Annotated in this window: 55 protein-coding genes (2 of these 55 running past the window's edge); 39 read left to right on the forward strand and 16 right to left on the reverse strand. The window is 69.3% G+C overall.

The window, feature by feature from the left end:
- The 3 genes from boxC to boxA all read left to right on the forward strand — a co-directional run.
- Window positions 1–251, forward strand: partial view of a 2,3-epoxybenzoyl-CoA dihydrolase gene (boxC, locus tag U1F38_RS14040; RefSeq protein WP_409987691.1) — the final stretch only. 1516 nt of this gene lie to the left of the window's left edge; 251 of the gene's 1767 nt are visible here — the last part of the coding sequence; its start codon lies off the left edge, out of view; its stop codon occupies window positions 249–251.
- Between the two features lie 116 nt (window positions 252–367).
- Window positions 368–1795, forward strand: a complete 1428-nt coding sequence (gene boxB, locus U1F38_RS14045; RefSeq protein ID WP_409987692.1) for a benzoyl-CoA 2,3-epoxidase subunit BoxB — start codon at window positions 368–370, stop codon at window positions 1793–1795.
- A 164-nt stretch (window positions 1796–1959) separates the two neighbouring features.
- Complete coding sequence (gene boxA, locus U1F38_RS14050; protein WP_409987693.1) at window positions 1960–3279, forward strand: benzoyl-CoA 2,3-epoxidase subunit BoxA; 1320 nt, start codon at window positions 1960–1962, stop codon at window positions 3277–3279.
- A 177-nt stretch (window positions 3280–3456) separates the two neighbouring features.
- Here boxA and hemP read toward each other — a convergent pair whose 3' ends face one another.
- From hemP to U1F38_RS14080, 6 genes are all read right to left on the reverse strand, one after another.
- On the reverse strand, window positions 3457–3642 hold the full coding sequence (gene hemP, locus U1F38_RS14055; protein WP_409987694.1) for a hemin uptake protein HemP: 186 nt from the start codon (window positions 3640–3642) through the stop codon (window positions 3457–3459).
- A 10-nt stretch (window positions 3643–3652) separates the two neighbouring features.
- On the reverse strand, window positions 3653–4066 hold the full coding sequence (locus tag U1F38_RS14060) for an ExbD/TolR family protein (RefSeq protein ID WP_409987695.1): 414 nt from the start codon (window positions 4064–4066) through the stop codon (window positions 3653–3655).
- Window positions 4067–4070: 4 nt separating this feature from the next.
- Window positions 4071–4787 (reverse strand): MotA/TolQ/ExbB proton channel family protein, encoded by a 717-nt coding sequence (locus tag U1F38_RS14065; RefSeq protein WP_409987696.1) that lies wholly within the window; start codon window positions 4785–4787, stop codon window positions 4071–4073.
- 6 nt (window positions 4788–4793) lie between these two features.
- The gene (locus U1F38_RS14070) at window positions 4794–5495 is read right to left on the reverse strand and encodes an energy transducer TonB (RefSeq protein ID WP_409987787.1); all 702 of its coding nucleotides are present in this window, start codon (window positions 5493–5495) and stop codon (window positions 4794–4796) included.
- A gap of 193 nt (window positions 5496–5688) precedes the next feature.
- On the reverse strand, window positions 5689–5913 hold the full coding sequence (locus U1F38_RS14075) for a bacterioferritin-associated ferredoxin (protein ID WP_409987697.1): 225 nt from the start codon (window positions 5911–5913) through the stop codon (window positions 5689–5691).
- 103 nt (window positions 5914–6016) lie between these two features.
- Window positions 6017–7450, reverse strand: a complete 1434-nt coding sequence (locus tag U1F38_RS14080; protein WP_409987698.1) for an aldehyde dehydrogenase family protein — start codon at window positions 7448–7450, stop codon at window positions 6017–6019.
- Between the two features lie 84 nt (window positions 7451–7534).
- Between U1F38_RS14080 and U1F38_RS14085 the strand changes: the two genes are divergently transcribed.
- A complete protein-coding gene (locus tag U1F38_RS14085; protein WP_409987699.1) occupies window positions 7535–8746 on the forward strand; it encodes an MFS transporter in 1212 nt (403 codons plus the stop codon).
- Between the two features lie 133 nt (window positions 8747–8879).
- On the opposite strand, the gene U1F38_RS14090 is transcribed toward U1F38_RS14085, so the two are convergent.
- Entirely contained in the window at window positions 8880–11327 is a 2448-nt protein-coding gene (locus tag U1F38_RS14090) for a sodium-translocating pyrophosphatase (RefSeq protein ID WP_409987700.1), read from the reverse strand.
- 227 nt (window positions 11328–11554) lie between these two features.
- On the opposite strand from U1F38_RS14090, the gene ppa reads away from it, so the two are divergent.
- Entirely contained in the window at window positions 11555–12082 is a 528-nt protein-coding gene (gene ppa / locus U1F38_RS14095) for an inorganic diphosphatase (protein ID WP_409987701.1), read from the forward strand.
- A gap of 127 nt (window positions 12083–12209) precedes the next feature.
- Here ppa and U1F38_RS14100 read toward each other — a convergent pair whose 3' ends face one another.
- Window positions 12210–13160 (reverse strand): DMT family transporter, encoded by a 951-nt coding sequence (locus tag U1F38_RS14100; RefSeq protein ID WP_409987702.1) that lies wholly within the window; start codon window positions 13158–13160, stop codon window positions 12210–12212.
- A 281-nt stretch (window positions 13161–13441) separates the two neighbouring features.
- Here U1F38_RS14100 and U1F38_RS14105 point away from each other — a divergent pair, with 281 nt between their 5' ends.
- From U1F38_RS14105 to U1F38_RS14120, 4 genes are read left to right on the forward strand one after another with little or no spacing between them, the layout of a single operon-like run.
- Window positions 13442–14893: a DUF2868 domain-containing protein gene (locus U1F38_RS14105; protein WP_409987703.1), complete on the forward strand. Its 1452-nt coding sequence runs from the start codon at window positions 13442–13444 to the stop codon at window positions 14891–14893.
- On the forward strand, window positions 14886–16298 hold the full coding sequence (locus U1F38_RS14110; RefSeq protein ID WP_409987704.1) for a DUF3482 domain-containing protein: 1413 nt from the start codon (window positions 14886–14888) through the stop codon (window positions 16296–16298). Before U1F38_RS14105 ends, U1F38_RS14110 begins: the two co-directional genes overlap by 8 nt.
- On the forward strand, window positions 16295–17791 hold the full coding sequence (locus tag U1F38_RS14115) for a M20 family peptidase (RefSeq protein WP_409987705.1): 1497 nt from the start codon (window positions 16295–16297) through the stop codon (window positions 17789–17791). The genes U1F38_RS14110 and U1F38_RS14115 overlap by 4 nt, the downstream gene beginning before the upstream one ends.
- A gap of 46 nt (window positions 17792–17837) precedes the next feature.
- Window positions 17838–18176 carry a hypothetical protein gene (locus U1F38_RS14120; protein ID WP_409987706.1) on the forward strand — a complete coding sequence of 113 codons (339 nt, stop codon included), beginning with the start codon at window positions 17838–17840 and terminating at the stop codon, window positions 18174–18176.
- 6 nt (window positions 18177–18182) lie between these two features.
- Here U1F38_RS14120 and U1F38_RS14125 read toward each other — a convergent pair whose 3' ends face one another.
- Entirely contained in the window at window positions 18183–19391 is a 1209-nt protein-coding gene (locus U1F38_RS14125) for a GNAT family N-acetyltransferase (protein ID WP_409987707.1), read from the reverse strand.
- A 99-nt stretch (window positions 19392–19490) separates the two neighbouring features.
- Between U1F38_RS14125 and U1F38_RS14130 the strand changes: the two genes are divergently transcribed.
- The 3 genes from U1F38_RS14130 (at window position 19491) to U1F38_RS14140 (ending at window position 23491) form a co-directional block, all read left to right on the forward strand.
- Window positions 19491–21155, forward strand: coding sequence for an NAD+ synthase (locus U1F38_RS14130; RefSeq protein ID WP_409987708.1), 1665 nt, complete (start codon window positions 19491–19493; stop codon window positions 21153–21155).
- Window positions 21156–21175: 20 nt separating this feature from the next.
- A complete protein-coding gene (locus U1F38_RS14135; protein WP_409987709.1) occupies window positions 21176–21514 on the forward strand; it encodes a P-II family nitrogen regulator in 339 nt (112 codons plus the stop codon).
- 288 nt (window positions 21515–21802) lie between these two features.
- Window positions 21803–23491: a long-chain fatty acid--CoA ligase gene (locus U1F38_RS14140; RefSeq protein ID WP_409987710.1), complete on the forward strand. Its 1689-nt coding sequence runs from the start codon at window positions 21803–21805 to the stop codon at window positions 23489–23491.
- Between the two features lie 66 nt (window positions 23492–23557).
- On the opposite strand, the gene U1F38_RS14145 is transcribed toward U1F38_RS14140, so the two are convergent.
- Both U1F38_RS14145 and U1F38_RS14150 read right to left on the reverse strand, forming a co-directional pair.
- A complete protein-coding gene (locus U1F38_RS14145; RefSeq protein ID WP_409987711.1) occupies window positions 23558–23698 on the reverse strand; it encodes a DUF3149 domain-containing protein in 141 nt (46 codons plus the stop codon).
- 95 nt (window positions 23699–23793) lie between these two features.
- Window positions 23794–24420, reverse strand: coding sequence for a hypothetical protein (locus U1F38_RS14150; protein ID WP_409987712.1), 627 nt, complete (start codon window positions 24418–24420; stop codon window positions 23794–23796).
- 68 nt (window positions 24421–24488) lie between these two features.
- Between U1F38_RS14150 and U1F38_RS14155 the strand changes: the two genes are divergently transcribed.
- Both U1F38_RS14155 and U1F38_RS14160 read left to right on the forward strand, forming a co-directional pair.
- Entirely contained in the window at window positions 24489–25226 is a 738-nt protein-coding gene (locus U1F38_RS14155; RefSeq protein WP_409987713.1) for a 2OG-Fe dioxygenase family protein, read from the forward strand.
- Between the two features lie 73 nt (window positions 25227–25299).
- Window positions 25300–25749: a universal stress protein gene (locus U1F38_RS14160; RefSeq protein WP_409987714.1), complete on the forward strand. Its 450-nt coding sequence runs from the start codon at window positions 25300–25302 to the stop codon at window positions 25747–25749.
- A 4-nt stretch (window positions 25750–25753) separates the two neighbouring features.
- Here the strand turns inward: U1F38_RS14160 and U1F38_RS14165 are convergent, their stop codons facing one another.
- Entirely contained in the window at window positions 25754–26128 is a 375-nt protein-coding gene (locus tag U1F38_RS14165; RefSeq protein WP_409987715.1) for an ArsR/SmtB family transcription factor, read from the reverse strand.
- Window positions 26129–26236: 108 nt separating this feature from the next.
- Between U1F38_RS14165 and U1F38_RS14170 the strand changes: the two genes are divergently transcribed.
- The 13 genes from U1F38_RS14170 (at window position 26237) to U1F38_RS14230 (ending at window position 41255) form a co-directional block, all read left to right on the forward strand.
- Window positions 26237–27355 (forward strand): efflux RND transporter periplasmic adaptor subunit, encoded by a 1119-nt coding sequence (locus tag U1F38_RS14170; protein ID WP_409987716.1) that lies wholly within the window; start codon window positions 26237–26239, stop codon window positions 27353–27355.
- Window positions 27352–30648 (forward strand): efflux RND transporter permease subunit, encoded by a 3297-nt coding sequence (locus U1F38_RS14175; RefSeq protein WP_409987717.1) that lies wholly within the window; start codon window positions 27352–27354, stop codon window positions 30646–30648. The genes U1F38_RS14170 and U1F38_RS14175 overlap by 4 nt, the downstream gene beginning before the upstream one ends.
- Window positions 30649–30663: 15 nt before the next feature.
- A complete protein-coding gene (locus U1F38_RS14180; RefSeq protein WP_409987718.1) occupies window positions 30664–31950 on the forward strand; it encodes an NAD(P)/FAD-dependent oxidoreductase in 1287 nt (428 codons plus the stop codon).
- Between the two features lie 59 nt (window positions 31951–32009).
- Window positions 32010–32234 (forward strand): DUF2892 domain-containing protein, encoded by a 225-nt coding sequence (locus U1F38_RS14185; protein ID WP_409987719.1) that lies wholly within the window; start codon window positions 32010–32012, stop codon window positions 32232–32234.
- An 11-nt stretch (window positions 32235–32245) separates the two neighbouring features.
- The gene (locus U1F38_RS14190; RefSeq protein ID WP_409987720.1) at window positions 32246–32599 is read left to right on the forward strand and encodes a carboxymuconolactone decarboxylase family protein; all 354 of its coding nucleotides are present in this window, start codon (window positions 32246–32248) and stop codon (window positions 32597–32599) included.
- Window positions 32599–33984, forward strand: a complete 1386-nt coding sequence (locus tag U1F38_RS14195) for a TolC family protein (RefSeq protein ID WP_409987721.1) — start codon at window positions 32599–32601, stop codon at window positions 33982–33984. The genes U1F38_RS14190 and U1F38_RS14195 overlap by 1 nt, the downstream gene beginning before the upstream one ends.
- Window positions 33981–34679, forward strand: coding sequence for a class I SAM-dependent methyltransferase (locus U1F38_RS14200; RefSeq protein ID WP_409987722.1), 699 nt, complete (start codon window positions 33981–33983; stop codon window positions 34677–34679). Before U1F38_RS14195 ends, U1F38_RS14200 begins: the two co-directional genes overlap by 4 nt.
- Before the next feature lie 71 nt (window positions 34680–34750).
- Window positions 34751–34948: a DUF2892 domain-containing protein gene (locus U1F38_RS14205; protein WP_409987723.1), complete on the forward strand. Its 198-nt coding sequence runs from the start codon at window positions 34751–34753 to the stop codon at window positions 34946–34948.
- Between the two features lie 253 nt (window positions 34949–35201).
- On the forward strand, window positions 35202–37244 hold the full coding sequence (locus U1F38_RS14210) for a TonB-dependent receptor (RefSeq protein WP_409987724.1): 2043 nt from the start codon (window positions 35202–35204) through the stop codon (window positions 37242–37244).
- A 2-nt stretch (window positions 37245–37246) separates the two neighbouring features.
- Entirely contained in the window at window positions 37247–38275 is a 1029-nt protein-coding gene (locus U1F38_RS14215) for an ABC transporter substrate-binding protein (protein WP_409987725.1), read from the forward strand.
- A 3-nt stretch (window positions 38276–38278) separates the two neighbouring features.
- Window positions 38279–39091 carry an ABC transporter permease gene (locus tag U1F38_RS14220; RefSeq protein WP_409987726.1) on the forward strand — a complete coding sequence of 271 codons (813 nt, stop codon included), beginning with the start codon at window positions 38279–38281 and terminating at the stop codon, window positions 39089–39091.
- A complete protein-coding gene (locus tag U1F38_RS14225) occupies window positions 39088–39939 on the forward strand; it encodes an ABC transporter ATP-binding protein (RefSeq protein ID WP_409987727.1) in 852 nt (283 codons plus the stop codon). Before U1F38_RS14220 ends, U1F38_RS14225 begins: the two co-directional genes overlap by 4 nt.
- Before the next feature lie 23 nt (window positions 39940–39962).
- Entirely contained in the window at window positions 39963–41255 is a 1293-nt protein-coding gene (locus tag U1F38_RS14230) for an NnrS family protein (RefSeq protein WP_409987728.1), read from the forward strand.
- Here the strand turns inward: U1F38_RS14230 and U1F38_RS14235 are convergent.
- Window positions 41213–42175 (reverse strand): tripartite tricarboxylate transporter substrate binding protein, encoded by a 963-nt coding sequence (locus U1F38_RS14235; RefSeq protein ID WP_409987729.1) that lies wholly within the window; start codon window positions 42173–42175, stop codon window positions 41213–41215. The two genes, U1F38_RS14230 and U1F38_RS14235, sit on opposite strands and share 43 nt — an antisense overlap.
- 219 nt (window positions 42176–42394) lie before the next feature.
- On the reverse strand, window positions 42395–43441 hold the full coding sequence (locus U1F38_RS14240; protein ID WP_409987730.1) for a CDP-6-deoxy-delta-3,4-glucoseen reductase: 1047 nt from the start codon (window positions 43439–43441) through the stop codon (window positions 42395–42397).
- 47 nt (window positions 43442–43488) lie between these two features.
- Here U1F38_RS14240 and U1F38_RS14245 point away from each other — a divergent pair, with 47 nt between their 5' ends.
- From U1F38_RS14245 to U1F38_RS14255, 3 genes are all read left to right on the forward strand, one after another.
- A complete protein-coding gene (locus tag U1F38_RS14245; protein ID WP_409987731.1) occupies window positions 43489–44400 on the forward strand; it encodes an NAD-dependent epimerase/dehydratase family protein in 912 nt (303 codons plus the stop codon).
- Window positions 44401–44531: 131 nt separating this feature from the next.
- Window positions 44532–45809 (forward strand): acyl-CoA dehydrogenase family protein, encoded by a 1278-nt coding sequence (locus U1F38_RS14250; RefSeq protein ID WP_409987732.1) that lies wholly within the window; start codon window positions 44532–44534, stop codon window positions 45807–45809.
- A 110-nt stretch (window positions 45810–45919) separates the two neighbouring features.
- Complete coding sequence (locus U1F38_RS14255; RefSeq protein WP_409987733.1) at window positions 45920–46297, forward strand: DoxX family protein; 378 nt, start codon at window positions 45920–45922, stop codon at window positions 46295–46297.
- Window positions 46298–46309: 12 nt separating this feature from the next.
- Here U1F38_RS14255 and U1F38_RS14260 read toward each other — a convergent pair whose 3' ends face one another.
- Window positions 46310–46903, reverse strand: a complete 594-nt coding sequence (locus U1F38_RS14260) for a peroxidase-related enzyme (protein WP_409987734.1) — start codon at window positions 46901–46903, stop codon at window positions 46310–46312.
- A 124-nt stretch (window positions 46904–47027) separates the two neighbouring features.
- Here U1F38_RS14260 and U1F38_RS14265 point away from each other — a divergent pair, with 124 nt between their 5' ends.
- The 4 genes from U1F38_RS14265 to U1F38_RS14280 all read left to right on the forward strand — a co-directional run bounded on the left by U1F38_RS14265 (window position 47028) and on the right by U1F38_RS14280 (window position 49876).
- A complete protein-coding gene (locus tag U1F38_RS14265) occupies window positions 47028–47447 on the forward strand; it encodes an FKBP-type peptidyl-prolyl cis-trans isomerase (protein WP_409987735.1) in 420 nt (139 codons plus the stop codon).
- 218 nt (window positions 47448–47665) lie between these two features.
- Complete coding sequence (locus U1F38_RS14270; RefSeq protein WP_409987736.1) at window positions 47666–48373, forward strand: CoA transferase subunit A; 708 nt, start codon at window positions 47666–47668, stop codon at window positions 48371–48373.
- Between the two features lie 4 nt (window positions 48374–48377).
- Entirely contained in the window at window positions 48378–49016 is a 639-nt protein-coding gene (locus tag U1F38_RS14275) for a 3-oxoacid CoA-transferase subunit B (RefSeq protein ID WP_409987737.1), read from the forward strand.
- A gap of 86 nt (window positions 49017–49102) precedes the next feature.
- Window positions 49103–49876, forward strand: coding sequence for a 3-hydroxybutyrate dehydrogenase (locus tag U1F38_RS14280; RefSeq protein ID WP_409987738.1), 774 nt, complete (start codon window positions 49103–49105; stop codon window positions 49874–49876).
- 301 nt (window positions 49877–50177) lie between these two features.
- Here U1F38_RS14280 and U1F38_RS14285 read toward each other — a convergent pair whose 3' ends face one another.
- Window positions 50178–50894, reverse strand: coding sequence for a pseudouridine synthase (locus tag U1F38_RS14285; RefSeq protein WP_409987739.1), 717 nt, complete (start codon window positions 50892–50894; stop codon window positions 50178–50180).
- Here U1F38_RS14285 and yaaA point away from each other — a divergent pair.
- The 5 genes in view from yaaA to glmM are tightly spaced (at most 28 nt apart) and all read left to right on the forward strand, a layout consistent with a single transcriptional unit that may run on beyond the window.
- The gene (gene yaaA / locus U1F38_RS14290) at window positions 50893–51675 is read left to right on the forward strand and encodes a peroxide stress protein YaaA (RefSeq protein ID WP_409987740.1); all 783 of its coding nucleotides are present in this window, start codon (window positions 50893–50895) and stop codon (window positions 51673–51675) included. The genes U1F38_RS14285 and yaaA overlap by 2 nt on opposite strands.
- Window positions 51672–52520: a 2OG-Fe(II) oxygenase gene (locus tag U1F38_RS14295; RefSeq protein ID WP_409987741.1), complete on the forward strand. Its 849-nt coding sequence runs from the start codon at window positions 51672–51674 to the stop codon at window positions 52518–52520. Before yaaA ends, U1F38_RS14295 begins: the two co-directional genes overlap by 4 nt.
- Complete coding sequence (locus tag U1F38_RS14300; RefSeq protein WP_409987742.1) at window positions 52517–53410, forward strand: alpha/beta fold hydrolase; 894 nt, start codon at window positions 52517–52519, stop codon at window positions 53408–53410. The genes U1F38_RS14295 and U1F38_RS14300 overlap by 4 nt, the downstream gene beginning before the upstream one ends.
- The gene (queF, locus tag U1F38_RS14305; RefSeq protein ID WP_409987743.1) at window positions 53407–54276 is read left to right on the forward strand and encodes an NADPH-dependent 7-cyano-7-deazaguanine reductase QueF; all 870 of its coding nucleotides are present in this window, start codon (window positions 53407–53409) and stop codon (window positions 54274–54276) included. The genes U1F38_RS14300 and queF overlap by 4 nt, the downstream gene beginning before the upstream one ends.
- A gap of 28 nt (window positions 54277–54304) precedes the next feature.
- A protein-coding gene (glmM, locus tag U1F38_RS14310) for a phosphoglucosamine mutase (RefSeq protein WP_409987744.1) crosses the window boundary here: on the forward strand, window positions 54305–55026 show its 5' portion. It continues 622 nt past the right edge of the window; 722 of the gene's 1344 nt are visible here — the first part of the coding sequence; the start codon lies at window positions 54305–54307; its stop codon lies off the right edge, out of view.

The raw sequence follows: 55026 nt of genomic DNA on the forward strand, positions 1-55026 counted from the left end.
ACGACATCGACTGGGACGACGAGGTGCGCATCGCGCTGGAAGAGCGCGCCGCCATGAGCCCCGACGCCTTGACCGGCCTGGAGGCCAACTTGCGCTTTGCCCAGAAAGAGACCATGCTGACCCGCATCTTCGGCCGCCTGACGGCATGGCAGAACTGGATCTTCCAGCGTCCCAACGCCGTGGGCGAGCACGGTGCGCTCAAGGTCTACGGCAAGGGCGACAAGGCCCAGTTCGACTGGAACCGTGTCTGAACGTCCGATGATGCCGGTTTCAAGCAAAAAGTGCCTGTAGCCGGCATGCATCAAGTGCAAGCAGCTATTCATTTCATAGTTTTCATTTCGTCAATCGATTCATCCAGGAGCCTCTCATGAGCAGCATCGATTACAGCCAGAAGATCCCCAACAACGTCAACCTGTCCGAGGACCGCACGCTGCAGCGCGCGCTGGAGAGCTGGCAGCCCGACTACCTGAAGTGGTGGCAGGACATGGGCCCCGACGGCTCGCACGGCTTTGACGTCTACCTGCGCACGGCCACCAGCGTCGATCCGCAGGGCTGGGCGCACTTCGACTACGTCAAGATGCCCGACTACCGCTGGGGCATCTTCCTGAACCCCGCGGAACAAGACCGCAAGATTCACTTCGGCGACCACCTGGGCGAAGCCGCCTGGCAGGACGTGCCGGGCGAGCACCGCGCCAACCTGCGCCGTATCATCGTCACCCAGGGCGACACCGAGCCCGCCAGCGTCGAGCAGCAGCGCCACCTGGGCCTGACGGCGCCCAGCATGTACGACCTGCGCAACCTGTTCCAGGTCAACGTCGAGGAAGGCCGCCACCTGTGGGCCATGGTCTACCTGCTGCACAAGTACTTCGGCCGCGACGGCCGCGAGGAGGGCGAAGCGCTGCTGGAGCGCCGCAGTGGCCAGGAGGACAACCCGCGCATCCTGCAGGCCTTCAACGAGAAGACGCCCGACTGGCTGTCCTTCTTCATGTTCACCTACTTCACCGACCGCGACGGCAAGTTCCAGCTGTGTGCGCTGGCCGAAAGCAGTTTCGATCCGCTGGCGCGCACCACCAAGTTCATGCTGACCGAGGAGGCGCACCACATGTTCGTCGGCGAGTCGGGCGTCAGCCGCGTGATTCAGCGCACGGTGGACGTGATGAACCAGCTCAAGACCGACGACGTGCAGAAGCTGCGCAACGCCGGCGTGATCGATCTGCCCACGCTGCAGCGCTATCTGAACTTCCACTTCAGCGTCACGATCGACCTGTTTGGCGCCGACGAGTCCAGCAACGCCGCCACCTTCTACAGCACGGGCCTGAAGGGCCGCTACGAAGAAGGCAAGCGCCAGGACGACCACGTCCTCAAGGGCCAGCACTACAAGGTGCTCAACGTGGTGGACGGCAAGCTGCAGGAAAAGGACGTGCCCATGCTCAACGCCCTCAACGAGGTGCTGCGCGACGACTACATCAAGGATTCGGTGGGTGGCGTGACGCGCTGGAACCGCGTGATCGAGAAGGCCGGCATCCCGTTTCGCCTGCAAACGCCCCACAAGGCCTTCAACCGCCGCATCGGCGCGCTGGCCGGCGTGCGCGTCAGCCCCGACGGCCAGGTGGTGAGCGAGGCCGAGTGGAACGCCAAGGCCAGGGATTGGCTGCCCACCGCCGAAGACCGCGCCTACGTCACCAGCCTGATGGGTCGCGTGGTCGAGCCCGGCAAGTTCGCCGGCTGGATCGCCCCGCCGGTGATGGGCATCAATCGCCAGCCGGTGGACTTCGAGTACGTTCGATTTAACTGACGGGCCGCAAGGGCCCCACTAAGCAACCAAACAGCCGGACGCAGAAGACGCAAAAATTACGCAAAGGACGCAAAAGAATTCAAAGACATTTTTGATCTTCTTTTTTGCGTCCTCTGCGTCCGGTATTGCGTCCGGTACTTGAATCGATGGGCCTTGGAAGAATCATGGACACCCGAACCGACACCACGCTGCTCAAGCAGCACCTGATCGACCCGGCCATCTGCATCCGCTGCGGCGCCTGCGAGGCCGCGTGTCCCATCCAGGCCATCTCGCACGACGCCAGCAACTACGTCGTCGATCCGTCGATTTGCGAGCAGTGCCTGGCCTGCATTCCCGGCTGCCCCACGGGGGCCATCGACAACTGGCGCCTGGTGCCCAAGGCACGCGCCTATGCGCTCGATGAACAGTTCGGCTGGTTCGATCTGCCCGAGGAGCTGACGCCGGCGCAGCTGGCCGAGTTCGGCGTCGATGCTCCGGGCGATGACGGCGCCGCCGCCGAGGCGCCGCAGACCCTGGCCCAGGCCAAGGCTGCGCTGGCGGTGGAGCCGGTCGAGGCCGCCGCGTCCGCAAGCCCGGCCGCCGCGGGCGGCTACACGGCCCGCACGCCCCCCTGGTCGGCCGCGCACGCCTACGTCAACCTGTACGGCGCGCGGGCGGCGCAAAAGACGGTGAGCGCCACCTGCACGGGCAACGTGCGCGTCACCGATGTCGGCAAGGACTACGACACGCACCACGTCATCCTGGACTTCGGCGCCATGCCCTTTCCGGTGCTGGAGGGCCAGTCCATCGGCGTCATCGCGCCCGGCCTGGACGCGCGCGGCCAGCCGCACTTTGCGCGCCAGTACTCGGTGGCCAGCGCGCGCAACGGCGAGCGGCCGGGCTACAACAACGTCTCGCTCACCATCAAGCGCGTGCTGGAGGACTACGACGGCAACCCGGTGCGCGGCGTGGCCAGCAATTTCATGTGCGACCTGAAGGTGGGTGACAAGGTCGAGGTGATCGGGCCCTTCGGCTCCACCTTTTTGATGCCCAACCACCCCAGGAGCCACATCGTCATGATCTGCACCGGCACCGGCAGCGCGCCCATGCGCGCCATGACCGAGTGGCGTCGGCGCCTGCGCAAGAGCGGCAAGTTCGAGGGCGGCAAGCTGCTGCTGTTCTTCGGCGCGCGCACCAAGGAAGAGCTGCCGTACTTCGGCCCGCTGCAGAGCCTGCCGCGCGACTTCATCGACATCCACTTCGCCTTCAGCCGCACGCCTGGCCAGCCCAAGACCTATGTGCAGGATCGCCTGCGCGAGCGCGCCGCCGACCTGGCGCCGCTGCTGCAGGACGGCAATTGCTTTTTCTACGTGTGCGGCCTCAAGGCCATGGAAGACGGCGTGATGCAGGCGCTGCGCGACGTGGCGCAAGGCGCGGGCCTGAAATGGGATGACGTGAGCGAGCGCCTGAAGAAGGAAGGGCGCCTGCACCTGGAGACCTATTGATCCCCGGGTGTTTGGCAAACTATAAAAATAATAGCTGCTTGCGCTTGATGGACAATCGATTCAAGCTATTTTGGCTCAAATCGCAGGAAAAAAGCGAGCTGGCTGGGCAGGTGCCTGGCTGACTCGATCAAACGACGCCCAGCGGCGTCTCCCACGATGAAACAGGTACGGCGGTTCTCACTTCGTCAGGATCAGCTTGCCCTGGCGCGTGGCCTGCAGGCGGTACACCGCGCCGTTGTGGCTGATCTCGATGGTCTTGCGCCCTTGCAGCAGCGCCTCGCTGGGCAGGGGCGCGGTCGCGTCGGCCCGGCGCACGACGGCCGGCGGCGGTGCGGGCGGGGGGGCGGCCGGGGGGGTGATCACGCGCGCCTCCTCAAGGGTGCACCGGCTCGGTGATGAAGCCGATTTTCTTCAGGCCGGCCTGTTGCGCGGCGGCCATGGCCTGGGCCACGCGTTCGTAGCGCACGTCGCGGTCGCCGCGGATGTGCAGATCGGGCTGGGGGCTTTCTTGTCCGGCCGCCTGCAGGCGCGCGGCCAGTTGCTCGTCGCTCAGGGGCTTGTCGTCCAGCCAGTAGCTGCCGTCGGCCTTGACCGACAGGCGCAGGGTTTGCGGCTGTACCACTTCCTTTTCGTTGCTGGCGCGCGGCAGCTCCACGTTGACGGCGTGCTTCATCACCGGCACGGTGATGATGAAGATGATCAGCAGCACCAGCATCACGTCGATGAACGGGACCATGTTGATCTCGCTCATCACGTCGTCGTGCTCGTCGGCGATGAACCCGGCCATGGCTTCAGCCCTTCTTCATGGTGACCACTTTGGGGTCGATCGCGCCGACGGTGACGCGCGCGCCGGTGACGTAGTAGGCGTGCAGGTCGTGCGCAAAGCGCCCCAGCTTGACCAGGATGTGCTTGTTGCCGCGCACCAGCGCGTTGTAGCCCAGCACCGCCGGAATGGCCACGGCCAGGCCCAGCGCGGTCATGATCAGCGCCTCGCCGATGGGGCCGGCCACCTGGTCGATGCTGGCCTGGCCCGCGCCGCTGATGCGCATCAGCGCGTGGTAGATGCCCCACACGGTGCCGAACAGGCCGACGAAGGGCGCGGTGGAGCCCACGGACGCGAGGATCGCCAGGCCCTGTTGCAGCTTGGCGGTGGTGTTGTCGATGCTGCTTTGCAGCGCGCGCGAGATCCAGTCGCTCACGTCCAGCGAGTCGTGCAGCTGCGCCTGCGTGGCGCGGTGGTGGGCGGCGGCCTCGCGCCCCTCCAGCGCCAGCTGGCGAAACGGGCTGGCCTCGTCCAGGCCCAGCTTGGACAGGCCCTCGGCCATGTCGCTGGAGTGCCAAAAGCCATCCACCCGCGCCGCCTGGCGCTTGGCGCGCACCACGTCGAGCGCCTTGATGAGGATGACCACCCAGGAGGCCAGCGACATCAGGATCAGCGCCGCGAACACGGCGCGGCTGACCATGTCGCCCTGAGTCCAGACGTGGGACAGGCCGAATTCATTGTTCATTGAGAGCTACTCCAGGACGAAATTGATGGGGACGTTGAACCACATGGCCTCGGGCACGCCGCCGCGCGTGCCGGGCACGTAGCGCCAGCGGTCGCGCGCGGTTTCCAGCGCCACCTGGTCCAGCCGCTCGTAGCCGCTGGACTTTTGAATGCGCGCCTCTTGCGCGCGGCCGTCGGGGCCGATCAGCACGCGCACCACCACCCGGCCCGACTCGCCCAGGCGCCGGCTCATGGCGGGATAGGCGGGCGGCGGGTTGTTCAGGTAGGCCGCGCTGGAGGAGGGCTGCACCACGACGATGGGCGCCGGTGGGGCGGGCGGGGCCGGCGGCGCGGCGGGGGCCGGCGCGGGTGCGGGCTCCGCCACGGGGACGGGCGCCGCCGCCACGACGGGTGCCGTGGGCGCGGCCTGTGGCACCGCCAGGGGTTGGGGCGCCGGCTGCGGCGTGGGCCGCGGCTTGGGCGCGAGCACGGGCTTTTGCACCACCGGCTTCGGCGGGGGCGGCGCCGGTGGGGATGGCACGGGCACCGGCGCAGGTTGGGGCGGCGCGGCGGGCGGCGGCGGGGGGGCCACCATTTCGGCCAGCAGCTGCGCCGGCACCAGCAGCTCGGTCGGGCGCTGCAGCAGTCCGGCCTGCAAGGCCCACAGCGCCGCGCCGTGCAGCGCCACCACGGTCGCGACGATGATGGCGTTGCGACCGATGGGGGGCATGGGTTGGACGGGGGCGGCGGTCACGGTGCGGGTGGGCAGGTTCGTATCCGGCGGCGCCGATGGGGCGCGGCCGGGCGGGTCGGCAACAATCAGATCAGCGGTGCAAGACCCAGGCCAAGGCGCCCACCACCAGCACCAGGGCGCCCAGCGTGCTCATGATGACCTCGATGTGCATGGCTTGCCTTGACTTCGATCAAGCGCGCGCCCAGGCGCTGCCGTCGGTGGCCAGTGCGGTGTTGAGCGCCGCCACGGGTTGCGCACTGTTGCACTGCGTCACCAGATCACGGGCGCAGCTCTCGCACGAGCCGCAGCAGGTGGCCACGCCCAGTTCGAGCTGGATGTCATCAAAGCTCATGCCCGCGTGGGCATGGCGGGTGATTTCGCGGTCGGAAATGCGGTTGCAGACACAGACGATCATGGCGAGGCTCAACAGATTTGGATCGGCGAGCCCCAATATTAAATGAGAATGACTCTCATTGCAACTTTATTTGCGGGCCTTGTTCAGCGCCCGCCGCGCCGCCTCAACCGTGCCGCACCGCCACCGTCTTCAGCACGGTAAAGCCGTACAGCGCCTCGAAGCCCTTTTCGCGCCCGTAGCCGCTGGCCTTGTAGCCGCCAAAGGGCAGCTCCACCCCGCCGCCAGCGCCGTAGTTGTTGATGAAGACCTGACCGCTTTTCACGCGCCGCGCCATGCGAAATTGCCGCGCGCCATCGCGCGTCCACACACCCGCGACCAGGCCGAAGTGCGTGGCATTGGCCAGCTCCACCGCGTGGTCTTCATCCCGAAAGGGCATGGCCGACAGCACCGGGCCAAAGACTTCTTCCTGCGCCACGCGGTGCGCCACCGGCACGTCGGCCAGCAGCACGGGCGCCTGATAAAAACCCGTCTCCGGCGCCTCGTCCACCACGCGGCCCAGTGCCACCGTGGCAATGCCGGCGGCCTGCGCGTCGCTCAAAAAATCCCACACGCGCTGCTGCTGGCTGGCGCGGATCAGCGGGCCCACGTCCAGGTCCAGCGCCGCAGGGCCCACGCGCAGGGCCTCGAAGGCGGCGCCCAGGCGCTCCAGCATGGCGGGGTAAATGGCCTGGTCGATCAGCACGCGCGAGCCGGCCGAGCAGGTTTGGCCGGCGTTCTGCACGATGGCGTTGATGACCACCGGGACGGCGGCGTCCAGATCGGCGTCGGCAAAGATGATCTGCGGGCTCTTGCCGCCCAGTTCCAGCGTGACGGGGCAGTGGCGCTCGGCGGCCACCTGCTGAATGAGGGTGCCTACCCTGGGGCTGCCGGTGAAGCTGATGTGGTCGATGCCCGCATGGCGCGCCAGCGCGTCGCCCACCTCGTGCCCATAGCCGGTCACGATGTTGATCGCACCGGCCGGAAAGCCGACCTCGGCCGCCAGTTCCGCGACCTTGAGTAGCGACAAGCAGGCGTCCTCCGACGGTTTGACGACGCAGCAATTGCCGGCGGCCAGCGCGCCGCCCACGCTGCGGCCAAAGATCTGCATGGGGTAGTTCCACGGGATGACGTGGCCCGTCACCCCGTGCGGCTCGCGCCAGGTCAGCACGCTGTAGCCGCTTTGGTAAGGCAGGGTCTCGCCATGCAGCTTGTCGCAGGCGCCGGCATAGAACTCGAAGTAGCGCGCCAGCGCCGCAGCGTCGGCGGCGGCCTGCTTGGTGGGCTTGCCGCAGTCGCGCTGCTCCAGCGCGGCCAGCTCGCCCGCGTGCGCGGTCACGGCGCTGGACAGCTTCATCAGCAGGCGCCCGCGCTCGGCGGCGCTCAGGGCGCTCCAGGGGCCGTCGAAGCAAGCGCGCGCCGCTTGCACGGCGGCGTCGATGTCGCGCGCGTCGCTGCGCTGGATGGCGTCGAAGGGCTGGCCGTCCGAGGGGTCGAGCACCGGCAGGGTCTGGCCGGTGGCGGACGCGACCGGGCGGTTGGCGATGAAGTTCAGCTGCATGCCGGCATTGTGCGATACGCGGCGCCGGCGTTGGCGCACGGCCAGCCGCGCCAGAATGACGGGCCGCCGCCTTCGACACCCGACATGCCCAAGCCGCCACGTCCCCGCCTGCCCACCGCCATCTGGGCGCTGGGCTTCGTCAGCCTGCTGATGGACGTTTCGTCCGAGATGATCCATGCGCTGCTGCCGCTGTTCATGGTCGATGCGCTGGGCATGAGCGTGGCGCTGGTCGGGTTGCTGGAAGGGCTGGCCGAGGCCACGGCGCTGCTGCTGAAGGTGTTCTCTGGCGTCATCAGCGACTGGTTCGGCCGGCGCAAGCCGCTGGCGCTGCTGGGCTACGGCCTGAGCGCGGCGTGCAAGCCGCTGTTTGCCCTGGCCACCGGGCCGGGCCTGGTCTTCACCGCGCGTCTGCTCGATCGCGTGGGCAAGGGCATTCGCGGCGCGCCGCGCGACGCCCTGGTGGCCGACCTGGCGCCACCGGCGCAGCGCGGCGCTGCCTTTGGCTTGCGCCAGGCGCTGGACACGGTGGGCGCTTTTTTGGGCCCCCTGCTGGCCACGGCGCTGATGCTGCTGTGGGCCGACAACTTCCGCGCGGTGTTCATCGTGGCGCTCGTCCCGGCGCTGCTGTGCGTGCTGCTGCTGGCGCTGGGCGTGCAGGAGCCCGAGTCTCCGCGCGGCGAGCGCCGGGTCAACCCGATTTCCAGGGCCAGCCTGCGGCGCCTGCCCGCGACCTACTGGTGGGTGGTGGGCGTGGGCGCTGTGTTCACGCTGGCGCGCTTTTCCGAGGCCTTTCTGGTGCTGCGCGCGCAGCAGGTGGGCGTGGCGCTGGCGCTGGTGCCGCTGGTGATGGTGGCCATGAACGCGGTGTACGCCGCGGCGGCCTACCCATTCGGCAAGCTGGCCGACCGCGTGCCGCCGCGCGCGCTGCTGGCCGCGGGTCTGGTGGTGCTGATTGCCGCCGACGGCGTGCTGGCGGTGACCGGGCACTGGAGCGGCTTGCTGCTGGGGGTGGCATTGTGGGGCCTGCACATGGGCATGACGCAGGGCGTGCTGGCGGCCATGGTGGCGGCCAGCGCGCCGGCGGATCTGCGCGGCACGGCCTTCGGCTTTTTCAACCTGCTGAGCGGGGGCGCCATGCTGCTCGCCAGCGTGGTGGCGGGCCTGTTGTGGGAGTGGCTGGGCCCGGCGTGGACCTTTGGCGCGGGCGCCGCCTTCAGCGCGCTGGCGCTGCTGGGCCTGGCGGCCTGGGTGCGCCAGCGCGCGCAGCCGGGCCCCGCGGGCGAACGGTGCGGGTGAGGCAGGCGGCCGATGACGCCCGAAGGATCGCGGTGGGCCGATCGCCTTGCCGTCGGTCTCCGGCGGCATCGGTGACGCCAGGGAACGAAAAAACCCGCGCGAAGCGGGTTTTGCAAGTGGGAGAAAGCGGCGCCTACTGCAGCGTCACCTCCACCCGGCGCGCCTGCGGGCCGCTGCCGCCCTGGATGTCGGCGGGTTTTTGCAGCTCGATCTGCTCGTCGGTCAGGCCCAGGCTCTTGAGCAGGTCGCGCACGGCCTCGGCGCGCTGTTTGGCGATCTCGGCGTTGGCGGCGGCGCTGCCGGTGCTGTCCACGTAGCCGCTGACGATGGCCTTCTTGCCGGCCTTGGCGCCGTCCACGATGCGTGCCAGCGCGCCGGCGCCGTCGGGGTGAGGGTCGGCCTTGCCGCTGGCGAAGTAGAAGATCACCTTGTCGCCTTCGACCACCACCGAGGCGGCGTCGGCCGCCGGCGCAGCCGCCGTGGTGCTGACCTGCGCGGTGGGCGCGGCGGGCGCCTCGGCGGCCACCTTGGCGCCGCCGTGCATGCTCACCACCAGCGGCACGATCAGCAGCGCCACGATGTTGATGATCTTGATCAGCGGGTTGACGGCCGGGCCGGCGGTGTCCTTGTAGGGGTCGCCCACGGTGTCGCCGGTGACGGCGGCCTTGTGCGCATCGCTGCCCTTGCCGCCGAAGTGGCCGTCCTCGATGTACTTCTTGGCGTTGTCCCAGGCGCCGCCACCGGTGCACATGCTGATCGCCACGAACAGCCCGGTGACGATGGTGCCCATCAAGAGGCCCCCCAGCGCCTTGGGTCCCAGCAGCAGGCCGACCAGGATCGGCACCACCACCGGCAGCAGGCTGGGGATCATCATCTCCTTGATGGCGGCGCCCGTCAGCATGTCCACGGCCTTGCCGTATTCGGGCTTGGCCTTGCCTTCCATGATGCCCTGGATCTCGCGGAACTGGCGGCGCACCTCCTCGACCACGCTGCCGGCGGCGCGGCCCACGGCCTCCATCGCCATGGCGCCGAACAGGTAGGGGATCAGCCCGCCGATGATCAGGCCGACGATGACCATGGGGTCGCTCAGGTCGAACTTGACCGACTGGCCGAAGGTGTCCAGCTTGTGCGTGTAGTCGGCAAACAGCACCAGCGCCGCCAGGCCGGCCGAGCCGATGGCATAGCCCTTGGTGACCGCCTTGGTGGTGTTGCCCACGGCGTCCAGCGGGTCGGTGATGTCGCGTACGGCGGCGGGCAGCTCGGCCATCTCGGCAATGCCGCCGGCGTTGTCGGTGATGGGGCCGTAGGCGTCCAGCGCCACCACGATGCCGGCCATCGACAGCATGGACATGGCGGCTACCGCCACGCCGTACAGGCCCGCCAGCGCATACGACACCAGGATGGCGATGCACACGCAGATCACCGGCCAGGCGGTGGACTTCATGCTGATGCCGATGCCGGCGATGATGTTGGTGGCGTGGCCGGTCGTCGAGGCCTGCGCCACGTGCTGCACCGGCTTGTACTGCGTGCCGGTGTAGTACTCGGTGATCCACACGAGGGCCCCGGTCAGCACCAGGCCGACCACGCAGGCGCCAAACAGCTTGCCCACCGCGCCGCTGCCGCCCAGCGCGTTGTCGGGAATGATCCACGCGGTGACAAAGTAAAAGGCGATCAGCGACAGCACGCCGGCAATCGCCAGGCCCTTGTACAGCGCGGGCATCACGTTCTTCATGCCCGGGCTGGCCTTGACGAAGAAAGTGCCGATGATGGAGGCCACGATGGATACCGCGCCCAGCGCCAGCGGGTACAGCACGGCCTGCGTCGGCGCGGCGGTGACCATCAGCCCGCCCAGCACCATGGTGGCGATCAGCGTGACGGCGTAGGTCTCGAACAGGTCGGCCGCCATGCCGGCGCAGTCGCCCACGTTGTCGCCCACGTTGTCGGCGATCACCGCCGGGTTGCGCGGGTCGTCCTCGGGGATGCCGGCCTCCACCTTGCCCACCAGGTCGGCGCCCACGTCGGCGCCCTTGGTGAAGATGCCGCCGCCCAGCCGCGCGAAGATCGAGATCAGCGAAGAGCCGAAGGCAAAGCCGATCAGCGGGTTGAGCGCATGCGCATCCGCCGCTGTGCCGCCCAGGAACCAATAGAACCCGGTCACGCCCAGCAGGCCCAAGCCCACCACCAGCATGCCGGTGATGGCGCCGCCGCGAAAGGCCACGTCCAGCGCCGGGCCGATGCCCTTGGTGGCCGCCTGAGCGGTGCGCACGTTGGCGCGCACCGACACGTTCATGCCGATGAAGCCGCAGGCGCCCGAGAGCACCGCGCCGACGATGAAGCCGATGGCCGTCTTGACGTCCAGAAAGGCGCCGATCAGGATGGCCAGCACCACGCCGACGATGGCGATGGTGCGGTACTGCCGCGCCAGGTAGGCCGCCGCGCCGGTCTGGATGGCGCTGGATATCTCCTGCATGCGGGCATTGCCGGCGTCCTGCGCCAAGATCCAGCCACGCGCCCAAAAGCCGTAGATCACGGCGATCACGCCGCAGACAAGCGCCAGGATCAGCGCTGCATTTCCTGTCATGAAAACATCTCCTCGAAAGTCGCCATTGCGCATCGGAGGAGCCGGCCGCGTGCCGGGGAGGGCAACGCAGCTGGCTTCTCCACCGCGTTGCTTCCTCGCGTTCGTTGCGAACGCCGATTGGCCAACCCCCGCAATTTAGCGCGAAAGTCGCCCGTCAGCCAAAACCGTAAAATTTGCGTCGGTTGCAGCCCGCCCCGCAGGGGCACTATTTGTAAAAAAACCACACCATGTCCCTCAACAGCGTCTCACCCGGCAAGAACGTCCCCGGCGAATTCAACGTGATCATCGAAATCCCGATGAACTCCGACCCCATCAAGTACGAGGTGGACAAGGCCACCGGCACCCTGTTCGTCGACCGCTTCATGACCACGGCCATGTACTACCCGGCCAACTACGGCTACGTGCCGCAAACCCTGTCGGGCGACGGCGACCCGGTGGACGTGCTGGTCATCACGCCCTATCCCTTGCAGCCGGGCGTGGGCGTCACCTGCCGCGCCCTGGGCATGCTCAAGATGGAAGACGAGGCCGGCGTCGACGCCAAGGTGCTGGCCGTGCCGATCGACAAGGTGCTGCCCATCTACAGCCACTGGAAGACGGTGACCGACATCAACCCGATGCGGCTGAAGGCGATCAGCCACTTCTTCGAGCACTACAAGGACCTGGAAGACGGCAAGTGGGTCAAGGTGCTGGGCTGGGAAGGCGTGGAAGCCGCGCACAAGGAAATCGTGGACGGCGTGGCCAAGTACAAGAAGTGAGCCCAAGGGCAGCCGCCCGGCGCTGAGATTCAGCGGTAAATCGGGCTCTGGTCCAATGTGGTAGAGCGCAGGCAGCTATTTTGGTTGTAGCAAAACGGCGCTGGCTGAAGCGCACGCGCGCCCTGTTTCAGGCGCCGGGGCGGCGCCCACCCAGCCGCTCGGCCACCGCAATGCCGCCCAGCACCATGGCCAGGGCCAGCACGTGGTACGGGCGCAGCGGCTCGCCCAGCAGCAGCACCGCCAGCGCCGGGCCGAACACCGGGGTGAGGTTGTAGAACACGCCGGCGCGCGCCGGGCCGATCAGCTCGACCGCGCGGATGTAGGTGATCTGCGACACGAACGAGGGCAGCAGGCCCACGTACAGAATGATCCACCAGCCGCGCGGCGTGGGCCAGAAGAAGTCGCCCGCCGCCACCTCCCAGGCCAGCAGCGGCAGCGAGGCCAGCGCCGCCACGGCCGCGACGACGGCAAAAAACGCCAGCGGCGACACCGCCGGCTTGGCGCGCAGCCCCAGCGTGTAGCCCGCGTACAGCACGCAGGCCAGCAGCACGCCCAGGTCGCCCACGTTCAGGTCCAGCGCGCGCAGCACCGACCATTGCCCGCGCGAGGCCACCACCACCACCCCTGCCAGCGTCAGCAGAACGCCCAGCGCCTGCAGCGCGCCGACCCGCAGGCGCAGCGCCAGCGCGGCGCCCAGCAGCACCAGCACCGGCACCACGCCCTGGATGATGGCCAGGTTGACCGCACTGGTGTGGTGTGCGGCGGTGTAGTACAGCGCGTTGAAGCCGGTAAAGCCCGCCACCCCCATGGCCGTCAGGTAGCGCCAGCGCGGGCGCAGCTGCGGCCAGGCGGCCGCCACCGGCCGCCGCGCCACCAGCCACAGCGCGATGCAGGCCACCGACCAGCGCGCGGTGGTCAGCATCATGGGCGACACGTGCCCCACGGCCAGCCGCGCCGCCACCACGTTGCTGCCCCAGACCAGCGTGGTGAAGATGAGCAGCAGCGCCGGCTGGCGGTCGAGCCACGCGCGCCATGCGGCTGTCGAGGGCAGGGCGGACGAGGCGGGCGGCGCGGGCATGGCGTCGAGGGTAGCAGCGCGGCATGGCGCGCCGAGCGCGGCGCTGGCGAGTGCGTAGCGCTGTCACCCCACGGGTGAGGGGCAACGAAGCCATCAAAGTCAATGTCCATGCGGCGCGCGCGAAGGTCGAAAGCGGTCAACTGCCGTCTCTAGGTTCAAGTCGAATCGCGGTGCAGCCGGCGGTGATCAAGCGCAAGCAGCTATCAAAACAATAGTCGATGCGCGGTGGGGCGGTCGGCGCCCAAGCGCGGCGATGGGGCAAGGATAATGAGCCGCGAGCCATGATGCCGACCGACCCGCCCCCCGCATTCGAGCACGCCAGCCCGCTGGCGCGGGCGCTGGTGACCGCGGCCGTGCAGCGCATCGAGACCGCTGGTGCGCTCGACGATGCCGCCGAGTTGCGCCAGGCCTTCGCCGCCCAGCCCACGCGCGCCGCGCAGGTGCAGGCGCGTGCCTGGTTGCTGGGCCAGCGCCTGGGCCTGCCGCAGGAGCTGGCGCGCTGGCGCCTGTGGGGCGGCTGGGTGGCGCTGGGCTTGGCCGTGTTGGTCGCGCTGGCGGGCCTGGCCGCGGGGCGCAGCGTGCTGGCGCCCGACCGCAGCATCAACGCCGTGGCGGCCTTCGTCAGTCTGCTGGGGCTGCACGCGCTCACGCTCACCGTCTGGCTGCTGGGGCTGCTGGCCACGCTGGCGGGGCTGCACGTGCGGCTGGGCGACTGGTCGCTGGGCCGGCTGGCGCTGGGGCTGGTGGCGCGCTGGCCCCTGGACCGCGGCCCGCATGCGCTGGAGCTGTGGCGCGGCTTTGGCGCGGTGATGCAGCGCCAGCGCCTGTGGCCCTGGCTCACGGGGCTGATCAGCCACGGCATCTGGACGGTGGCCTTCGTGCTGACGCTGGCGGTGCTGGCCTTCGGCTTTGCCTTCCAGACCTATCGGCTGAGCTGGCAGACCACGATCCTGAGCACCGAGTTCTTCCAGCACTTCGTTCGCGTCACCGGCGCGCTGCCCGCCCTGCTGGGTTTTGCCGTGCCCGACGCCCAGGCCGTGGCCCAGGTGGGGCGCGCCGGCGCGGGCTTTGTGCCGCAGGCGCCGGGCCAGCGCGAATGGGCCTGGTGGCTGATGGGCAGCGTGGCCGTGTATGGCCTGCTGCCGCGCGCGCTGCTGGCCCTCGTCAGCGGCTGGCGCTGGCGCGCCGGCGTGGCGCGGCTGGGCGGCGTGGACATGGCCGACCCCGAGGTGCAGCGCATCGTGCGCCGGCTGGACGCGCTGGAGCCGCCGCCGGCGGTGATCGACGCCGAGCACCCCGGCGGCACCGACGTGGCCCCGGCGTGGCCGCCGGCCGCGCCCGGTGCACCGGATTCGCGCTTGGTGATCGGTTTCGAGCTGCCGTCCGACGTGCCCTGGCCCTTGCCGATGGACCCCGCCGCCCCGCCACTGCGCATCAGCGGCAGCCAGGCCGAGCGCCAGCGCGCGCTGCAGCAACTGGCCGCCACCCGGCCGCGGTCGCTGCTGCTGCTGGTGCATGGCGCGGCCAGCCCCGACCGGGGCACGGCGCGCTTTGTGCGCGAGGCCGCGTCCCTGGCGCAGCGCGTGGCGCTGTGGCCTGTGGGTGAGGACGAGAGCGGCAGCGAGCGCTGGCGCGAATGGCTGAAATCCGAAGGTTTTGATGCGCTGGCCCTGGTGGATCGTGCGCAATCAGCTCTTGATTGGATAGCAAACGGCGATGCCACCGATGCCTGAGCCCATCGTCATCGCCGTGGTCGGCCACACCAACGCGGGCAAGACCTCGCTGCTGCGCACGCTCACGCGGCAGGTGGATTTTGGTGAGGTGTCGGCACGCCCCGGCACCACGCGCCACGCCCAGGCGCTGGCGCTGCGCCTGGACGGCCAGGTGGCCGCGCGCTTCATCGACACGCCGGGGCTGGAGGATTCGGTTGCGCTACTGGACTTTTTGGCGCGCCAGCCGGGCGAGACGCGCACCGAGCGCGTGCGCGCCTTCCTGGCCGGGCCGGAGGCGCGCGCCGCCTTCGAGCAGGAGGCCAAGGTGCTGCGCGCGCTGCTGCAGGGCGCCGACTGCGCCATGCTGGTGATCGACACGCGCCAGCCGGTGCTGCCCAAGTACCGCGCCGAGATCGAGATCCTGGTGGCCTGCGCCCGGCCCATCATGCCGGTGCTCAACTTCGTGCGCGATGGCGCCAGTCGCCTGGCCGACTGGCACACCGCGCTGCAAGAGGCCGGCCTGCACGCGCGCGCCGAGTTCGACGTGGTGGCCCCCTTCGTCGGCAGCGAGCGCGAGCTGTACACCGACCTGGCCAGCCTGCTGCCGCAGCGGCGCGCGCAGCTGGCCGGCATGGTCGATGCGCTGGCGCTGCAGGCGCGCGATCGCCAGCGCGCCGCCGCCCGCATCGTGGCCAGCCATTTGATCGACGTCGCCGCCATGCGCCGCGCCCTGCCGGCCGATGACTTTGCCGATGAACTGCGGCAAAAGGCCTTCGTGCGCGCCTTTCAGGACGACGTGCGCGGCCATGCGCGCCATGGCGTGGCCGAGCTGCTGGCGCTGTTCGGCTTTCGTCCCGACGACGCCGAGCTGGCCGACTGGCCCGAGCAGGCCGCGCGCTGGGAGGACGACCTGTTCAACCCCGAGCTGCTCAAACGCGCCGGCACGCGCCTGGGCCTGGGCGCCATGATCGGCGCCGGCGTGGGCGCGGTGGCCGACGTGGCGCTGGCCGGCCTGTCGCTGGGCGCGGCCAGTGCGCTGGGCGCCACCGTGGGCGGGGCGCTGTCGGGCGGCTGGCGGCCGCTGTGGCGCAAGGCCAAAAACCGCCTGGACGGCGTGCAGGAGCTGACCGCCGACGACGCGCTCTTGCTGCTGCTGGCCGAGCATCTGACGGTGCTGGCGGGCGCGCTGGCCCGGCGCGGCCACGCGGCGCAGCAGCGCTTGCGCGTCGGCACCGTCGTCACCGCGCCGGACGAGCCCCGCGCGCCGGTGTCGCAGGCCGTGCTGCAGGCCGTGCAGGCGCTGGCGCCGGCACGCGGCCATCCGCAGTGGGAGCGCGGCGCCCGCGACAATGAGGAGCGCGCCGAACTGCAAGAGCGCGTGGCGCGGCTGCTGCCGCATGAATTCGAGGAGGACCAAGCAACATGATCCGGAAAATCCTGTGGGCCGTGCTGGCCGGGGTGCTGGCGCTGGCCGCGGCCGTGGCCATCAACACCGCGCGCAAGGGCTCGCGCCAGTTGACCGTGGCGCCGCTGCCGCCGATCGCCATCGACGAAAACGCCGTGGCCGAGCGCCTGGCGCAGGCGGTGCGCCTGAAGACGGTGTCGTCCCAAAGCGATGCGCAGCTCAACGCTGATCAGTTCGAGGCGCTGCACGCGCTGCTGCAAAAGCAGTTTCCGCGGGTGCATGCCACGCTCAAGCGCGAGTCCGTGGGCGGCCTGAGCCTGCTGTACACGTGGGAGGGCCGCGACCCCAAGGCCAAGGCCATCCTGCTGATGGCGCACCAGGACGTGGTGCCGATCGCGCCCGGCACCGAGGGCGACTGGCAGCAGCCGCCCTTTGCCGGCGTGGTGAAAGACGGCTTTGTCTGGGGCCGCGGCGCCTGGGACGACAAGGGCAACCTGCTGTCGCAGCTGGAGGCCGTCGAGATGCTGCTGGCCGGCGGATACCAGCCCCCGCGCACCATTTACCTGGCCTACGGCGCCGACGAAGAGGTCGGCGGCCATCGCGGCGCGGCCAGGGTTGCCGAACTGCTCAAGTCGCGCGGCGCGCAGCTGGACTTCGTGATCGACGAAGGCCTGCTGGTGCTGGACGGCGTGATGCCGGGCCTGAAGCAGCCCGCCGCGCTGATCGGCATTGCCGAGAAGGGCTACATGTCGGTGCAGCTCACGGTGTCGGCCACGCCCGGCCACTCGTCCATGCCGCCGCCCAAGGGCAGCAGTGCCATCGCCATGATGGCCGCCGCCCTGAGCAACCTGGAGAACAAGCAGATGCCCGCCGCCATCCGCGGCGTGGCCGGCGAGATGTTCGACACCCTGGCGCCCGAGATGGGCGGCTTTTCGCGCGTGGCCCTGTCCAACCTGTGGCTGTTCGGCCCGCTGGTGCAAAGGCAGCTGGAAGGCGCGGGCAGCACCAACTCGATGCTGCGCACCACCACGGCGCTGACCATCGTCAATGCTGGCAACAAGGACAACGTGCTGCCTGGCCGCGCCGAGGCCACGGTCAACTTCCGCATCCTGCCGGGCGACACCCGGGACGGGGTGTTGCAGCACGTGCACGCCGCCGTGGCCCCCGCCGTGCCGGCCGATCGCCTCAAAGTCGAGGCCCAGCCCGGCGCCAAGGATGCGTCCAAGGTGGCGCCCACCGGGTCCATTCAGTACCAGGTGCTGAACCAGACCATCCGCGAGGTGTTTCCGGACGCGCTGGTGGCCCCCGGCCTGATGGTGGCGGGCACGGATTCGGTGCACTACGAGCCCATTAGCGACCACATCTTCAAGTTCTCGCCCATCCGGGCGAAGGGCGATGATTTGTCGCGCTTTCACGGCACCAACGAGCGCCTGGCCGTGAAAAATTACGCCGATGCGATCCGTTTCTATCACCGCCTGATCGGGCAGATGGCGGCCGCGCGCAGCCAATCTTGATAGGGTGGGGCTTGTTGCCGCCGCGTCTCCGATGAACAATACACCCATGACCACCATGACCTTCAAGCTCTCGCTGGCCGCCTTGGCCCTGCTGGCCGCCGCCAGCGCCCAGGCCTCTTGCTATACCGTGCTGAACGCCAAGGGCGACATCGTGTCGCAAACGTCCACGCCGCCGGTGGACATGGCCCTGCGGCTGGACCAGACCGTGCCCCAGCGCTACGGCGCCGGCGCCGACATGGTGTTCGGCATCGCCGACGAAAACTGCGGCCCGCCCGCCGAGCCCTACCAGGCCCAGCTCACGCCGGTGGTCAGCCAATCCGCCGCGCCGGCCCGGGCATCCGCCCGGCGCACGCTGCGGCGCGCGCCCAAGGCCGATCGCGGCTGATCGCCTTCAAGGGTCATGGCGCAAGGGGGTGCGCGTGCGCAGGTGCTCCAGGTACTGCGTCACGCCCTGATCCTCGCGCGCCAGAAAGCGCGCCACCGCGTCGGCAAAGGCCGGGTGCGCCAGCCAGTGGGCGCTGGTGGTCGCAACCGGCAGCAGGGCGCGCGCCATCTTGTGCTCGCCCTGCGCGCCGCCCTCGAAGCGCGCCATGCCCTGCGCAATGCACCACTCGAGCGGCTGGTAGTAGCAGGCCTCGAAGTGCAGGCAGTCCACCCGCTCCAGCGCGCCCCAGTAGCGGCCGTAGGCCACGGTTTCTGAGCCATTTTGACCGCTGGCGCCCGCTGGGTCTGCGCTGACAGCTATCAAACTGCAAGCGATCGGGGCGCCGCCGCGCTCGGCAACAAACAGCACCCACTGCGCCGCCATGTCGCGCGCCATGGCGTCGAAGAAGGCAGGGCTCAGGTAGGGCGCGTTGCCGTGCTCGAGATAGGTGCGCTCGTAGCAGCGGTAGAAAAACGCCCAGTCCGCCGGCGTGATGTCGGCCCCGTGCGCCCAGCGAAAGCGCACGCCGGCTTCAAGAACCTTGCGCCGCTCCTGCCGAATTTTCTTGCGCTTGTCCTGCGTCAGCGCAGCCAGGAAGTCGTCGAAATCGGCAAACGGGGCGCCGCTGGCTGGATGCTGGTTTTTCCAGTGAAATTGAACTTGGTGGCGCGGCATCAGCCCGGCTTCTTCGCAAACCGCCAAGTCGTCGCTGTCGCCAAACAACACGTGCAGCGACGACAGCTTGCGCTCGCCGCACCACGCGATCAGCGCCTGCACCAGCGCCGCCCGCGCCGCGTCGCCGCGTGCCAGCAGGCGCGAGCCCGGCACGGGGGTGAAGGGCACGGCCACCACCGCCTTGGGGTAGTAGCTCAGGCCGTGCTCGGCATAGGCATTGGCCCAGGCCCAGTCAAAGACGTATTCGCCGTACGAGTGCGCCTTGACATACAGCGGGCAGGCGGCGGCCAGCTCGGCGCCGTCCCACAGCAGCATGAAGCGCGGCGTCCAGCCGGTCTCGGGCACCGCGCTGCCGCTGGCGTGCAACGCCGCCAGGTATTCGTGCCGCATGAAGGGCGTGGGCGTGCGCTGGCGCGCCAGCAGGGCGTTCCAGGCCGCGGCGTCGATGGCGCGGGGGTCGGTGGCGATCTGCTGGCGAAGGGAGGCGGTGGCTTGGAGCAAGGCGGTGTGGCGAAGCGGTGTCGATCGATTATTGAGGAGATCATGGCTTGGCGCCTGTTCGCTACCATTCGTCCCTGACGCTCATCTTTCCGCATCGACATGTCCCTCTCCCTCTGCGTGGCCCAGCTCAACTTCACCGTCGGCGACATGCCGGGCAACGCGCAAAAGATCATCGACGCGGCCCGTGCGGCCCATGCCCAGGGGGCGCGCCTGCTACTGACGCCCGAGGGCGCGATCTGCGGCTACATCGCCGAAGACCTGCTGCTGCGCCCGGCTTTCATGGCGGCCTGCGACGATGCGGTGCAGGCCATCGCGCGCGCGACGGCCGACTTGCAGGACCTGGTGATCGTCGTGGGCCACCCGGTGGGCCACGACGAGCGCGGCCCCAGCGTGACCATCAGCGAGCGCCACAACGCCGCCAGCGTGATCTGCAACGGCCGCATCGTGGCCACCTACGCCAAGCAGCGCCTGCCCAACTACCAGGTGTTCGACGAGCGGCGCTACTTCGTGCCGGGGCAGGGCGCGTGCGTGTTCGACGCCGGCGGCGTGCGCGTGGGCCTGCTGATCTGCGAGGACGCCTGGTTTGACGAGCCGGCGCGCCAGGCCCGGGCTGCCGGCGCGCAGCTGCTGGCCGTCATCAACGCCTCGCCCTTTCACGGCGGCAAGGGCGCCGAGCGCGAGGCCGTGATGCAGGCGCGCGCGCGCGACGTGGGCCTGCCGCTGGTGTGGGCGCACTGGGTGGGCGGGCAGGACGAGGTGGTGTTCGATGGGCAATCGTTTGCCGTGGGCGCCGATGGTCAGGTGGCGGGCCGGGCCCCCGCTTTTGAAGAAAAACTGTGGTTTGCGCAGGCGCAGCAAGCGCAAGCAGCTATCGAAATAAAAGCAGACATCGCCCCGCCGCCTACGCCCGAGCGCGAGCTGTGGGACGCGCTGGTGCTGGGCCTGCGCGACTACGTGGGCAAGAACGGCTTCAGGTCGGTGGCGCTGGGCCTGTCCGGCGGCATCGACTCGGCGCTGGTGCTGGCGCTGGCCGTGGACGCGCTGGGCGCCGATCGCGTGCACACGCTGATGATGCCCAGCCCCTACACCGCCGGCATCAGCGTGCAGGACGCGCACGAGATGGCGCGGCGCCTGGGCGTGCGCCATGACGACCTGTCGATCGTGCCGGCCTTCGAGGCCATCAAGGCCACGCTGGCGCCGCTGTTTGCCGGCCGCGCCGAGGACACCACCGAGGAGAACATCCAGGCGCGCATTCGCGGCGTGCTGCTGATGGCGCTGTCCAACAAGCTGGGCCACCTGATCCTGACCACCGGCAACAAGAGCGAATACGCCGTGGGCTACTGCACGCTGTACGGCGACATGTGCGGCGGCTTTGCGCCGATCAAGGACGTGGTCAAGACGCGGGTGTTCGCACTGGCGCGCTGGCGCAACGCGCACGACCCGTATGGCACGGGCGTGAGTCCGATCCCCGAGCGCATCATCACCCGCCCGCCCAGCGCCGAACTGCGCGCGGACCAGACCGACCAGGACAGCCTGCCGCCCTACGAGGTGCTGGACGCCATCATCGCGCGCTACGTGGAAAATGACGCCTCCATCGCCCAGTTGCTGGCCGAAGGTTTTGCTCCCGCCGACGTGGACCAGGTCACGCGCCTGATCCGGCAAAGCGAATACAAGCGCCAGCAGGCGCCGGTGGGCACGCGGGTGACGCCGCGCGGCTTCGGCAAGGACTGGCGTTATCCTATGACCAACAAGTTCCGGGCCTGAGCCCTGGTGGAGAACATCACATGAAGCAGATCACGGCGATCATCAAGCCCTTCAAGCTGGAGGAGGCCCGCGAGGCGCTGGGCGAGGTTGGCGTCACCGGCCTGACGGTCACCGAGGTCAAGGGCTTCGGCCGCCAGAAGGGCCACACCGAGCTGTACCGCGGTGCCGAATACGTGGTCGACTTCTTGCCCAAGGTGATGATCGAGGTGGTGGTGCCCGACGAGGCCGTCGAGCGCTGCGTGGACGCCATCGTCAAGGCCGCGCGCACCGGCAAGATCGGTGACGGCAAGATCTTCGTCACCGCTGTCGAGCGCGTGGTGCGCATCCGCACCGGCGAAGAGGGTGACGAGGCGGTGTGACGGCTCACCCCCAGGCTGCACTCGCTGCGCGATGTTCCGCCTCCCCCCTTCAAGGGGGCATCACCAGTGGCCGGGGAGACCCCGGCCACTGGTGATCGCTGGCATGGCCTGCTCCGCGGCCTCTTGGCTCCTTGGGTTTGACGCGCCGCCGTCGCCTGGACAGCTTCTGACGGCTGACCACTGGCCGCTTGCTGCAAACGGCAAGCGCTGTCGCTGCCGAGACAAACCCGCCCCTGTCGCATGCGTGCGCTTGGTCTAGCATTGACGCCAGAATTTCTGGAGACATCGATGCAAGCGCATTACAAGTTCTGGCCCAAACGCCTGCCCCACGCCATCACGCCGCCCGCCACCTCGCTGTGGCACAACCTGGCCATCAGCGCGCTGCGCTATCCGGACAAGCCGGCCACGGTGTTTTTTGGCTCGGTGCTGACCTGGTCGCAGCTGAAGGCCGCGGCCGAGCGGCTGGCGGCGCGCCTGCAGGCGCTGGGCGTGGCCAAGGGCGACCGGGTGCTGCTGAACCTGCAGAACACCCCGCAGCTCATCGTGGCGCACTTCGCCATCCTGCGCGCCGATGCGGTGGTGGTGCCTGTCAACCCGATGAACCGCGCCGAGGAGCTCAAGCACTACATCACTGACCCCGACGCCAGGGTCGCCATCACCAGCGCCGACCTGGCCGGCGAGCTGGCGGCGGCCTCCGACGCGCTGCCCGAGGGCGATCGCCTGGCGCACCTGATCGTCACGCAGTACACCGATGCGTTCGACGCTGCCGTGCAGGGCGATGACGCGCCGTCCGAGGCCTGGCGCGACTGGCTGCTGACGCGCCGCCCGCTGCCCACGCTGGCCGGCGGCCAGGTGCATGCCTGGACCGACGCCTTGGCCTTTGACGGCCCGCTGGCGGCCACCACCGCCGGCCCGCAGGATTTGAGCGTGCTGCCCTACACCAGCGGCACCACCGGCCTGCCCAAGGGCTGCATGCACACCCACGCCAGCGTGATGCACAACGCCGTGGCCTGCACGCTGTGGGGCAACGGCACGGCCGAGACGGTGACGCTGGTGGTGGTGCCCATGTTCCACATCACCGGCATGGTGGCGGTGATGCAGGCGGCGGTGTATGCCGGCGCCACCATGGTGCTGATGCCGCGCTGGGATCGCGAGCTGGCCGGGCGCCTGATCTCGCGCTGGAAGGTCACCGCCTGGGCCAACATCCCCACCATGGTGATCGACCTGCTGGCCAGCCCCAATTTCGCCCGCTTCGACCTGTCCAGCCTCAGGACCATCAGCGGCGGCGGCGCGGCCATGCCGCAGGCCGTGGCGCAGCGCCTGGAGGATGTCTACGGCCTGAAGTACGCCGAGGGCTACGGCCTGACCGAAACGGCAGCGCCTTCGCACCAGAATCCGGTGGACGCGCCCAAGCAGCAGTGCCTGGGCATTCCCTTCATGAGCACCGATGCGCGCGTGGTCGACCCGGAAACCCTGAAGGAGGTGCCCCAAGGCGAGACCGGCGAGATCGTGGTGCACGGCCCCGAGGTGTTTTCCGGCTACTGGAAGTGCCCCGAGGCCACGGCGGCGGCCTTCTTCGAGCTGGACGGCAAGCGTTTTTTCCGCACCGGCGATCTGGGGCGGGTGGACGAAGACGGCTATTTCTTCATCACCGACCGTCTGAAGCGCATGATCAACGCCAGCGGCTTCAAGGTGTGGCCGGCCGAGGTCGAGGCGCTGATGTTCAAGCACCCCGCCATTCAGGAGGCCTGCGTCATCGGCACCCGGGACGCCTATCGCGGCGAATCCGTCAAGGCCGTGGTGGTGCTGCGCGCCGAGCACAAGGGCAAGGTGAGCGAGCAGGAGGTGATCGACTGGTGCCGCGAGCACATGGCCGCCTACAAGATGCCGCGCGCGGTGCAGTTCGTCGACGCGCTGCCCAAGAGCGGCAGTGGCAAGGTCATGTGGCGCCTGCTGCAAGAAGCCGAGATGGCTTGACGCGCAGAGAAATGCTATTGAAAAAAGAGCGCCTTGCGCTTGTCCGCAAGGCGCTGACCGCTGATTTCAGTCTTCGGCCCGGGGCGTCTCGGAGGCCTTGCGAATGAAGAAGCGCACAAACCAGATCGCCATGCCGATCATGAAGGCGATGCCAGCGATGCTCATGCGGCCGTAGTCGGTGCCAAACAGGTCTTGCCAGAGTTTCATGGTCCACCCTTTCGTGTTTGCGTGAATGCTCAAACAAGTATCCATGCTTGCGGCAAGGCCAATGTTGATGCACCGCAAGCTTGTCGTGCGGCGCTTCACTTGGGCGCGTGCAGATACAGCCGGTCCGACCAGGTTGCCAGCCACTGCGGGCGAAAGGCCACGCACACGGCGGTGACCATGCCGGTCATGATGGCGTCGCCCCAGGCGATCAGCCAGCGCGCGACCAGGGCCAGCTCGGGATCGACGGCAATGTTGAGCGCATGGCCCGTCCACTGCGCCAGCGCCCCGTTGGCAAACAGGCACGCCGCCGTACCCAGGAAGGCGCGCCCCAGGATGTAGACGAACAGGTTGTGCGGCAGCGTCCGGCGCAGCACCCAGCCCAGGCCCAGCGCCAGCGTGGCGGGCACCACGCCCAGCCACAAGGCCATGTCCAGTTGCTCGGCCGGCGTGACGGGCGCGATCCACCCGGTGGCCAGCGCCACCACGCCGAACACCAGCATCGCCAGCGGCCAGCCCAGCGCCAGCAGGACCAGGCAGGCGCCCGACAACTGCAGCTGAATCGGCATGTGATGCAGCCAGGGCAGGGCCCACAGCCACGGCGTGATGACCAGCGCTGCCAGCAGGGGCGAGAGCAGGGCGCCGCCCGCCAGTTGCCGCCAGGGCCGAAAGGCCAGGGCCGCGAGCAGGGCGGCCGACACGAGCGACAGGTTCAGCAGGGTCATGGCAAAGGCGGCGCCGATGCAGGCGCGGCGGCGATTATCCTTGGCGCATCAACGATCGACGAGCCATCATGTTTTCGCCTCCGTTCACCACCGCCGATCACTGCCTGGCCGCATTGCGCGAGAGCGGCTTTGCCGTGCTGGACGCCGCCAGCGTGCGTGCGCTGACGGGAGCACCCGCCGCCGCGCTGCAGGAGCTGGCGGGTGTCTGGGACGACCTGGCGCCCGACGAATACCTGAAGGATGGCGGGCGCTATCGCCGTCGTCGCCACGCGTCCTTCATCGCCCAGGACGGCACGCTGCGCAAGGTGCCGCATCGCCCGCATTGGCAGCCGCTGGCCTACAACGCGCTGCACGGCGGCATGCAGCGCTGGTTTGCGCCGATCGATGCGGCCACGCTGGCGCGCCCGGACTGGGGCGCGCTGCTGGCCTGGCTGGCGCGCGTGGCCGACGCGCTGTGGGGCGTGCAGCCCTGGTACGGCGAGGCCCACGCGTTTCGCATCGACACCGAAGGCGGCATCGGCCGCCCCACACCCGAAGGGGCGCACCGCGATGGCGTGGACCTGGTGGCGGTTTTTCTGGTGGCGCGTGCCGACATCAAGGGCGGCGAAACCCGGGTGTTCGAGATCGACGGCCCGCGCGGCCAGCGCTTCACGCTGGACGAGCCCTGGGCGGTGCTGCTGCTGGACGACCACAAGGTGATCCACGAGACCACGCCAGTCCAGCCGCTGGTTGCCGGCGCGCCGGGCCACCGCGACACCCTGGTCATCACCCTGCGCGCGCAGGACTTTCTGGCCCCGGCGACTTGATCTGAATCATGACGCGAGGCCTGGATTGCGCCCATACTGAACCCATCCACGATTGACACGAAAGGGGTGATCCATGTTCAAGCACATTCTGGCTCCGGTTGACGGCTCCGAAACCTCGATGGCCGCGGTCGACAAGGCGGCGGAACTGGCCAAGGCCTTCGGCGCTGCGGTCACCGCGGTGTACGTGATCGACCCGTACCCCTTCACCGGCGTGGGGGGCGAGTTCGCCTACGGACAGGACCAGTACCTCAACGCCGCCCGCGCCGAAGCCCGCACCGCCATGGAAGGCGCCACCAAGCGCCTGCAGGCCGCCGGCGTGCAGGCCGAGACACGCGTGATCGAATCGCACACGGCCTGGCGCGGCATCATCGACGCCGTCGAAGCCTGTGGCGCCGACCTGGTGGTGATGGGCTCGCACGGCCGCCGCGGCCTGGAGCGCCTGGTGCTGGGCAGCGTGACGCAAAGCGTGCTCTCGCACAGCAAGGTCAGCACGCTGGTGGTGCGTGTGCCCGGCGCCGCCTGACGCGCTATTTTTTGCGGCTCGCCGCCGCCTTGCGCGCTGGGGCCGTGAAGGCCGCGCGCGCCACCGCTGCCGCATCAAAGCGCCGCGCGATGCTGCCGCACACCAGGGTGCACAACTCGTGCACGGCCGGATCGGCGATGCGGTAGTACACGCTGGTGCCGTGGTGCTCGCGCGCCACCAGCCCCTGGCGCGCCAGTTGCGCCAGATGACGCGAGACATTGGCGTCGCTTGAATCGACCTGCTGGGCGATTTCGCCCACGCTCAGTTCGCCCGTGCCCAGTGCGTTGAGGATGCGCAGGCGCGTGGGCTCGGACAGCGTGCGAAAGTACTGCGCCACGTGGTCCAGCGCGGCGGGTGGCAGGTCGGTCAGGGCGTTCATCGGCAGGCACGTGGGGTGCGGCGGGTCGATGCGCAGTCTAACGCGTGCCGACACAAATTGTTGAATTACGCTATTGCGTATTTGCATGATTGCGCAAATAATAGACGAATGATTCATCCAAATCAAGTCATCGCGCGGCTGGGACGGCGATCGTTCGGCGCGGCAGGGCGTGGGGTGCGCACGGCGGGGCTGGCATGTGCGCTGGCCCTGCTGTGCGCACAGGGTGTGGTGGCGGCGCCGGCCGCGCCCTTGCCGGTGGCGCCGGTGCAGGCCGAAGCGCTGGCGCCAACCCGTACCGAGGACGGCCAGGTCGAGGCCCTGCGCCAGGCCACCGTGGCGGCGCAGGTGGCGGGCACGGTGCTGGAGTTGAACGTGCGCGCCGGCGATGCCGTGCGCGCCGGGCAGGTGCTGCTGCGCATCGACGCCCGTGCGGCCGAGCAAGGCGCCGCGGCCAGCACGGCGCAGGTGGCGGCCGCACAGGCCGCGCTGGATGCGGCCACCAGCGAGCTGGCGCGCAAGCGGCAGCTGGCCGACAAGAAGTACATCAGCCAGGGCGCGCTGGAGCAGGCCGAGAGCCAATACCGCAGCGCGCAGGCGCAGGTCAGGGCGCTGGCGGCGCAGGCCGGCGCGGCGCGCACGCAAACCGGGCTGCACGTGCTGCGGGCGCCGTTCGACGGCGTGGTGGCGCAACTGGGTGTCGAGCGCGGCGACATGGCCATGCCCGGCCGCCCGCTGCTGACGGTGTATGACCCCGCGGCCCTGCGCGTGACCGCCAACGTGCCGGCCAGCGCGCTCCCGGGCGTGGCGCTGCAGCCGGGTGCGGTGCGGGTGTTGCTGGCGGGCGCCGCGGTGGCGCCGGTGCGCGTGCAGGTGCTGCCCACCGTCGATCCGCAGACACTGACGCAAACCGTGCGCGCGGACTTGCCGGCCGCGACCCGGGCCGTGCCCGGCCAGTTTGCGCGACTGCAATGGGTGGGCACGGGCGGCGCCGGTGTGGCGCCGCGCATCTACATCCCGGCCGGCGCGGTGGTGCGCCGCGCCGACGTGACGGCCGTCTACGTGATGGGCGAGGGGCAGCAGCCGCAACTGCGCCAGGTGCGCCTGGGCCCGGTGCACGGCGAGCGCGTCGAGGTGCTGGCCGGGCTCGATGCCGGCGAGCCGCTGATCACCGACCCGCAGGCTGCCACCCGGGCCGTGGCCGGCCAGCCAGCGGAGGCCAGCCGGTGAGGCCAGTGCACCCGCTCGATGCCGCGCCGCGCCTGGGCGTGTCCGGGCGCCTGGCGGCGTATTTCCAGGGCGCGCAGATCACGCCCCTGCTGGCGCTGGTGGCCTTCTTGCTAGGGGTGTTCGCGGTGATCGTGACGCCGCGCGAGGAGGAGCCCCAGATCGATGTGACCATGGCCAACGTCATCGTGCCCTGGCCCGGCGCGGGCGTGCGCGACGTCGAGTCCATGATCGCCACCCCCGCCGAGCAGGTGCTGGCGCAGATGAACGGGGTAGAGCACGTGATGAGTGTCTCACGCCCGGGCGTGGCGCTGCTGACGGTGCAGTTCAAGGTGGGCGTGCCGCGCCAGACAGCGGTGGTGCGTCTGTATGAAACCGTCGGCGCCAACGCCGACTGGTTGCCGCGCGGCTTGGGCGTGGGCGCGCCCATCATCAAGCCCAAGGGCGTGGATGACGTGCCCATCGTCGCGCTGACGCTGCACGGCGAGCGCAGCGGCGCCGAGGCGCTGGAGCGCGTGGCGCACAGCATCGAGGCCGAGCTCAAGCGCGTGCCCGGCACGCGCGAAGTCAAGACCATCGGCGGGCCGGGCCGGGCCGTGCTGGTCGAGGTGGATCCCGAGCGCCTGGCGGCCGTGCGCCTGACGCTGCACGAGCTGCAGGCCGCCCTGCAATCGGCTAACATGGGCCTGCCCCTGGGCGACGTGCTGAGCGGCAACCAGGCCATTGCGCTGGAGACCGGGCCGTTCCTGCAAAGCGCCGACGACGTGGCCGCGCTGGTGCTGGCCGTGCGCGATGGCAAGCCCGTGCATTTGCGCGAGGTGGCGCGCGTGCACGAGGGCGCCCCGCCGACCGAACGCCTGGCTTGGCACGGCCAGGTGGTGCGCGAGGGCGGCGTGGCCAGCGGCATCGAGCGCGCCGCGGTGACGCTGGCCATCACCAAGAAGCCGGGCGAGAACGCCATCGACGTGGCCGATGCGGTGATGCGCCGCGTGCATGAACTGAAGAACGTCGTGATCCCGGCCGACGTGCAGGTCAGCGAGACGCGCAACTACGGCGCCACCGCCAACGACAAGGCGAGCACCCTCATCAAGAAGCTGCTGTTTGCCACGCTGTCGGTGGTGGCGCTGGTGTTCATCGCGCTGGGACGGCGCGAGGCGGCCATCGTCGGCACGGCGGTGATCCTGACGCTGACGGTGACGCTGTTCGCGTCCTGGGCCTGGGGCTTCACGCTCAATCGCGTGTCGCTGTTCGCGCTGATCTTTTCCATCGGCATCCTGGTGGACGACGCCATCGTGGTGGTCGAGAACATCCACCGCCATCAGGGCCTGCATGCCGGCCAGAGCCTGCGCGAGATCATTCCCGGCGCGGTGGACGAGGTGGGCGGACCGACCATCCTGGCCACCTTCACCGTCATCGCCGCCCTGCTGCCGATGGCCTTTGTCAGCGGGCTGATGGGCCCGTACATGAGCCCCATCCCCATCAACGCCAGCATGGGCATGCTGCTGTCGCTGGCCATCGCGTTCACCGTCACGCCCTGGCTGGCGCGCTTGTGGATGAAGGCCACGCACCAGGCCGACAGCGGCAAGGCGGCCGGACACGGCCTGGCGCGCTGGATCGCGCCGCTGTTCGAGCGCATCTTTCGCCCGCTGCTCGACGAGCGCCGTGGGCGGCGCAACCGCGGCCTGCTGGGCCTGGCGGTGGTGGGGCTGATCGCGGTGTCGGTCGCGCTGCCGGTGCTGGGCGCGGTGGTGCTGAAGATGCTGCCCTTCGACAACAAGAGCGAGTTCCAGGTGGTGGTGGACATGCCCGCCGGCACGCCGGTGCAAAAGACGGCCGCTGTGCTGCGCGCGCTGGGCGCCCATCTGGCCACCGTGCCCGAGGTGGATAACTACCAGGCCTATGCCGGCACGGCCGCGCCGATCAACTTCAACGGCCTGGTGCGCCAGTACGACCTGCGCGCCGGCGGCGAGGTGGGCGACCTGCAGGTCAACCTGGTGGACAAGGCACAGCGCAAGGAGCAGAGCCATCGGATCGCCATGCGTGTGCGCCCGGCCTTGCAAGCCATCGGTGCGCGCTTTGGCGCCAACGTGAAGGTGGTGGAGGTGCCGCCCGGCCCGCCGGTGCTGGCCCCCATCGTGGCCGAAGTCTACGGCCCCGATGCTGCCGGCCGGCTGGCCGTGGCCAAGGCGGTGCGCGGCGTGTTCGAGTCCACGCCGGGCGTGGTCGATGTCGATGACTCGAGCATCGCCGCCGCGCCCAGAACGCTGCTGCTGGTCGACCGCGCCAAGGCCGCGCGCCAGGGCGTGACGCAGGCGGCCATTGCCGCCACGCTGCGCATGGGGTTGGCGGGCGAGGCGGCCACGTACCTGCACGACGCCAGCCGCCACGCGGTGCCGGCGCTGATCCAGCTGCCGCCCGAGCTGCATGGCAGCCTGGAGCCCTTGTTGCAGCTGACGGTGCGCGCGACGGGCGGCGCGACGATTCCGATCCGCGAGCTGGTCACGGTGAGCGATACGGTGCGCGAGCAGCCGATCCATCACAAGGATTTGCTGCCAGTGACCTACGTGATCGGCGACGTCGCCGGCGCAAGCAGCGCCACGCCGGACAGCCCGCTCTACGGCATGTTCCAGATGCGCCCCCGGCTGGCCGATCTGAAGATGCCCGATGGCGGCCCGCTCGCCGAATACTTCATTCGCCAACCCGCCAACCCCTATGCCGGCTACGCCATCAAGTGGGACGGCGAGTGGCAGATCACCTACGAGACCTTCCGCGACATGGGCGCGGCCTACGCCGTGGGCTTGATCCTGATCTACCTGCTGGTGGTGGCGCACTTCGGCTCGTACCTGACGCCGCTGATCATCATGGCGCCGATTCCGCTGACCATCATTGGCGTGATGCCCGGTCACGCCCTGTTGCATGCCCAGTTCACCGCCACCAGCATGATCGGCATGATCGCGCTGGCCGGCATCATCGTGCGCAACTCGATCCTGCTGGTGGACTTCATCAAGCTGCAGCTGGCCGACGGTATGGAGCTCCGGCGTGCCATAGTCCAAAGCGCCATCACGCGCGCACAACCCATCGTGCTCACCGGCCTGGCGGCCATGATCGGCGCGCTGTTCATCCTGGACGATCCGATCTTCAACGGCCTGGCGATCTCGCTCATCTTCGGCATTCTGGTGTCCACGGTGCTGACGCTGGTCGTGATTCCGCTGCTCTATTTCGTGGCCTATCGCAAGCGCCAGCCCGGCCTGGACGCCGGCAGCGCGCCCCAACCCGTTCACTCAACCAACCTCTGAAGAGGAGACATCGGCATGGCACACATCGTCATCATGGGCGCAGGGCTGGGCGGCATGCCCGCGGCCTACGAAATCCGCGCCGCCGTGGGCAAGGAGCACCGCGTCACCGTGGTCAACGCGGTGGACTATTTCCAGTTCGTGCCATCCAACCCCTGGCTTGCGGTGGGCTGGCGCGAGCGCCAGGAGATCGTGGTGCCGATCGCCGAGCCGCTGCGCAAGAAGGGCATCGACTTCGTCGGCCGCCCGGTCGCCGCCATCGACGCGCCGGGCAACAAGCTGGTGCTGGACGGCGGCGACGAGCTGGCCTACGACTACCTGGTCATCACCACCGGCGCCAAGCTGGCCTTTGGCGAGGTTCCCGGGTCCGGGCCGATCGACGGGCACACGCATTCGGTGTGCACGGTGGACCACGCCGAAAAGTGGCACGCCGAGTACGAGGAATTCCTGAAGAACCCGGGCCCGATCGTGATCGGCGCCATGCCGGGCGCCAGCTGCTTCGGCCCGGCCTACGAGTTTGCCTTCATCGTGTCGTCCGACCTGCGCCGGCGCAAGCTGCGCCACAAGGTGCCGATGACCTTCGTCACCAGCGAGCCCTACATCGGCCACCTGGGCCTGGCCGGTGTGGGCGACAGCAAGAGCGTGCTGGAAAGCGAGCTGCGCGACCGCGACATCAAGTGGGTCACCAATGCCAGGACCACGCATGTCGAAGCCGGCAAGCTGTTTGCCACCGAGCTCAACGACAAGGGCGAGCCGCACAAGGAGCACGAAGTCCCGTTCAAGCTGGCCATGATGCTGCCGGCCTTCCGGGGCGTGGATGCGGTGGCTGCCGTGCCCGATCTGTGCAATCCGCGCGGCTTCGTGCTGATCGACGCGCACCAGCGCAGCAAGAAGTACGCCAACATCTTTGCCGCCGGCGTGTGCGTGGCGATTCCGCCGGTGGAGGTCACGCCCGTGCCCACCGGCGCGCCCAAGACGGGCTACATGATCGAGAGCATGGTGAGCGCCATCGCGCACAACATCGCGGCCGAGCTGGCCGGCCAGCCGGCGACGGCCAAGGGCACCTGGAACGCCATCTGCCTGGCCGACATGGGCGACACCGGCGCGGCGTTTGTCGCCTTGCCGCAGATTCCGCCGCGCAACGTCAACTGGTTCAAGAAGGGCAAGTGGGTGCACCTGGCCAAGGTGGCCTTCGAGAAGTACTTCATCCGCAAGATGAAGACCGGCAACAGCGAGCCCGTGTACGAGAAGTACGTTCTCAAGGCCTTGGGCATCGTGCGCCTGGAGCGCCACGACGCTCCTTGATTCATAGCAAGACACCCAATGTTTTTGCCGGCAACAATCATTTTTGAAGGAGAAACGACATGACATCCTGGCAAATCACCCGCACGGTCGGCGGCACGTTCATCCTGCTGTCACTCGCGCTGGGCGCACCGGGCAGCCCGATCTTCCACAGCGTCAACTGGCTGTGGTTCACTGCCTTCGTGGGCGCCAACTTCCTGCAAAGCGGCTTCAGCAAGTGGTGCCTGATGGAAGTCATCATGCGCAAGCTGGGCGCGCGCCCCGGCGAATGCCAGACCCAACCCTGAAAGGACACCCCATGGTTGAAAACTACAAGGACCTGATCGCCGCAATCTCGGCCAGGACCGCGCAGATGCGCCAGGACATTCCGGACGTGATGCAGGGCTTCAACGCCATGGCGCAGGCCGCGGGCAAGTCCGGCGCGCTGGACGCCAAGACCAAGGAGCTGATCGCCATGGCGCTGTCGGTGGGTTCGCGCTGCGACCCCTGCATCGGCTTTCATGGCAAGGCCTTGGTGAAGCTGGGTGCCACCCGCGCCGAGGTGCAGGAGATGCTGGGCATGTGCGTGTACATGGGCGGCGGGCCTTCGCTGATGTATGCGGCGGCGGCGCTGGCCGCGTACGAGGAATTCGGCGGAGAAAAGGCGGCGTGATGAGACTGCGGTTCCTGGCCTTGTCTTGTGCGCTGGCAGCCGCGCTGCCGGCCGGCGCGTGGGCGCAGGACTTGCTGACGGTCTGGCGGGCCGCGGCCGGGCACGACCGCCAGCTGGCCGTGGCGCGCGCCGAGCACGGCGCCACCCAGACCTTGCGCGAGCAGGCCGACGCGCTGTGGCGGCCGGGCGTGTCGCTGGCGCTGGGCGCGGGCCTGGGCGCGCAGGACACCGCCATGCGCGGCGCGCGCTTCTCGGCGCCGGGCATGGGGCAGATGGACGAGGCGCGCTTTGCCACCTCGGTCGACGCCGGCTTGGCCACGCGCGTGGCCATCATCGCGCAGCAGCCCCTGGTCAATGCCGGGCGCGATGCCCAGCGCGCGCAGTTGCGGCTGGGCGCCGACATGGGCGACACCGCCTGGCGCAGCGCGCAGGCCGACCTGATGCTGCGCACCGCCGAGCGCTACCTGGCGCTGGCGCTGGCCGAGGAGCGCGTGCGCGTGCTCGGCCAGCAAGTGCGTGCGCTCGAACGTGCGCGCGACGAGGCGCACGACCGCTACCGCCTGGGTTCGTCACCCATCACGGACACCCACGAGGCCGACGCCGCCCTGGCCGGTGCGCGTGCGCAGCAGTCGGCCGCAGTGCTGGAGGCCAGCACCCGCCGCCGGGCCCTGGCCGACAGCACAGGGCTTGCCAGGCCCACGGCGCGGCTGCCGGCGCAGCCGCTGGCGCCGGTGGCCGGCTGGCCCGGCTGGGAGCAGGCCGCGCAGGCCGACAATCCGCGCCTGCGCCTGTTGACCCAGGCGGTTGCCGTGGCCGAGCAGAAGCTGCGCCAGCAAGGCGCCGCAGGCCGCGCCACCGTCGATCTGGTGGCGCAGGCCAGCCACGACCGCATCGCCGGCCACGGTGACTTTGGCAGCGCGCGCAACCGCAACCTCAACGCCATGGTGGGCGTGCAGATCAACATCCCGATCGACGCGGGCGGCATGATCCGGGCGCAGGAGCGCGAGGCCGCCGAGCGCCTGGCCAAGGCGCGCGCCGAACTGGAGCTGGCGCGCGAGGAGGTCGGGCAGCAGGCGCGCAGCGCCTGGCAGGGACTGGAGACTGGCGTGGTGCGCATCGCCGCCCTGCAGGATGCGCAGACCGCGAGCAGCGCCCGGCTGGACGCCACGCGCCTGGGCCGCGAGGTGGGCGACCGCACTCTGCTGGACGTGCTGGGTGCCGAGAACGACCATGCGCAGACCGTGCTGGCGCTGGCGCAGGCGCGCAGCGACCAGGTGCTCACGCGCCTGAGGCTGGCGGCGCTGGCCGATCGACTGGATGAAGACCTGCTGGCACAGGTGAGCGCCACACTGAACACCGAAGTCGCGCAGGAGCCCAAGCCATGAGTGCCGAGCCCCGCGTCGAGCGCGACGAGTTGATCGTCCTGAATCGGTTGGTGCTGCTGGCGGCGCAGGACATCATCGAGCTGGGTTGCGGCGCCGCCCGCCTGGCGCGCGAACTGCTGGTGCGCTACCCGGCAACGCGGGTCACGGGCCTGGAGGTCGATGCCATCCAGCATGCCAGGAACCTGGCCGCGCCTGCCGAGCGGCTGCGCTTCATCGCTGCCGGCGCCCAAGCCATTCCGCTGCCGGATGCGCAATTCGATCTGGCGCTGATGCTCAAGTCCTTGCACCACGTGCCGCAGCTCATCATGGATCAGGCGCTGGCCGAGGTGCATCGCGTGCTGCGCCCCGGCGGCCATCTGTACGTGTCCGAGCCGGTGTTTGCCGGCGCGCTCAACGAGATCACGCGCCTGTTCAACGACGAGCAGGCAGTGCGCGCCGCCGCGCAGGCCGCGCTGGACCGGGCGCTTGCCACGGGAGCCTGGGCGCAGGTGGCCGAGCGCCGCTTCGACATGCCCGCGCACTTTGCCGACTTTGCCGCGTTCGAGCGCCGCATGCTGGATGTGACGTTTGCCGAGCGCCACCTGGACGGCGAGCTGCGCGAGCGCGTGCGCGCGCGCTTTGAGCCGCACATGGGGCCCGGCGGAGCCCACTTCCAGCGCCCCATGCACGTGCGCCTGCTGCGCAAGTCCGGCTGATGCCCGGCACGGCGCGTATCCGGGTCCGAAATCCATTACCCCGTTTTTCAACGTCAACAAGGAGTTTTGTCATGAACCACAACGTCGGCGGCATCGACCGCATTCTTCGCATCGTCGTCGGCCTGGTGCTGATCGCACTGGCCGCCACCGGCACCGTGGGCTGGTGGGGCTGGATCGGCGTGGTGCCGCTGCTCACCGGCCTGGCGGGCACCTGCCCCGCGTACAAGCTGCTGGGCATGAGCACCTGTCCCATGAAGTCGCCCAAGTAAGCGCGGCCGGCCGTTTCAACGGCGGGCATGGCCGCGCTGGACGACGCCGGCCCGTGGGCGCGACGACGGCCGTTTCTTGATCTGATGCAATCTTAACGAGAATGATTCTTATTAAGATCGACTCAACTCCAAGAGGTCGATCTTCATGCGTTTCATTGCATCGCCAGCTGCTGCCAACACTCGTCCACGGGCTCGTTTTGCACCGCGCGCAGCGGTCAGCCTGCCGGTGCTCGGGCTCACGCTGTTTGCGACCTTGCAGACGGTTCATGCGCAGGTGCAAACGGGTGATGCCGATGGCGCGGGCCAGACCGGCGCGCTGGCCGAGGTCAGCGTGACTGCCAAGGGCTACGCCGCGTCCGACGTCGAGACACCGATCGCAACCACGGTGCTCACCGCCGATGACCTGGCGCGCAAGCAGGCGCAGAACCTGGGCGAGGCCTTGCGCGGCGAAGCGGGGCTGTCCGTCAGCCTGGACGGCGCGCAGGGCCAGAACCCGGTCATCCGCGGCCTGCAGAAAGACAGCATCGTGCTGATGATCGATGGCGTGCGCCTCAATGCGGCGCAGCCGGCTGGTGCCATCGCATCCTTCATGTCGCTCGGGCTGGCCGAGCGGGTCGAGGTGGTCAAGGGTCCGGCTTCGGTGCTTTACGGCACTGGCGCCTTGGGCGGCGCCATCAACGTGCGCTTGCCGCAGGCGCGCTTCGAGACGGGCGCGCACCTGCGCGCGCAGCTGGGCTACGACTCGGCCAGCCGCGGGCCGAGCGGCGCTGCGGTCGCCAACTTCAGTGGCGGCGACCACGCGCTGATGCTGGGCGCGTCGCTGGCGCGTCCGCGCGACTACGACGCTCCGGGCGGCCGCGTCGCGCGCACCGGTTACGACTCCGATGCGCTCATCGGGCAGTACCGCTATCGTCTCGATGCCGACCAGCAGCTGCGCCTGTCCTTTCAGCGCCAGCAGGACTCCGACGTGTGGTATCCCGGCTCGACGCGGCCGCACCCGGTGCCGGCGGTCGGCAGCCTGACGATTCACTCGCCCCAGCAGGCGCGCACCCTGTACGAGCTGGGCTACAACCGGCGCGGCAGCGGCGCGCAGCCTTTGACGCTGGACGTGCGCGTGTATCGCCAGACCTTGCAGCGCCAGGTCAACGGCTGGGCCAACGGCCTGGCGCGCGACATCTCGCTGACGGACGTCGGCTTTGCCACCGATGGGCTGGACGCCAAGGCCGAATGGCTGGTGCATCCGCGGCACCTGCTGTCGTTGGGCCTGAACGCTTGGCAAATGAAGGCCGACCCGGACAGCCTGGCCGCGGCGCCGCCGCAGTTCAACAGCTTGCAGCCCAACCAACCGTTTACCGATGGTCGCCTGCGCGCGCTGGGCTTTTACGTCCAGGACGACATGCAGTTCGGTGCCTGGAAGGTGCTGGCCGGCCTGCGCCATGACACGGTGGCCGGACGCGCCGCGGCGATGAACAACGGCAGCGTCACCTCGGGCATCGACCGCAGCGATGGCGCGGTTTCGGGCAGCGTGGGCGTGCTGTACGAGGCGTCGCCGCTGCTGCGTCCCTACGTCAACGTGGCGCGCGGCTTTCGCGCCGCCGACCTGCGCGAGCGCTACCAGAACGGCCCGCGCCAGGATGGCTTCTACTGGGCCGGCAGCCCGCAGATCCAGCCCGAAAGGGCCACCCAGTTCGAGCTGGGCCTGAAGGGCGAATCCGGCACGCTCGAATACGGCCTGGCGCTGTGGCGCAACCGCATCAGCCACTACATCACCGGCATGCAGCTGGCGGGTCCTGCCGCCGTGGCGGCCTGCGGCGCGGCGCAGGCGAGCGCCTGCAAGCAAACGGTGAACCTGGGCCATGCCACGCTGACCGGCATCGACGCCAGCCTGCGCTGGCGCGTTCATCCCGACCACTGGATCAGTGCCTCGTATTCGCGCGTGCGCGGCACCAACGGCGACCTGAACGAGCCGCTGTTCCAGATGCCGGCCGACACCCTGGCGCTGGGCTGGGAGGGCCGCATCACGCCCCGCTGGTCGCTGGATGCGCGCGCGCTGCTGGTGCGCCGGCAAGACCGTGTGGCCAGCATCTTCACGCGCGGCAGCGAAGACCCCACCGCCGGCTACGGTGTGCTCGATGTGGGCGCAAGCTGGCGCATCAACAAGGACAATACGCTGCGCTTGGCGATTCACAACGTGGGCGACAAGCGCTATCACGAACACCTGAGCGAAGGCTTGCCAGGGCGCGAAGTCATCGCGCCGGGCCGCAGCTTGCGGGTGTCGTGGCAAGGACGATTCTGACCATGTCCCATCCATTGCCTTTCGATGCAGGGCGCCGCCACGTGCTCGCCGCCGGCGCTGCGCTGGCGCTGGGCGCGGTGCCAGCCGCGCAGGCGCAGCCAGCGTCCGTCAAGCGGCCCAAACTGGTGCTCGCGGGCCCCTTTGCTCTCGTGTCCTATCCGCTCATGCGCATCGCCGACAGCGGCGCGCTGAACGACGTGGCCGAGCAGGTCGAGTTCACCACCTGGAAGAACCCCGATCAGTTGCGCGCGCTCGCCATCCAGCAGTCGGCCGACCTGGTGGCCATGCCCAGCAACGTGGCGGCCAACCTGTACAACCGCGGCGTGCCCTTGAGGCTGCTGGACATCACCACCTGGGGCCTGCTGTGGATGGTCTCGCGCGACCCGGGCCTGAAGACCCTGGCTGACTTTCGCGGCAAGGAGGTGGTGATGCCCTTTCGCGGCGACATGCCGGACATCATCTTCCGCCTGCTGAGCGAGCGCGAAGGTCTGGCCATCGGCAAGGACATCACGCTGCGCTACGTCGCCTCGCCGATCGACGCCATGCAGCTGCTCATCACGCGCCGCGCCGACCACGCGCTGCTGGCCGAGCCGGCGGTGTCGATGGGACTGCGCAAGACGCACTCGTTTCCGGTCAGCGTGATCGCGCCCGAGCTGTACCGCAGCGTCGACCTGCAGCAGGAGTGGGGCCGCGTGCTGAAACGCCCGCCGCGCATTCCGCAGGCCGGCATCACCGCGCTGGGCGGCGTGCGGGACGACAGCGCGCTGCTGGCGCGCTTCGAGCAGGAACATGCCAAGGCGCTGGCCTGGTGCCAGGCCGAGCCCGAAGCCTGCGGCGCGATGGCGGCGCGCCACGTCGACATGCTGACGCCCGAGGGGGTGGCCGACGCCATCCGCGCCACCCAATCGACCATGAAGTGGGTGGATGCCGCCGCGGCCCGTCCCGAGCTGGAGTTCTTCTACCAGCAACTGCTCGACCGGCAACCGGGCCTGGTCGGTGGCAAGCTGCCGGCCGGCGCGTTCTACGGCTGACGCATGGTGGGGCGCGGTCGCTGGTTGCCGGGTTTTGCGCGCTACCTGTGGGGCGGCTGGGGCGCCATCGCCAGCCTGTTGATGGGGGTGGCGCTGTGGGAGGCGCTGGCCGCCGTCTACGGCCCGCTGGTGCTGCCCACGCCGCTGCAGACGGCGCATACGCTGGCGCAGTGGATGGGGCGCGGCGGCGCGTTGTGGCCCACGCTGGCCATCACTGCGCGGCGCGCCTTTATCGGCCTGGCGCTGGCGGTGCTGGCCGGCAGTGCGCTGGGCGTGGCCGCGGGCGTGTCGATGACGGCCTCGATGCTGGCGCGCCCCTGGGTCACCGTGCTGCTGGGCACGCCGCCCATCGCCTGGCTGGTGCTGGCCATGCTGTGGTTTGGCACCGGCGACGGCACGCCGGTGTTCACGGTCTTCATCGCCTGCTTTCCCATCGTTTTCGTCGGCGGCATGCAGGGCGCGCGCACGCTGGAGCATCACTGGCGCGACCTGGCGCAGGCCTACCGGCTGCCCTGGCGCATGCGCGTGCTCGACGTCTACCTGCCGCACGTGGTGTCCTACCTGTTTCCGGCCTGGATCGTGGCGCTGGGCAGCAGCTGGAAGGTGGTGGTGATGGCCGAGCTGTTGTCGTCCGACACCGGCGTCGGTGCCATGCTGGCCACCAGCCGCGCCCAGCTCGACATGCCGGCCACGCTGGCCTGGATCGGTGCCGTGGTGCTGATCCTGCTGGCGCTGGAGTACCTGCTGCTGGAGCCCATCAAGCGCGAGATCGAGCGCTGGCGCGAACCGGGCGGAGTGAGCGGAGGCGCGGCATGACGCCCAGCTTGCGCATTGAAGCCCTGTCCCACGCCTTCGGCCCGCGCACGGTGCTGGAGAACATCGACCTGGCGCTGCCCGCCGGCCGCACGCTGGCGCTGGTCGGGCCTTCGGGCAGCGGCAAGAGCACGCTGCTGCACCTGTGCGCCGGCCTGCTGGCGGTGCGCGAGGGCCGCATTGCCAACGGTTTTGCGCGCACGGCGATGCTGTTTCAACAGCCGCACCTGCTGCCCTGGAAGAGCGCGCTGGACAACATCGCGCTGGGCCTGAAGGCGCAGGGCATGAGGCGTGCCGAGCGCATGGTGGCGGCGCGCGCCATGGGGCGTGCCATGGGGCTGGACGAGCTGGCGCTGGCGCAGTTTCCGCCGCAGCTGTCGGGCGGCATGCAAAGCCGCGCCGCGCTGGCGCGCGCGCTGGTGCTGCAGCCCGATCTGCTGCTGCTGGACGAGCCGTTCTCGGCCCTGGACATCGGCATGAAGCAGCAGATGCACCGCCTGCTGCTGGCCGAGCAGGCGCGCCGCCCGCTGGCCGTGCTGATGATCACGCACGACGTGATGGAGGCCGTGGCCCTGGCCGACACGGTGCTGGTGCTGGCCGGCGCGCCAGCGTCCGTTCGCTGGCGGCTCGACCTGGCGCTGCCCGCGGCAGAACGGGGCGATGCCTGGGTGCACCACCAGACCGCGCTGCTGCTGGCGCAAGCGCCCGTGCGCCAGGCCTTCGATTTGCCGCCGCTGGTGGTTGCGGCGCCATCGCTGTCCGAGCCTCGGCTCGAGCAGGGCCTGAGCGTCGGCCGGGCCGTGGCCGCCATGCAGCACGCGCCGCGCGACGGCTGCGAGGTCGTGCTGTGAGCGCGGCAAGCCCGGTAAACCCCATGGCCACGCCAACGCGCATGGCGCCCTGGTCGCTGGCGCATCCGCTGTGGCTGTGCCCGTTCCGACCCTTCTTCACGCTCGCGCTCATCGCCGGCTGGGCGCTGATGGGCTTGTGGGGCGGCTTTTTGCTGCTGGGCTGGCCGCTGCCGGCCGTGCCCGGCGGGCCCTTCGTGTGGCACGCGCACGAGCTGCTGCTCGGTTTTGCACTGGCGGGCGCGGCGGGTTTCGTGCTGACGGCGGTGCCCGAGTTTACGCGCACGCCGCCTTTCGGTGCGCGCCCGGTGCGGGTGCTGGTGGGGCTATGGCTGCTGGCTCGCCTGGGTTTCTGGTTCAGCGGCTGGTGGCCCATGGCTGGCCTGGCCGTGGCGGCGCTGGCGCAGCTTGGCCTGATCGGCGGCCTGATGGCGCTGATGGCGCCGCGCCTGCTGCGCGACCCGGAGCGCCGCTACGTCGCGTTCCTGTGGGCGCTGGCCGTGCTGGCGGTGGTCGCGGCGGGCTTCTACGTCGATGCGCTGCGCGGCGCGGCGCCCACGCGCTGGCTGCATGCGCTGGTGGGCGTGTGGATGGGCCTGATCGTGATCGCCATGAGTCGCATCTCGATGAGCATCGTCAACGCCGGCATCGACGCGCAGGTGGCGGCCGACGGCCAGGCGCGCGAACCGTATCTGGCGCGCCCGCCGCGGCGCAACCTGGCGCTGCTGGCGATCGGCCTGTTCACGCTGGCCGAGTTTGTGCAGCCGGGCGGCCCCGTCAGCGCCTGGCTGGCGCTGGCCGCGGCGGCGGCGGCGCTGAACCTGCTGAACGACTGGCACGTCGGTCGCCCGCTCATGCAGCGCTGGCCGCTGATGCTGTACGCGGTCTACGGGCTGATGGCCCTGGGCTACGCACTGATCGGCGTGGCACTGCTGGGCGGCGGCTTCAGCCCCAGCGCCGGGCTGCACGTGCTGACCACCGGCGTGCTGGGGCTGAACATCTATCTGGTGATCGCCATCGCCGGCTATACGCACAGCGGACTGGAAAAAAGCGACCGCCCCTGGGTGCTGTGGGGTGCCGCGCTGCTGGTGGCCGCCGCGCTGGCGCGTGCCAGCGCCTACGCCGTGGCGCCGACGGCGCTGATGGGACTGGCGGCCTTGCTGTGGTGCGCGGCCTTCGCGCTGCAAAGCGCGCACATGCTGCCGGTGCTCTGGCGCCCGCGGGCCGATGGAGCCAGCGGCTGCGACGGCGTGCTGCCGCCGCACTCGGCCCCCGCTCAATCCACGTGCGCGCCCGAGGCCTTGACGACGGACTCATAGCGCGCCCGTTCGCGCGTCATCAACTGGCCGAACTGCTCGGGCGTGGTGGGCACCGGCTCGGCCATCAGCAGGGCAAAGCGCTCGCGCGTGGCGGGCGTGCGCAAGGCCTCGGTGAAGGCGGCGTTGAGCTTGGTGATGACGTCGGGCGGCGTGCCGGCGGGCGCGACCAGGCCCCACCAGGTGTCGATGGCAAAGCCCGGGATCGTCTGCGCGATGGTGGGCACGCCCGGCAGCAGCGGCGAGGGTTGGGCGGTGGTGACCGCCAAGGGGATAAGTTTGCCGGCCTTGATGTTGGGCGCGGCCGTGGCCAGGTTGTCGATGTTGAAGTCCACCTGCCCGGCCAGCAGCGCCAGTTGCGCCGGGTTGCCGCCGTTGTAGGGAATGTGCACGGCAAAGATGCCCGCACCCTGCTTGAACATTTCGCCCGCCAGGTGCCCGGCCGAGCCGTTGCCGCCCGAGCCGTAGTTGAGCTTGCCGGGGTTCTTCCTGGCGTAGGCAATCAAATCCGCCAGCGTCTTGATGTGCAGGTGTTCGGCGGCGGCGGCGTTCATCACCAGCACGTTGGGCACGCGCACCATCTGCGTGATCGGCGCAAAGTCCTTGGCCGCATCAAACGGCATCTTGGAAAACAGCCATGGGTTGATGGCGTGCGTGGCCACGGCGGCGATGCCGATGGTGAAGCCGTCGGGCGCCGCCTTGGCCACCAGATCCGAGCCGATGTTGCCGCCGGCGCCGGGCTTGTTGTCCACGATCACCGTGCCCAGCTTGCCCTGCACCTGCTCGGCCAGCGCGCGCGCCGTGATGTCCAGCGGCCCGCCGGGGGCATAGGGCACGATCAGGCGGATGGGTTTGCCGCCCTGGGCGAAGGCAGGCGCTGCGGCGAGGGCGAGGGTGGAGGAGAGCAGGGTGCGGCGTTTCATGGGTCGTGGGTTTCCGGGGGTGCTGGGGTTGTTGAGAAGCGCTGGAACAGCCGGACGCAGAGGACGCAAAGGATTCGCAGAGGACGCAAAAAAGAGAAGAAACTGTCTTGGCCGGTGCGGGTGATCGAACACTGGACCAACTGATTTTTTGAATTTTTTGCGTCCTCTGCGTGATTTTTGCGTCCTCTGCGTCCGGCTGTCAGGGCTGTTTGGTGGTATTCAAGCAGCGTGCACCTTGTCCGCCTCGCTGGTAAAGGCGTCGGCGTAGAAGGCATAGTCGGGCAGGCCGGCCTGCTGCACGAAGTCGCGCCGCGCGGCGTCGACCATGGCCGGCGCGCCGCAGGCGTAGACCTGATGGCCCGACAGGTCGGGCAAGTCTTCGAGCACGGCCTGGTGCACGAAGCCGGTGCGGCCGTGCCAGTCGTCCTCGGGCAGCGCGTCGGAGACGACGGGTACGTAGCGCAGGTGCGGCAGCTCCGGCAGCTTGCCGCGCACCCAGGCGTCCATGTACAGATCGCGCGGGCGGCGGCCGCCCCAGTACAGCACGGCCTCGCGCGTGATGCCCATGAACTGCATGTGTTCGATGATGGCCTTGATGGGCGCAAAGCCGGTGCCCGAGGCCAGGAAGACGATGGGGTTGGGGCTGTCGTCCTGCAGGTGAAAGCTGCCGTAAGGCCCTTCGATGCGCAGGATTTCCTTGGCCTTCATGGCGCCGAACACATGGTCGGTGAACTTGCCGCCGGGCATGTGGCGCAGGTGCAAATCGACCATGGGCGCGCCGCTGGCGACCAGCGTGTGCGGCGCACCGGCCATGCTGTAGCTGCGGCGGCTGCCATCGCGCAGGATGATCTCGATGTACTGGCCCGCGTGGTACTGGATCACGTCGTTGGCGGGCAGCTGCAGGCGCACGCGCATCACGTCGTGTGCCAGGCGCTCCAGCTCGGCCACGCGGGCCGGCATTTTCTTGATCGGGAAGGCCCCCGCGTGCGTGACCTGGCGCGACTCCAGCACCACGTCGCTCTCGGGCACGCCGCAGCAGGTCAGCACGTAGCCGGCGGCTTCTTCGTCGGCGCTCAATGCTTTGCTCTGGTGCGGGCCGTGCCGGACCTGGCCCGAAACCTTCTTGCACTTGCATGAGCCGCAGGCGCCGTCCTTGCAGCCATAGGGCAGGCCGATGCCCTGGCGGATGCCGGCCGCGAGCATGGGCTCGCCCGCGTCGGCCTCGAAAGTGCGCCCACTGGGCTGCACGGTGATGGTGTAGGGCATGGGCCTCGGTATCCTTGCGCAGGTCTTAACTTGCTTCATGTTTTATTTTGCCCTCAAACCAAAGCCCTCTCGGCGCGCTGCCCGCGCGCTTTCGGTGTCCGCGCGTACTCATCGTCGGCTGCGGCGACGTGGGCACGCGCACGGCCCGCTTGCTGCTGCCGCGGGTGCGCGTGCTGGCGCTCGTGCGCTCGGGCGGCGACGCGGCCGCCTTGCGCGGGCTGGGCATCACGCCGCTGGCGGGCGATCTGGATCAGGCGGCCAGCCTGCAACGCCTGGCCGGCCTGGCCCCCCGCGTGCTGCACCTGGCGCCGCCACCGCGCGGCGGGGCGGACGACCCGCGCACCCGCGCCCTGCTGCACGCGCTGGCACGGCGCAGCGCGCCGCAGGCGCTGGTGTACGGCTCGACCACGGGCGTGTACGGCGACTGCGCGGGCGCCCTGGTGCGCGAGACACGGCCCATCCGCCCGCAGACGCTGCGCGCCCAAGCGCGCGCGGCGGCGGAAGGCTGGGTGCGCGGCTTCGGCCGCGCCGTGGGCACGCGCGCCAGCATCCTGCGCATCCCCGGCATCTATGCGCCCGACCGCGCGGGCGGCGCGCGCGAGCGCCTGGGCAAGGGCACGCCGGTGCTGGCACCCGAGGACGACGTGTACAGCAGCCACATCCACGCCGACGACCTGGCGCGCGCCTGCGCGCTGGCGCTGTGGCGCGGGCGGCCCCAGCGCGTGACCCACGTGGCCGACGACAGCCGTCTGAAGATGGGCGAGTACTTCGATCGGGCCGCCGACTTGTACGGCCTGCCGCGCCCGCCGCGCGTCACCCGGGCTGCCGCGCGCGAGGCGCTGCCGCCGCTGATGCTGAGCTTCATGGGCGAGTCGCGCCGCATCGACAACACGCGCCTGAAGCGCGAGCTGCGGCTGCGCCTGCGCTACCCGGGGCCAGAGATCGGCTTGCTCTCATAAGAGGAGCTGCTTGCGCTTGCGTGACGGGCGCTGGCGGCACTTTTTTCTTGAATATCGGGTCGAGCCGTGCGCTGTCCCCCATGCATCGGCCTTTGACTTGACGCAGAAGCCCTGCGCCCTACAGTGCGGTCATGGACTTTGCCCTTTCACCCCGCGCGCGGGCGCTGCAAGAGTCGTTGCGGCGCTTCATGCAGGACCTGGTGCTGCCCTCGCACGGTGACTGGCTGCGCTGGGCCGAGGCCGGCGCCTACCCGCTGGACGTGATTGAGCCGCTGAAGGAGCGCGCTCGCGCCGCCGGCCTGTGGAACCTGTTCTTGCCCGAGCTGCGCGCGGACGAGCCCGGCACGCGCCTGGCCAATCTGGACTACGCGCCGCTGGCCGAGCAGATGGGCCGCGTGCCCTGGGCCAGCGAGGTGTTCAACTGCAGCGCGCCCGACACCGGCAACATGGAGCTGCTGCACCGCTTTGCCACGCCGGCGCAGCGCGCGCAGTGGCTGGGTCCCCTGCTGGATGGCCGCATCCGCTCGTGCTTTGCCATGAGCGAGCCCGACGTCGCCTCGTCCGACCCGACCAACCTGGGCACGCGCATCGTGCGCGACAGCGATGCCTATGTGCTGAACGGCCGCAAGTGGTTCACCACCGGCGCCGCGCACCCCCACTGCCGCCTGGCCATCGTGATGGGCGTGTCCAACGCCGCGCCCGACGCGCCCGCGCACCAGCGCCACAGCCTGCTGCTGGTGCCCATGGATGCGCCGGGCGTGCAGGTGGTGCGCAACATCCCGGTGATGCAGCACCAGGCCATCGAGGGGCATTGCGAGATCGTGTTCCAGGGTGTGCGCGTGCCGCTCGATCAGCTGCTGGGCGCCGAGGGCGAGGGCTTTGCCATGGCGCAGGCGCGCCTGGGGCCGGGGCGCGTGCACCACGCCATGCGCACCATCGGCCAGTGCGAGCTGGCGCTCGAACTGATGGCCGAGCGCGCGCTGGAGCGCCTGGCCTTTGGCAAACACCTGTCCGACTTTGCCAACGTGCAGGACTGGATCGCCTGGAGCCGCGTGGAGATCGACCAGGCGCGCCTGCTGGTGCTGCACGCCGCCTGGCGCATGGACACCGAGGGCAACGCCGCCGCGCGCACCGACGTGTCCGCCATCAAGCTGGTGACGGCGCAGCTGCAAACGCGCGTGCTTGATCGCGCCATGCAGGTGTTCGGCGCCGTCGGCCTGACGCCCGACACGCCGCTGGCCAGCCTTTGGAGCTGGGGCCGCGCGCTGCGCTTCATGGACGGGCCCGACGAGGTGCACCTGCGCGCCATCGCGCGCCAGGAGCTGCTGCGCAGCCGCGCGCACCGCGGCGAAAACGTGCTGCACCTGCGCCGCTGGATGCCGCCCGAGGAAGGCCCTGGCGCGCCCTGAATCGTGCGGCAGTCGGCCCCAGGTGCCGCGGTCCGAAACGCCCCAAGTTGTCATTGACGGCGTTGCTTCATACACTCAGCCGATCTTTGTCATTCAACCGGAGTGTGTTCATGGCCCTCAGTGATTCGAGTTCGTCCGCCCTGCGCCGCCATGCGCTTGCCTTGCTGCGCGTGGCGACGGCCTACATGTTTCTGCTGCATGGCTTGATGAAGTTCACCGGGGGCACCCCCTTGTCCTCGCTGACGGGCGCCGCCATGGCGCTGGAGCTGGTGGGCGGCGCGCTGCTGGTGCTGGGCCTGTTTGTGCGGCCGGTGGCCTTCATCCTGTCGGGCGAGATGGCCTTTGCCTACTGGATGGCGCACGCCAAGGCCGACAACTGGTGGCTGCCGGTGCAGAACCATGGCGAGTCGGCGGCGCTGTTTTGCTTCATCTTCCTGTACCTGGCCGCAGCCGGCGGCGGTGCGCTGTCGTTTGACAAGCGGCGCTGAAGGGCGGCGCGGTCAGCCCTTCTTTTCGCGTGGCACCCGCCCCATCAGGTAGAACTCGGGGTTGGGCATCATGTTGCTGAACGAGGCGATGCGGTTGGACAGGCCGAAGAACGCCGTGATGGCAGCGATGTCCCAGATGTCCTCGTCGTCCAGACCGTGGGCGTGCAAGGGGGCGAAGTCCTCCTCGCCCAGCTCGTTGGAGCGCTGGCACACCTTCATCGCGAAGGCCAGCATGGCCTTCTGGCGCGGCGTGATGTCGGCCTTGCGCCAGTTGGTGGCCACCTGGTCGGTCACCAGGGGTTTTTTCTCGTAGATGCGCAAGAGCGCGCCATGCGCCACCACGCAGTACAGGCAGCCGTTGGCGGCGCTGGTGGCGGTGATGATCATCTCGCGGTCGCCCTTGCTCAGGTTGCTGGTGCGGCCCACGCTCTCGGGCTCCATCAGCGCGTCGTGGTAGGCGAAGAAAGCGCGCCATTCGGCCGGGCGGCGCGCCAGGCCCAGAAACACGTTGGGCACAAAGCCGGCCTTGGCCTGCACGGCCAGGATCTTGGTCTTGATGTCCTCGGGCAGGCTGTCCAGCTCGGGCAGGGGGTAGCGGGTGCTCATGGCGATGACTCCTTGGTTTGGGCAAACGGTGGGTGAACCTGGGGTTTTATCACCCGCGGCCGGCCCGGTTCGCCACCCCACCATAATCACGGCTTTTGTTCAACCTGATTGCAAGGATCATCGCGTGACTTCTTCGTGCATTCGAATCGGCAGTGTGCTTGCCGGCCTGCTGCTGGCCGCCGGCGCCTGCGCGGCCGCGCCCGTGACCACCGCCAGCGGCCTTGTCTATGAGTCGATCACCGAGGGCAGCGGCCCCAGCCCGACGGCGGCCGATGCGGTCAAGGTCAACTACCGCGGCACCTTCGCCGACGGCGGCAAGGAGTTCGACAGCTCGTACAAGCGCGGCCAGCCGATCGAGTTTCCGCTGGGCGGCGTGATCAAGTGCTGGACCGAGGGCGTGCAGAAAATGAAGGTGGGCGGCAAGGCGCGCCTGACCTGCCCGCCGGCCATCGCCTATGGCAGCCAGGGCGCGGGCGGCGGGGTGATCCCGCCCAATGCCACGCTGATCTTCGAGGTTGAGCTGTTGGGCATCAAGGGCAAGTGAAACAGCTCACCCCCAGTCTCCACTCGCTTCGCGATGTTTCGCCCACCCCCTTGCAGGGGGCATCGCCAGTGACCGGGGAAACCCCGGCCACGGCGATTGCTGGCACGGCCTGCTCTGCGGCCATCGGACGGTGAGCGAGCATCGGTGTATCGTTGGATTTGGATTGACGACTGAGCCCTGAAGTAGGACTTCACAAACCGCATAGGAGAAACCATCCCGTGAAGAAAATTTTCCCATCGGCCGACGCGGCGCTGAAAGGCGTCGTGAAAGACGGCCAGTTGATTGCCGTGGGCGGCTTCGGCCTGTGCGGCATCCCCGAGGCGCTGATCCAGGCGCTGCACGACAGCAAGGTGCACAACCTGACCTGCATCTCCAACAACGCCGGCGTGGACGGCTTCGGCCTGGGCAAGCTGCTGGAGACGCGCCAGATCAAGAAGATGATTGCCAGCTACGTGGGCGAGAACAAGGAGTTCGAGCGCCAGTACCTGGCCGGCGAGCTGGAGCTGGAGTTCACCCCGCAGGGCACGTTGGCCGAGAAGCTGCGCGCCGGCGGCGCGGGCATCCCGGCGTTTTTCACGCGCACCGGCGTGGGCACCGTGGTGGCCGAAGGCAAGGAGACGCGCGAGTTCGACGGCCACAAGTACCTGATGGAGCGCTCGCTGGTGCCCGATGTGTCCCTGGTCCACGCCGCCGTGGCCGACACCAGCGGCAACCTGCGCTTCAACCTGACGGCACGCAACTTCAACCCCGCCGTGGCGATGGCCGGCAAGGTGTGCATCGTCGAGGTCGAGAAGATCGTCGAGCTGGGCGAGCTGGCCCCCGACGACGTGCACCTGCCGGGCATCTACGTGCACCGCATCGTGCTGAACGCCAACCCCGAGAAGCGCATCGAAAAGCGCACGTTGACCGAGACCAAAGGAGCCTGACACCATGGCCTGGACCCAAGATCAAATGGCCGCGCGCGCGGCGCAGGAATTGCAAGACGGCTTTTACGTCAACCTGGGCATCGGCATCCCCACGCTGGTGGCCAACCACACGGGCGACAAGGAGGTGTGGCTGCAGTCCGAAAACGGCTTGCTGGGCATCGGCCCCTTCCCGACCGAGAAGACCATCGACGCCGATTTGATCAACGCCGGCAAGCAGACGGTGACCACCATTCCCGGCTCGTCCATCTTCGGCAGCCACGACAGCTTTGCCATGATCCGCGGCGGCAAGATCAACCTGGCCATCCTGGGTGCCATGCAGGTCAGCGAAAAGGGCGACCTGGCCAACTGGATGATCCCCGGCAAGATGGTCAAGGGCATGGGCGGCGCCATGGACCTGGTGGGCGGCGTGCCCAAGGTCATCGTGCTGATGGAACACGTGGCCAAGAAGAAGGACGGCACCACCGATCTGAAGATCCTGCCCCAGTGCACGCTGCCGCTCACGGGCGTGGGCGTGGTGCACATGATCATCACGGATCTCGGCGTGTTCGACGTCACGCCCAAGGGCCTGAAGGTGCGCGAGCTGGCCGATGGCGTGGGCTTTGACGAGGTGCAGGCCAAGACCGGCGTCACACTGCTTCAATAAACATAGCTGCTCGCGCAGACTGGACAAGGGCGAGCTGGCGATCTGGCTTGCCCTTTCGTTTTTTTCAAACCAACGGGAATCACTTCATGCAACTCAAAGGCAAAACCGCCCTGGTCACCGGCTCCACCAGCGGCATTGGCCTGGGGATCGCCATCGAGCTGGCCAAGCAGGGCGCCAACATCGTGATGAACGGCTTTGGCGACGTCGATGGCCCCAGGGGGCAGATCACGGCGCAGGGCGTGCGCGCCGAATACCACGGCGCCGACATGAGCAAGCCCGTCGAGATCGAGGCCATGATGGCGTTCGCGGCCGAGAAGTTCGGTGGTGTGGACATCCTGGTCAACAACGCCGGCATCCAGCACGTGGCGCCGATCGAGAGCTTTCCGCCCGAGAAGTGGGACGCGATCATCGCCATCAACCTCAGTTCGGCGTTTCACACCACGCGGCTGGCGATCCCCTTCATGCGCCAGAAGAATTGGGGCCGGATCATCAATATCGCCTCGGCCCACGGGCTGGTCGCCTCAAAGGAGAAGTCGGCCTACGTGGCGGCCAAGCACGGCATCGTCGGCCTGACCAAGGTGACGGCGCTGGAGCTGGCGACCACCGGCGTGACGGCCAACGCCATCTGCCCCGGCTGGGTGCTCACGCCGCTGGTACAAAAGCAGATCGACGCACGCGCCGCCAACGAGAAGATCAGCGTGGAGCAGGCCACCAAGGAGCTGCTGGGCGAGAAAGAGCCCTCGCTGCAGTTCACCACGCCCGAGCAGTTGGGCGGGCTGGCGGTTTTCTTCTGCTCGCCGGCGGCGGACAACGTGCGCGGGCAGGCGTGGGCGCATGACGGGGGTTGGACGGCGCAGTAAGCGGTGATCCGAGGGCTTGGCAGGCGGCGCCGTGCCTGGCGGGACACTGCCGGCCCTCACCCCAACCCTCTCCCAGAGGGAGAGGGGGTAACACCACGCAGGTCGATTTGCCCTGGCTCCAGCCCTTGACCAGATGGTAAGGGTGTAAAAAGCTCAGCCGACGGATCGCCCTCGCCCCTCTGGGGAGAGGGAGGGGTGAGGGGCGGCGCGCACAACCAAAAACTCAATCAAATCGCTCGCTGACGCTTGTGCAATGTGCGCAGTCAGCTATCAAAACGATAGAAATTGGCGGTTTGAATCGTCACCCCAAGGCATCGGTGCCGACCGCATGGCTGTCCCAACGCAGCCATTCCGGCCCTGGCGCGGCATACAGGCACAGCGCCCGCCCGTTCACCGGATGCGCCAGCGCCAGCGCGCTCGCATGCAGCCACAGGCGCTGCACGCCCAGCAGCGCCGCCACGGCGCGGTTCAGCGGCCCCTTGCCATGGGTGGCGTCACCGATGATGGGGTGGGCCATGTGCTTGCAGTGGCGGCGCAACTGGTGACGCCGGCCGGTTTCTGGGGTCAGCTCCAGCAGCGCGCAGCGGGTGTGGGCAAAGCCGCGATCGGGCAGCGGCAGGACGTAGCGTGCCAGGGTGCGATATGTCGTGCGGGCCGCCTGCACCTCGACCTGGCGTGACGCGCGGGCATCGTCGGGCAAGCGGGCCAGCGGGTGCTCGATCACGCCCGCGCCCGGCGGCCAGCCGCGCACCACGGCCTGGTAGGTCTTGTGCACCGCGCTTGCCTCGAAGGCCAGGGCCAGCGTCCGCGCGGTGGGGGCGTCCAGCGCAAACAGCAGCACGCCGCTGGTGCCCTTGTCCAGGCGGTGCGCGGGCCACACGGGCCGGCCGATCTGATCGCGCAGCAGCTGCACGGCAAAGCACGTCTCGCCGGCGTCCAGGCCGGTGCGGTGCACCAGCAGGCCGGCGGGCTTGTCGATGGCGATCAGGGTCTCGTCCTGGTACAAAATCGGCAACATGCTTTTTCTATTGTCCCCGGCCAAGGCGCTGGACTACGAAACCCCCTTGCCGCCCGACGTGCCGCACACAGAGGCGCTGTTCAAGCAGCCCGCAGCCGAGTTGATCGGCGTGCTGCGCCAGAAGTCGCCCCAGCAGATTGCGCAGTTGATGAGCCTGAGCGACGCGCTGGCCGGCCTGAACGCGGCGCGCTACGAGGCATTCAGCCCGCGCTTCACGGCCGGCAATTCGCGCCCGGCTGTGCTGGCCTTCAACGGCGACGTGTACGAGGGCCTGCAGGCGCGCAGCCTCAAGCCGGCCGAGCTGGACTGGCTGCAGCAGCACGTGTGCATCCTGAGCGGCCTGTACGGCGTGCTGCGCCCGCTGGACCGCATGCAGCCCTACCGGCTGGAGATGGGCACGCGCCTGGCCACCGAGCGGGGCGCCAACCTCTACCAGTTCTGGGGCCCGCGCATTGCCGAATACCTGAACCAGCGACTGGCCGATGAAAAATCGCCCATCGTCGTCAACCTGGCCTCGCAGGAGTACTTCAAATCCGTCGATCGCAAGGTGCTCGCGGCGCGCGTGGTGGAGTGCGTGTTCGAGGAGCGCAAGGGCGCGCAGTACAAGGTGGTCAGCTTCTTCGCCAAGCGCGCGCGCGGGCTGATGGCGCGCTGGGCCGCGCAGCACAAGGCTGCCACGCCCAGGGCGCTGCAGGCCTTCGACCTGGAAGGCTATGCGTTTGCGGCGGCTGCATCCGATGCCGACCGCCTGGTTTTTCGCCGCTCTCACACCCCGTCATGACCCAGGCCATCACCACCGACTTGCGCCGCTGGATCGTCGCCCAGGTCCAGGCGGGGCACAGTGCCGACGCCGTGCTCCAGTCCATGAAGACCTCGGGCTGGAGCGAGGACGTCGCCATCGAGGCCATGGAAAGCACGCTGCGCGAGCATCTTCAGCAGCAGGCCCAGGCGCGCACCCTGCCGCCCGGCGTGCCGGTGCCCGAGCCAGCGGTCGGCGAGTCGCCGCTGTACCTGGACGCGGGCGACCGCCGCGTGGCCGTGCTCACCGTCGTGGCCGCGCCACGCATCGTGGTGTTTGGCGACTTGCTGTCGGACGCCGAATGCGACGCGCTGATGGACGCCGCGCGCCCGCGCCTGAGCCGCTCGCTCACCGTGGCCACGGCCACCGGCGGGCAGGAGGTCAACGCCGATCGCACCAGCCAGGGCATGTTTTTCGAGCGCGGCGAGAGCGAACTGACGGCCCGCATCGAGGCGCGCATTGCCCTGTTGCTGAACTGGCCGGTGGCCAACGGCGAGGGCCTGCAGGTGCTGCGCTACGGGCCTGGCACCGAGTACAAGCCGCACTACGACTATTTCGACCCCGAGCAGCCCGGCACGCCGACGCTGCTGGCGCGCGGCGGCCAGCGCGTGGGCACGCTGGTGATGTATTTGAGCGAGCCCGAAAAAGGCGGCGCCACCACCTTCCCCGACGTGGGACTGTCGGTGGCGCCCAAGCGCGGCCACGCGGTGTTTTTCAGCTACGCCCGGCCGCACCCCAGCACGCGCACCCTGCACGGCGGCGCGCCGGTGCTGGCGGGCGAGAAATGGATTGCCACCAAGTGGCTGCGCGCGGGGGAGTTCCGATGAAAGTCCAGGCCAGCGGGGTCGAGATCGAGGTGCAGGACACGGGCGGCACCGGCCCGGCCGTGCTGCTGGTGATGGGCCTGGGCATGCAGCTCATCGCCTGGCCCGATGCATTGGTGCACGCGCTGGCGGCGGCCGGCTACCGCGTGATCCGCCACGACAACCGCGACGCCGGCCTGTCGCAGGGCTTTGACGAGCTGGGCTCGCCCAATCTGGTGCTGGCCCTGCTGCGCCAAAAGCTCGGCCTGCGCCTGCGCCCGCCCTACACGCTGGGCGAGATGGCGCAGGATGCGCTGGGCGTGCTCGACGCATTGGGCGTGCCGCAGGCGCACGTGATCGGTGCCAGCATGGGCGGCATGATCGCGCAGCGCATGGCCCTGGCCGCGCCCGAGCGGCTGCTGTCGCTGACCAGCGTGATGAGCAGCAGCGGCGCGCGCGGCCTGCCCGGGCCTACGCCCGAGGTGCAGCGCGTCCTGCTTTCGCGCCCGCGCGATGCGCAGGACATGCGGGAGCGCTCGGTGCGCCTGTTTCGCCTGATCGGCGGCAGCGGCTTTGCGGTGCCCGAGGTCGAGTTGCGCGCCCGCGTGGCCACCGCCATGGCGCGCGCCACGCGGCCGCTGGGCGTGCAGCGCCAGTTGCTGGCCATCCTGGCCGACACCACGCGCGCCCAGCAGCTCGCGCGCATTGCCACGCCCACCCTGGTCATCCATGGCAGCGACGACACCCTGGTGCCCCTGGCCGCCGGGCAGGACACGGCGCGGCGCATTCCCGGCGCGCGGCTGGCCGTCGTCGAGGGCATGGGGCATGATCTGCCGCCCGGCGTGGTCGATCGCGTGCTGGCGCCGCTGCTGCCGCACCTGGCCGCGCATTCCTTGCAAACCCCGCTTTCATGAGCCATCCGCCATTCCCCTTGTCCGGCACCGTCGAGGGCAGCGCCCTGGGGCGCGCCACGGCCTATGTCGATCAATACGACAGCACGCTGCTGTACCCCATCGCCCGCGCGCCGCAGCGCGAGCGCCTGGGCATCGCGGGCCAGCCGCGCTTCTTCGGCGCCGACTGGTGGACGGCGTACGAGCTGTCCTGGCTGAACGCGCGCGGCAAGCCGCAACTGGCCATCGCCCACATCCTGGTGCCATGCGAGAGCACGCACATCGTCGAGAGCAAATCCTTCAAGCTGTACCTGAACAGCTTCAGCGGCACGGTGTTTGCCGATGCCGCCGAGGTGCGCGCGCGCATCGAAGCCGACGTGAGCGCGGCGGTGTGGTCGGGCGATGCGGTGCGCGCGCGCGCGGCGGTGCGCCTGATCGACCCTGAGGCGTTCGATCGCGAGCCGATCCACGAGATGGACGGCGTCAACCTCGATCGCTTGGACCTGGAATGCACGCACGACGAGCCGGCGCCCGAGTTGCTCACGGCCGCCTTCGACGAGCAGCCGGTGGAGGAGACGCTAGCCAGCCGCCTGCTCAAGAGCAATTGCCCCGTCACCGGCCAGCCCGACTGGGGCAGTGTGCAGATTCGTTACGCCGGCCCGCAGATCGAGCAGGCCGGCCTGCTGCGCTACATCGTCAGCTTTCGCCGCCACAACGACTTTCACGAGCACTGCGTCGAGCGCATGTTCATGGACATCTGGCAGCGCTGCCAGCCCACGCAACTGACGGTGTACGCGCGCTACACGCGCCGAGGCGGGCTGGACATCAACCCCTGGCGCACCAGCCATCCGGGCGCGTTGCCGCCCAACATCCGCACTGCACGGCAATGAGCTGCCGGGCATCACTCGAGGAAACTGAATGACACGACGCTATTTCGGCACCGACGGCATCCGCGGCACCGTGGGGCAGGAGCCCATCACCCCCGACTTCGCGCTGCGCCTGGGTCACGCCGTGGGCCGCGTGCTGAAAGAGCGCGACGCCAACCCGCTGGTGCTGATCGGCAAGGACACGCGCATCTCGGGCTACATGCTGGAGAGCGCGCTCGAGTCGGGCCTGATCTCGGCCGGCGCCAGTGTGATGCTGCTGGGCCCCGTGCCCACGCCGGCGGTGGCCTATCTCACGCGGGCGCAGCGCGCGCAGCTGGGCGTGGTCATCAGCGCCAGCCACAATGCCTTTCCCGACAACGGCATCAAGTTCTTCAGCGCCGATGGCGCCAAGCTGCCCGACGCCTGGGAGCACGAGGTCGAGGCCGCGCTGGACCAGGCGCCGCAGTGGGTGGACTCGGCCGGCCTGGGCCGCGCGCGCCGGCTGGACGACGCCGCCGGCCGCTACATCGAGTTCTGCAAGAGCACGTTCAGTCACGCGCTCAGCCTGCGCGGCCTGAAGATCGTGGTGGACGCGGCGCACGGCGCGGCCTACCAGATCGCGCCCATGGTGTTTCACGAACTGGGCGCCGAGGTGACGGCCATCGGCTGCGCGCCCGACGGCCTGAACATCAACGACGGCGTGGGCGCCACCCACCCCGACGCCCTGGTGCGCGCGGTGCGCGCCAACCGGGCCGACTACGGCATCGCGCTGGA

Source organism: Ottowia sp. (assembly GCF_046348305.1).
GTDB lineage: Bacteria > Pseudomonadota > Gammaproteobacteria > Burkholderiales > Burkholderiaceae_C > Ottowia.

Excerpts from the sequence above, each read along its gene's own strand:
- boxB (WP_409987692.1), top strand. The coding sequence starts at position 368 with ATGAGCAGCATCGATTACAGCCAGAAGATCCCCAACAACGTCAACCTG.
- boxA (WP_409987693.1), top strand. The coding sequence starts at position 1,960 with ATGGACACCCGAACCGACACCACGCTGCTCAAGCAGCACCTGATCGAC.
- U1F38_RS14060 (WP_409987695.1), bottom strand. The coding sequence starts at position 4,066 with ATGGCCGGGTTCATCGCCGACGAGCACGACGACGTGATGAGCGAGATC.
- U1F38_RS14065 (WP_409987696.1), bottom strand. The coding sequence starts at position 4,787 with ATGAACAATGAATTCGGCCTGTCCCACGTCTGGACTCAGGGCGACATG.
- U1F38_RS14070 (WP_409987787.1), bottom strand. The coding sequence starts at position 5,495 with ATGCCCCCCATCGGTCGCAACGCCATCATCGTCGCGACCGTGGTGGCG.
- U1F38_RS14075 (WP_409987697.1), bottom strand. The coding sequence starts at position 5,913 with ATGATCGTCTGTGTCTGCAACCGCATTTCCGACCGCGAAATCACCCGC.
- U1F38_RS14080 (WP_409987698.1), bottom strand. The coding sequence starts at position 7,450 with ATGCAGCTGAACTTCATCGCCAACCGCCCGGTCGCGTCCGCCACCGGC.
- U1F38_RS14085 (WP_409987699.1), top strand. The coding sequence starts at position 7,535 with ATGCCCAAGCCGCCACGTCCCCGCCTGCCCACCGCCATCTGGGCGCTG.
- U1F38_RS14090 (WP_409987700.1), bottom strand. The coding sequence starts at position 11,327 with ATGACAGGAAATGCAGCGCTGATCCTGGCGCTTGTCTGCGGCGTGATC.
- ppa (WP_409987701.1), top strand. The coding sequence starts at position 11,555 with ATGTCCCTCAACAGCGTCTCACCCGGCAAGAACGTCCCCGGCGAATTC.
- U1F38_RS14100 (WP_409987702.1), bottom strand. The coding sequence starts at position 13,160 with ATGCCCGCGCCGCCCGCCTCGTCCGCCCTGCCCTCGACAGCCGCATGG.
- U1F38_RS14105 (WP_409987703.1), top strand. The coding sequence starts at position 13,442 with ATGATGCCGACCGACCCGCCCCCCGCATTCGAGCACGCCAGCCCGCTG.
- U1F38_RS14110 (WP_409987704.1), top strand. The coding sequence starts at position 14,886 with ATGCCTGAGCCCATCGTCATCGCCGTGGTCGGCCACACCAACGCGGGC.
- U1F38_RS14115 (WP_409987705.1), top strand. The coding sequence starts at position 16,295 with ATGATCCGGAAAATCCTGTGGGCCGTGCTGGCCGGGGTGCTGGCGCTG.
- U1F38_RS14120 (WP_409987706.1), top strand. The coding sequence starts at position 17,838 with ATGACCACCATGACCTTCAAGCTCTCGCTGGCCGCCTTGGCCCTGCTG.
- U1F38_RS14130 (WP_409987708.1), top strand. The coding sequence starts at position 19,491 with ATGTCCCTCTCCCTCTGCGTGGCCCAGCTCAACTTCACCGTCGGCGAC.
- U1F38_RS14135 (WP_409987709.1), top strand. The coding sequence starts at position 21,176 with ATGAAGCAGATCACGGCGATCATCAAGCCCTTCAAGCTGGAGGAGGCC.
- U1F38_RS14140 (WP_409987710.1), top strand. The coding sequence starts at position 21,803 with ATGCAAGCGCATTACAAGTTCTGGCCCAAACGCCTGCCCCACGCCATC.
- U1F38_RS14145 (WP_409987711.1), bottom strand. The coding sequence starts at position 23,698 with ATGAAACTCTGGCAAGACCTGTTTGGCACCGACTACGGCCGCATGAGC.
- U1F38_RS14150 (WP_409987712.1), bottom strand. The coding sequence starts at position 24,420 with ATGACCCTGCTGAACCTGTCGCTCGTGTCGGCCGCCCTGCTCGCGGCC.
- U1F38_RS14155 (WP_409987713.1), top strand. The coding sequence starts at position 24,489 with ATGTTTTCGCCTCCGTTCACCACCGCCGATCACTGCCTGGCCGCATTG.
- U1F38_RS14160 (WP_409987714.1), top strand. The coding sequence starts at position 25,300 with ATGTTCAAGCACATTCTGGCTCCGGTTGACGGCTCCGAAACCTCGATG.
- U1F38_RS14165 (WP_409987715.1), bottom strand. The coding sequence starts at position 26,128 with ATGAACGCCCTGACCGACCTGCCACCCGCCGCGCTGGACCACGTGGCG.
- U1F38_RS14170 (WP_409987716.1), top strand. The coding sequence starts at position 26,237 with ATGATTCATCCAAATCAAGTCATCGCGCGGCTGGGACGGCGATCGTTC.
- U1F38_RS14180 (WP_409987718.1), top strand. The coding sequence starts at position 30,664 with ATGGCACACATCGTCATCATGGGCGCAGGGCTGGGCGGCATGCCCGCG.
- U1F38_RS14185 (WP_409987719.1), top strand. The coding sequence starts at position 32,010 with ATGACATCCTGGCAAATCACCCGCACGGTCGGCGGCACGTTCATCCTG.
- U1F38_RS14190 (WP_409987720.1), top strand. The coding sequence starts at position 32,246 with ATGGTTGAAAACTACAAGGACCTGATCGCCGCAATCTCGGCCAGGACC.
- U1F38_RS14195 (WP_409987721.1), top strand. The coding sequence starts at position 32,599 with ATGAGACTGCGGTTCCTGGCCTTGTCTTGTGCGCTGGCAGCCGCGCTG.
- U1F38_RS14200 (WP_409987722.1), top strand. The coding sequence starts at position 33,981 with ATGAGTGCCGAGCCCCGCGTCGAGCGCGACGAGTTGATCGTCCTGAAT.
- U1F38_RS14205 (WP_409987723.1), top strand. The coding sequence starts at position 34,751 with ATGAACCACAACGTCGGCGGCATCGACCGCATTCTTCGCATCGTCGTC.
- U1F38_RS14215 (WP_409987725.1), top strand. The coding sequence starts at position 37,247 with ATGTCCCATCCATTGCCTTTCGATGCAGGGCGCCGCCACGTGCTCGCC.
- U1F38_RS14220 (WP_409987726.1), top strand. The coding sequence starts at position 38,279 with ATGGTGGGGCGCGGTCGCTGGTTGCCGGGTTTTGCGCGCTACCTGTGG.
- U1F38_RS14225 (WP_409987727.1), top strand. The coding sequence starts at position 39,088 with ATGACGCCCAGCTTGCGCATTGAAGCCCTGTCCCACGCCTTCGGCCCG.
- U1F38_RS14230 (WP_409987728.1), top strand. The coding sequence starts at position 39,963 with ATGGCCACGCCAACGCGCATGGCGCCCTGGTCGCTGGCGCATCCGCTG.
- U1F38_RS14235 (WP_409987729.1), bottom strand. The coding sequence starts at position 42,175 with ATGAAACGCCGCACCCTGCTCTCCTCCACCCTCGCCCTCGCCGCAGCG.
- U1F38_RS14240 (WP_409987730.1), bottom strand. The coding sequence starts at position 43,441 with ATGCCCTACACCATCACCGTGCAGCCCAGTGGGCGCACTTTCGAGGCC.
- U1F38_RS14250 (WP_409987732.1), top strand. The coding sequence starts at position 44,532 with ATGGACTTTGCCCTTTCACCCCGCGCGCGGGCGCTGCAAGAGTCGTTG.
- U1F38_RS14255 (WP_409987733.1), top strand. The coding sequence starts at position 45,920 with ATGGCCCTCAGTGATTCGAGTTCGTCCGCCCTGCGCCGCCATGCGCTT.
- U1F38_RS14260 (WP_409987734.1), bottom strand. The coding sequence starts at position 46,903 with ATGAGCACCCGCTACCCCCTGCCCGAGCTGGACAGCCTGCCCGAGGAC.
- U1F38_RS14275 (WP_409987737.1), top strand. The coding sequence starts at position 48,378 with ATGGCCTGGACCCAAGATCAAATGGCCGCGCGCGCGGCGCAGGAATTG.
- U1F38_RS14280 (WP_409987738.1), top strand. The coding sequence starts at position 49,103 with ATGCAACTCAAAGGCAAAACCGCCCTGGTCACCGGCTCCACCAGCGGC.
- yaaA (WP_409987740.1), top strand. The coding sequence starts at position 50,893 with ATGCTTTTTCTATTGTCCCCGGCCAAGGCGCTGGACTACGAAACCCCC.
- U1F38_RS14285 (WP_409987739.1), bottom strand. The coding sequence starts at position 50,894 with ATGTTGCCGATTTTGTACCAGGACGAGACCCTGATCGCCATCGACAAG.
- U1F38_RS14295 (WP_409987741.1), top strand. The coding sequence starts at position 51,672 with ATGACCCAGGCCATCACCACCGACTTGCGCCGCTGGATCGTCGCCCAG.
- U1F38_RS14300 (WP_409987742.1), top strand. The coding sequence starts at position 52,517 with ATGAAAGTCCAGGCCAGCGGGGTCGAGATCGAGGTGCAGGACACGGGC.
- queF (WP_409987743.1), top strand. The coding sequence starts at position 53,407 with ATGAGCCATCCGCCATTCCCCTTGTCCGGCACCGTCGAGGGCAGCGCC.